Consider the following 44,670-nt stretch of genomic DNA (forward strand, 5'->3'; position numbering starts at 1 on the left):
TGATCATTCAACCGTTTCATTAATAGTTGAAGTGTTTCTAAGGCGGTTTCGGAAATTGCGGGGAAAATACCTGTTAAGTGAGCTATCTTAACACCGGACAAATCAATAGACTTAATTGATGACGGGGTTAAATGGCTGGCTGCCGAACCTTTGCGATAGTTAGCAACTTCAGGGTCGCCGTAGGATACCAGTTGCTTTAACTGATGACCGGTTGAATGATTCGGATCTTTAAAAACATAGTCTGTTCCAATGTCCATTTGATCAATTGTCTTTGTAATATACATGCCTAATGGTTCCTGTCCAACTTGGGTAATATATTGGACAGAATGCCCAAGTCGCCTAGTTCCAATAGCAACATTCAATTCAGCTCCCCCGATTCCTTTATGAAATTCGGTGGCATCTGTTAGCGATAAATTTTCCTGTTTAGCTGCGAAGACAACCAATGGTTCGCCAATTGTAATTAATTCGGTCACCTTTTTCGCCTCCTTATTTAAAGACCTTCTAATTTTCATAGTTTTCCCGTTTATTTGTGGCATTTTTCACAATAAATTCAAAATAAAAACAGAGTTTAAGCCCTGCTTATATTTTGCCTATTTTTATCGAACTAGGTATCCACCGTCAACTGGAATAATGGCTCCGTTAATGTAATTAGCAGCGTTACTTGCCAGATAAACTGAGATGCCCATGAGCTCGTATGGTTCACCCCAATGCCCCGCTGGAATCCGGCCCAATATTTCGTTATTACGAGATTCATCGGCTCGAATCGGTTCTGTGTTAGCTGTTTTTATATATCCCGGCGCGATTGCATTCACCTGGACATTGTAAGCAGCCATCTCACTTGCAAAAGCTTTTGTTAATCCAGCCACACCATGTTTTGCTGCTGTGTATGACGGGATAAACTTGCCACCTTGGAAAGAAAGCATTGATCCTATGTTGACGATCTTTCCGGATCTTTGCTTGGCAAATTCTTTGGAGGCTGCTAATGACAAGTGGTAAACAGCGGAAAGATTGATCGCGATTACGTTATCCCAGTCTTCATCATTTGATTGAAGTAAAGGGTTCCGTTTAATCATTCCAGCATTGTTAACTAAGATGTCAATGTGGCCGAACTTTCTCATGGCTTCAGATACTACTTTGTCAGCAATTCCCTCTTTTGTTAAGTCAGCCTGCATGAATTCGACTCTTTGTCCTCGATCTTCAATTAACTTACGGGTATCATCCCATCCTTGCTCACCAAAAGTTGGAATAAATACATCCGCACCAGCTTCCGCCATTGCAACGGCATATCCTTGACCTAAACCAGTGTTACCACCCGAAATAATTGCAACCTTACCCTTCAGGCTGAACCACGACATCTTAAATTGATTAAGAGATTCAGTATTATGGTTAATTTCTTCTTTTGATTGTGCCATCGAATTTTTCCTCCTTGTTATCGCAACTCATGCATGTTAACCGCGTCCATATCGTCATATGTCTGGTTTTCACCACACATTGCCCAGATAAAGGAATAATTTGTGGTTCCAACACCACAGTGAATTGAGAAGCTTGGGTTAACAACTGCTTGGTCAGGCTCCAACCAAATGTGCTTAGTATTATTTGGAGTACCCATAAAGTGTGCTACTCGAGTATCCTTGGAACCAAATTCTGTGTAAAGATACGTTTCCATTCGACGTGCATGAGTATGAGCTGGCATTGTATTCCAAGAATTACCAGGTTCCAGGACTGTGTAACCCATTTGTAATTGACAAGTATCCATAATCGACGCATCAATATACTTATGAATAGTCCGTTTATTCATATGTTCTTGGTCGCCCATTGGCATAGCGATCGCATCTTTATAAGCTAATTTTTTGGATGGATATGCCCGGTGAGCAGGTGTAGACACAACATAAAATTTTGCAGGATTTGAAGCTTCAGTTGACTCAAAGACGACACTCTTAGTGCCCATGCTGATGTAATAACCATCATGAGGTTCAATATCTTCGGTCTGGCCATTAATTGTTACCTTACCTTTACCGCCAATGTTAATAAATCCCATTTCACGGCGTTGTAAGAAGAAATCTACACCTAATTGTTTGTCTAACATAATTTCTAGTGGGGAATCAGTTGGCGTAATTCCACCAAAGATCATTCGGTCGTTATAAGTATAGGTTAAGAGGATATCTCCAGGGCTGAAGATCTTTTCCATTAAAAATTGATCCCGCAACTCATCAGTATTGTAGTGATCGATATCCTTAGGACTATGTGCATATTTGGTAACCATGTTAAAAGCCATTATTAAGTTCCTCCATATATTTCCTATTTGGAAATAGGTGTTTCCTATTTCTACATTTATAGTATATAACGGAATTATAAAAAAACAAGAGGTTTTTTGAAAGTGGATAACACTAAAGTATAAAGCGCTTACACAAACGCTGGCATACCGGCGTTTAGTATTTAATTTAAATTTTAATTTTTATTGCTTCTAGTAGCTAACTGATTAAGTCCTCTGATTAAGTTGTTATGAGGCTTAAAAAAATTTAGATTCCATTTCCTGAGTAGACAGTCAAGTTACCATTGATTAATGTTATATTAGCTAATAATTTATTTATAAGAAGTTGTGAAATTGCCACTAAAATTGACATATAAAAAGGTGGGATAGGGTTGAACTACTTCTGTAGTTCAGTCTCTATCTCACCTTTTGTTTTGGACAACGCTTTAATAACCCTTGATTTATACGAAGGCGTTAGTCGGAACTTTGGCATGCTTATACTAATTGCTGCAATTGCTCGTCCATGATTTACAATTGGCATTGCAATACAGTAGCCGCCAACCTCTTGTTCTTCGTCGTCAATAGCATATCCAAGTTGTTTAACCTTTGCAATTTCTGAGATTAATTCCTTTTCGTTGGTGATGGTATATGGTGTGAACGGCTTTAGTTCTCGTCCCTTCAAGTAGGCATCTAGTTCGTTCTTATCATAGGTACCTAAAACCGCTTTACCAATTCCAGAACTATACAATTCTCGTGCCATACCAATCTTTGAGGTCATGTAAATACCTTGATGTTTTGGCTCCAACTTATTAACATAGACCACTTTATTTTTTTGAGGGATTGCTAAATGAATAGTTTCATCTATAAGCAATTGAAGTCGCTCTAAGGCAGGCCTAGTAAGATCTACTAAGTTGGTCGTGGTTGTTCTCGCAGCACCAAATTTTATCATTGCTGGACCCAGGTAGAATTCCTTGGTGTCAACCGTTCGTGATACATAGCTCAAGTATTCCAAGGTTGATAGTATTTTGGAAATGGTTGGTGGATTAATTGCTGTATCTTTTGAAAGTACCTGGACACTCTTTGGCTTTCCATCTGATAAACTATCTAAAATCTGCGATGCTTTAACCAAAACAGTTCCGTACAGTTTTTCAGTCATTCAGTTACCCTCCCAGTAATCTCTGTAGTGATTTCTTATTTGGAAATTATTATAGTCGAAAAGCATAAATTTGTCGAATCATATAGTCTCATATGCATCAAGAGCTATTGAAAAGAATATGAAGTTCGTTAATTTTATAAGTTGATTTCTCGCAGTTAATGGGTACAGAGTTGAGTTATGGGTGGCACAAATCATTTTTCTAACGCTACCAAATTGAGAAATCTTTACCTAACAATCTTAAGATTCCCTCTATATAGAAGTAATCTGCATAGATAATTCGATCTGCTTTTGGTTGGTTTGGGTTATTTTTAACGGATCCATTTGTAATAATCCCATCGGTATCAACATCATAGTCTGCATAATTTTTATCAAGATTTTTTAAAATTTTGACAGCTGCATTAATGTATACTTGTTGCTCTAATTCAGGAACGTGTTTGCTAATTTCAAGTAACCCACAAGCTGCAATGGCTGAAGCGGACGAATCAAATTGCCCAGGATCTTTTGGTGCACGAAAATCGACAAGAGAATAATAATTACTTTGTTCAATATTTGCCAAGAAATAGTGAGCAGCACGTCTGGAGGTATCTAAGTACTTTTCGTCTTTAGTATGGAGGTAGCTTAAGGCAAAACCGTAAATAGCCCAAGCTTGTCCCCTCGACCATGATGAACCTGTTCCATATCCTTGACCACCAAGAGTTTTCAATAATTCACCATTTTTTGGATTGAAAATGCAAATATAATTTACAGATCCATCCGTACGAACGTGATTATTCATGACTGTATTGGCATGGGTTCTTGCGATGTAATCAAATCTAAGATCTCCTGTTAGATCTCTTGCCCAATATAATAGAGAGAGATTCATCATGGAATCAATAATTACCCAACCATTACGTTTACCGCTTTCATCAGGATTACATGCTTTAATAAATTTACCAACCGGGTTGTAGCGCCCATTCAATAAATTAGCAGCATGCAGACCACGTGCCATAGAGCGTTTATTTTTAGTTAATCGGTAGTCTGCAACAGCAGTATGTTGCCACATAAAGCCTATGTCGTGATCTAGGCCCATAAAGTTTGCAAAGGCATCGTCCAGTCGTTTTTCAGTATATTGAGCATAAGTACGGTAATACTTTGTGCCTGTTGCATGATACAGTTGCCAAAGAATTCCAGCCCAAAAACCATTAGTCCACCAAGTAATATTCCTGTTTCCTTCATCTTCGTAGTAACCATTTACGGGGATATAAGGGATTCCAGTCGATACTCTTTTGATTTCAGCAGGAATCTTTTTCTTGATTTTATTAAATACTTGTTGCGCCCAAAAGTTTACCTCCGTATCTTTCTCATTACTTCTTTGTTGCATATGATCACCTCATCTAAGTTATTGCTGTTGTGTTAAAAGACAACGAATTCCATATAGGAAAGCATAATTTCCTATTGTAACCATTATCAGTATAATTGTGCCTACAAATAATTCAAGACATTTCTATAAAATTCTCAAAAATTCAATTAGTAAAGAAACGATTGTTAGCTTAGGTGTTTAATATTAGAAAAATGATTTTTCTCACCAAATGGGAAAAGTTGTTTCAATATATTTATGGCTAACACACCACCTTATACAGTAGCAACCGAAGTATGCCATGAAAGCGGGTGAACAACATGGGTAACCACTGCCATTTTCACAGTAATTGTGCATTGGAATTGCTTAGTGGGGGACCACGTGGGGTGTATCAATACTGGCCTAGATGTTTTATAGGAATCATAATTACCCTTTTTAACTTATGGAGGAAACTAAGTTAAAAATAAACGACTTTTTCGATTGATAAGAAAAAGTCGTTGTTGTACTTACTTATTATTATTTGAAAGCGAACAGAGCGTTTTTGAAGTCAAGGGTAATATTATTTACATATTTTTTTATGAAAATATCGGTATAATGAGTTTAGTAGACGGTACGACTAGTGGGTAAAACGTGTATTATCTTGGGGCAATTGTAAAAGATGTTTTTACTCACGCTTCCGTCTTCTTGAATTAAGAATATCTATATATTTAATTAATTATCTACGTGGCGATCGCCAATCTGATACTTATCGGCATTTTCAAATAGATATTCTACAGTTCTAGGTTTTCTGCCGGTGACAGCCTGAAAGTCATTGGACTGAATGGCCATTTGACCATTTCTAATTGATTGGCCAAACGTTACCATTCCTTCAGAAGAAAACGGTGCTGCAGAGCCTTTCTTGAATTTCCCTTCGGTTGTACGTGGAACCCCCATTTTATCAAAAATTGCATACTGTTCATCGTCTGAAACTTCGTTATACCTTACCGAGTTGCTCGTTGCCTGGTTGCCGATATTTATGAAGTCTGTGATCGTTAATTGTTCTGGACCATTAATATTCAAAATTATGTGATGAAGGTATGGATTAGCAATTGCATGCGCAGCGGCAATCGCACAATCTTCTCTGGAAATGTAAGCCATTTTTCCAGCACCTTGATTGTTTGCGAGCACACCTGAGTCAGCTATGGCAAAGTAGTTTGTAATCATTGCTTCAGCATATTGTGAGTTACGAAGGAAAATATAGTCTAGTTCAGTGGCTTCGATATATGACTCTGTCCAAGCATGATCGATTTTTTCAATGCTGGGCATAGTTGGATCAGTAGCATTTACCAAAGAAGTATAAATGATTTTTTTCACATTTCCCTTAACACAAGCATCGATTACATTTTTATGTGCTTGTCGTCTCCTTTTACCAACAAATGGCATTGAAATAAGTAAAACCGTATCCGCATTTTCAAAGATTGATACGAGTCCATCAACATCGTTAAAATCTGCCACCGCGGTTTTAATACCTTGTTTGGCATATTCTTTAATACCTTGCTTTGTGGGGGCAGTAAATAGCAAACTTTCCTTAGGCACGAGGGACTGGATTTTGCTGGCAACAATACTTCCAAAATTGCCATCAACACCTGTTACAATATTTTTCGTCATAATTGAATCCTCCTTGATAATTATTTCACATAAAGTTTAACACGGAGACGTTCTGTTTCTGAAATCAAATCAGATGCCCTCCCCAACATAAAGATAGTCAAAGGAAGCAAATGAAAATGGATGAGAAACTCAGATATTTTTTATATGCTGCACAAACGTTAAGCTTTAAGAAAGCTGCTGCGCATTTTTTTGTATCTGCTACTGCTGTGAGTAAGGGTGTTTCTAGCCTAGAGGATGAAATTGGCGTTAAACTTTTTAACCGCCATAATAATTCAATTGAACTTTCTCAGGCTGGCCAAGCATTTTACGAAAATACCAAGTATCTATTATCGGATTATCAGCATGCAGTTGATATTGCTAGGGACTCTAATAGAACCGTTAAGAAACACATCACAATTGGTTTCTCAAGTATTTATGAAGCAGAGTTGCTTTCTCTGGTATTAAACGATTATGTAAATAATCATTTAGATGTTGAAATCAAACTAAAGCATCGCAGTGTTGAGCAGTTAAAGCAAGCAGTTGCAGACAGGATGATTGATGTGGCATTTACATTTACAAATGTAGAGCGACAAGATGATCTGTATTCGGAAGTACTATACCGTGGTGACTACGTTGTCGGGGTTTCGAGCAAAAACCCAGTTGCTAATAAAGAAAAAATATCTACAAACCAATTGAGTCAACAAAAGGTTGGTTTATACAGCCAATACAGTTCAGAAGTTGCAGAAAAACTATTTGTTCAAAGCATAGAGAATCTTGGGTTTTCAATTAGGAGTGTGCAGCAATTTGAATCTTATGAGTTGCTAATGCTATCTGTAGCTTTAAGTCAATGTATAGTTTTCATCCCTAGGATATTTGTTAAAAATTGGAATTTTCCTGGATTGCGTTTTGTAGAAACTAAACCTAAGTTTGATACTTATGAGTTTGTGGCTTGGACGAAGCAGCCGTGTACTAGAGAAGTCTCTTCATTAATAGCATATATCAGAAATAATTTACAGCATGCCATAAAAAATCAATTAACTTAAATCATAGTTTTAGGAGAAATTATACAACCGAAGAAATCAAAAACTATGATTGCTACTGTTATTTAAATATACTGAAATCCAAATCTTCAAATTATTGAGAGTGAAAAAACTTTCGCAGAGAATGCCCTAACTAAAACCAGAACATTTTCTTACCTTCAGATTCCCACGACGGCTGAAGACTCAGGACTTATGGTGGATGTATTCATGGTGGTGCAATGGGGCTAGGGAACTGGACTCCGTCGGTTGAATTCAACATATTTGTGAATCCCGAAGCAGCAAAAATCGTGTTAAATTCAGGTATTCCTTTAACGATGGCTCCGTTAAATGTTACTCACAAGGCCCAAATTCTTTCAATTGATTCTATCAAAAATCAAGTTGCTTACACATTCTATGGGTTACTAGAATTTTTCGAACGATATCATGAAACGCCAAAGTGGGGGTTCAAAGGGGTCCCTCTACATGACCCTTGTACTATTTGCATGGCTTATTGATCCATCCATGTTTGAGAGCAAGCTAATGAATGTTGATGTTAAGAACAGAGGAGATTTAACTGATGGCGAAACGGCTTGCGATTATTATGAATTAACTGATAAGCCCAAGAATACTACTGTTCTTTTGGGAATTGATCGTGAGAGGTTCATTCAGTTAATTATGGATTCACTGAAATCCTTTAGTTAATCTTTTACCATTTGTTATTAAAGGTTTTGAGAATTTGCGTACTGATCAATACTTTGTGAACCAAGTCAAACAGATAATGGAACGCCAGCGATCTGGCAAGCCTGGATTTTTTACAATGAATGGCCGAGTTTTACTACATTTGTTAAAAGCAATGCAGAAGCTCGGCTATCACTATCCGGAAGATGCCGGGATTGGTTCATATGAGGATTTGGATTGGATGGAAATTATTCAACCCGGGATAAGCTGTATTCACCAAGATTCTTTCAATTTGGGAGTAACGACCGTAAAATACTTTAGTAAACAAACTTGAAGATCATAAAACTAAGCATTTCAAGCCCAACTTGATTGAGGTGCCCACTACACTTAAGAAACGTGGATCATATTAATGATCTGCGTTTCTTTGTTTGTTCCGAGAATTATCAACATACCTTATGAATTAATGTGGAAATTGAATTTTGGCTTTTTAATAAAAACCCCGTTAACTTATTTAAGAGTGATGCTATACTTAGTCGTGAAAACGTTTACTAAATGAAAAGGTCGTGATGACAATTCTTTATGTTGATATTTCAAACGGTTATAAGTACATTAAGGAACAACCAGAAATCGCTCAATGCCTTTCTGTCTACTTTATTACCAATGAAAAGTTTAAAGATTCCGTACTCTACTTTTATCGTCCAGTGGCACCACAGGTAATCGTTGGAGCAAATCAAAACGTACACTTTGAAGTCGACCTGGATTATATCCACAGCCATGGAATAGCTTTAACCCGTCGCGGTGCAGGTGGTGGTGCAGTTTATGTTGACTCAGGGAATTTGACGTACAGCTTTACTGTAAATGATGATGGCACTAACTACATGAACTTTAAACATTTTGCTCAACCAGTGATTGAAGTACTTCATTCAATTGGTGTGGACGCAGAAATGACCGGAAGAAATGATTTAACTGTAAATGGACAAAAATTTTCGGGGATGTCGACACTTAAGATCGGTGACCGCTTTACTTGTGGTGGCACACTTATGTTAGATGTTGATTTAAAGGCTGCTAACGAAGCTTTAAACCCACCAAAATCTAAATTAAAATCGAAGGGGATTAAGTCAGTAAAGAGCCGCGTTACTAATCTGAGACCTTATCTTAAGGGCGCATATACTGCCTTAACATCCGATCAACTACAAGAAATGATATTAAAACATGTATTCAATTCTTCGAGTCTTGATGATATTCCAACGTATGTGATGACTAATGAAGATTGGGATAACGTTAAGCAAATTGCGAACAGTAAATTTGGGGATCCGGATTGGGTCATGGGTACAACCAAAACATTTGCCAATTATCATACACGTCATTTTGAAGGTATAGGCACTGTTGGTATCAACTATTCTGTGGAAGACGGTATTATTACGCATGCTAAGGTGTATGGGGATTTTAATAACGCTGGTGGCAATTTGGAGCAAATTGAACACAGTTTAGTAGGGGCGCCATATAAACGTGATAATTTGATTGAAGCATTTAAAACTGGAGATGTTCAAACAAATATTGGTAATGTCTCTCCAGAGGATCTAGCGGATATGCTGTTGGATGATCAATATAAGGAGGAGCTGTCGAAATGAGTGGAGAAGTTTTGGGATCGATTTTTAATCAGAATGGCTATTCTACTGCAAAAATGCGGGCAGTTTGGGCTGATGAGAATCGATTAAAGGTTGTGTGCCAGGTTGAGACTGCTTTGGCTTACGCGATGGCACGGGCAGGAAACATTCCGGAAGATGCTTATGAGCAGATCAAATTACGTTTAGTACCAGAAAACTTTGATTTAACACAGCTTAGACTCGAAGCTGCGCGATCCGGACATTTCTTAGCTGGATTTGTGAGTTATTCCCAACGCTTATTTGACGATGATAGCGGCCAATATGTTCATTACGGTGCGACCAGTGAGGATATTGAGGATACGTGTTATGTGATGCAACTAAAACAGGCAAATGAAGTTATTCATAACTATTTAACTAAGTTTGGATCGGTATTGTATGAGCTGACGAGAAAGTATAAAAAGACACTGACTGCTGCAATGGCACACCGAACGTATGCAGCGCCGTCAACGCTGGGCTTTAAATTGGCAATCCATCTTAATGAATTAGATTATTTAATGAGACGACTTAAAGAAGTTGGTGAGTTTACGTTTGCGGGCTCATTAGCTGGCGTCGAAGGACTTTCTACAATGTTGGGAGATCATTATGAACAGGTGGAAGCTGATTTTTGTCAGGAGCTAGATTTAAGCACACCAGAGATGTACTGGCACACACAACGCGAGCGATTCACTGAGTACTGCAACGTACTGACGATGATTTCACAGTTGCTTGGAAAGCTTGGTAGAAATTTGTTAGTTATGAATCAGACTCAGGTTGGTGAGTTTCGTGAAACATATGCGAAGGGGCGCCAAGGATCAACGGTTATTCCAACGGTAGAAGAACCTTATATGTGTGAAGCGATTGTTAACTTAGCAACGATTATTCGTAATGAAATGCCGTTGATGTATGACACAATGCAGGTGACTGGTGAAAAGGATACTACTGTCTGGCGAGATATCTATGTTGTACTACCTGAAATGACAATGTATTTATCAGGGCAGTTAAACTATGCTACAGTGGTTTTATCAAAAGGCTATTTTGATACTCAACGAATGTCAAAGAACTTCGAACTTGATGATGGAACGATGTATTCTGGTGCGATCATGATGGCACTTGGGAAGCACATTGGTCGGCAAAACGCCCATGAGCTATTGGTTCGCCTTCGCGTAGAATCTGATGTTAAAGGTGTGTTGCTTAAGGATCTATACTATTCGGATAAGGAAATTGCTAAGTATTTGTCTAAGGGTGAGTTAGACGATATTATGTCTCCGGGAAATATCTTACCTCATGCTGTGGGAAAGACAGATAAGATTTTGAGACTATATCGACAGAGACATTCCGACGAGATTGAATGAATTTTATCATTTTTAGGACAATTCTTATCATAGGTCTGGTATAACGGTTGGAATTTTACTGGATTTATTTATTGACGTTAGTTGAAAATATGAAACAAGGGATTCACTATTATCGTGTAAAATATTTTGGTAGTTCTATCATTTGATCATTTTAGCATTCAAACTAATTAAAAATTACCTTTATATATTTTATGAATACTTATATATCAAGGATTCTTTAGTGTATTCCCCACACACGTAGGGGTGATCCCGATGACGGACATTATGAGGCCGGTGAATGGGTGGTATTCCCCACACACGTAGGGGTGATTCAGATTGGATGAAGTCGACTGCGACACTTACAATGTATTCTCCATACGCATAGGGGTGATCCCGGCTCGGCTCCATACAGCATTGAATCGATAAAGTATTCCCCACGCATGCGGGGGGGAATCCCACGTTGATAACCTCAAAATATTGTATAGCGCAAAAGGATGCGTTTAAAAAGGCTAAATTTAAAAGTCATACAAATGGCTGGAAAGAAACACATCATGTATAATTAACGGTGTTCATAGGGATTTTAGATGGTTGTTTAAGAAGGGATACCAGTTGTTATGAAAAAAGTACTCCATATCTCAAAAAGTCGTCCAGGAATCTGGCAAGATACCAATGTGACTTACGCGCAGGTGCCAGGTTGGTTGGGACATACTACGATGGATTTAAAGTTAACAGTTTTACGGCAGTTTGAAGGACAGCCACAGCCGCTGCCAGTTATTTTTTGGTTTGGTGGCGGCGGGTGGATGACTGTTGATCATAACGTTCATTTGCCGAATCTGGTTGATCTTGTTCGAGCAGGATTTGTTGTCGTCAGCGTTGAGTATCGTAATAGTAACCAAGCGCAATGGCCAGCTCAGTTGATTGACGCGAAGGCGGCTATTCGCTATATCAAGTCCAATGCTGACAAGTACCAGATCAATCCAAAAAAGGTCGCCGTTATGGGCGAATCTGCTGGAGGTCATCTTGCGAGCATGGTAGCAGTGACTAACGGTCAAAAACAGTTTGATGTTGGCAACTATCTGGATTACACAAGTGACGTTCAACTTGCGATTCCTTGGTATGGGGTGGTTAATCCGCTGTCTGCTAAGCAAAACAGTGCCTCTTCTGATTTTGACTTCGTTTATCGTAACCTTTTAGGCGGTGAACCGGAAGATAATCCTGAACTGGTTTCTCAAGCGGATCCACATACTTTCATTACGGATACCACGGTGCCTTTTCTGTTGTTCCACGGGACGGAGGATGAAGTGGTCCCAGTCGACGATAGTCGTGAACTTTACGATGATTTAATTAGTCACGGTGTTGATGCAGACTTGTATGAGCTTCAGGGTGCTGAGCATATGGACGAATTGTTTATGCAACCAGAAATCACTAAATTAATAATTGATTTTTTGACTACACACTTTGGGAATGGTGCGTAGATTCTAGAACTTTTTCGAAATCAAGGAAATGGTCTTTAACTAAAATTATTTTTCAATGAAAGCGAACTTCTGAAACAATTTATAAAGAAGTTCGCTGTTTTATTTTGGATATTTGTTAACTGAAGTAAAAACCTTGTGCTGAGGAAAATGAGGGGGAGCTAAAGTAAATGTTGAGATGTCGGCCGAATGTTAGTAATATTAGTTTGTGCGGTGACGTGGATCAGGGATCGAAAATAGGCTATTCATACCTTATGGGTGATGCAAGTGGTCTTTTGTAGTTGGCAAAACTTTATTTGAATAGAACTAATGAAATTTGACTGTTTTCCACTTTAAGAATGGCTATAACAAGGATTTTTTAGTGTATTCCCCACGTGTGTAGGGGTGATCCTATCGATAACACCATAGGCAATCGCAACTGTGGGTATTCCCCACGTGTGTAGGGGTGATCCCGTCTTCAGCAGTTAGGAAGCTGTCGCCGTTTTGTATTCCCCACGTGTGTAGGGGTGATCCCGGAAGCTCGAGTTTATCGGCTTCCGTTTTCAGGTATTCCTCACGTATGTAAGGGCAGCCCCTTCAATAATCAGTGATCAAGCTGCTAAGATTAAACAAGATACTGAGTTCCACTTGGGACTTAATTTGGCCATAGTTTTAGGCCAGTTAAAATCGAACGAATAATCATAACCGTACACGCATTTTTAGTTAGGGGGTATCAATTAAATATGGCTCATACAAAACCAAACTTAATTACAGCAAAACAGATCGACACTTTTATTAATTCAAATGCAAGCAATGTGGGACAATTGGATGATAATACGCCTTTAAAGAAATTGCCTAAAAGCTTTAAGCCTTTAAAGAAATTAAAAAATCAGGTAGCGTCTCAGGCAATTATCCAAAATTTGTTAAAGGAACAGTATTTTTGGAGTACCCAAACAACAATTTTAGAGCCAGTGTCCACCTATTTGAACACTTTGGTTGATAGTCAAAATAAAGCAGTCTTAAAACAGTTAACCTCACAAGATATCAAGCTAATTAATTTGTATCAAATCATTAATCAACTACAAACTAATGGTGAAAACGGACTTTTATCCGGCGATCAGTTTTTTATGCCAGTCACAGAGAAGAACCTGGCCAAATTGCATTCAACCACCGGGGTATATGAGCTGCTGACTGAGCCGAAGTCAAGATTGTATTTTTCAACTAAACACTTTCGTCGAGATATTTTAAATAAACGGACGGTGGTAACGTCATTTTATTTGCCACAAAAACAAGCTGGGAAATATGTAGCAATGGGAGAAACTTTCAGCTTTGAACCTCATGATGAAAATGGTCCAATTCGGACTATTACTCAAGACGAGCAAAAAGCACTTAGCAAACAGGATATTGACTCAGAACTCGACAATATAAATAATATTCATGCGGTAAAGGTTATTGGCAAACCGTTAGAAACTGGCCAATTACTACATCTATCGCTTTTTGATGAGCCTGAATTAAAAGAGCGGTTTAAAACTTTAGGCTTTGACACCGTCGGTAAATTGAAGAAGGATATTTTCTGGGTGATTCAAAAAGGGTTTAAGGTCAGCCTGGATGGTGACGATTATTTGGCAATTAACAACCTCAATTGGAATGAGTTGAAGCGTAATTTAATTTCTGAAAACTATTATCATAACTTACTCAATAGCGTTTTAAGCATTGCATTGCTCAAATTACTTAGAGTTGACGTTTTGCATGAAGATTTGGTCAAAGTTATCAGTGCCGGAGCCATGACGACTGCTAAGTATTTAGATCATAAGGGAGTCACGATTATTTCATCAATGTGGGCGAAAAAGCTTTATGGCTTGACTGAAGATTTGCACTTTCTTGATGAGATCGAGTATCGCACTTTAAGTTCCTATGATGCAAGTGATGATATCGAATTTGGCAGTGACTTGGACGATATCATTCGTGAACTGCCCAAATTTATGAGTGAGTTATATGATATCTGCGATTAACGGCTGACTCAGTTTGTTATCAACCGCAGTTTTAGGACTTATCTAGTGAGAGTTCCATCAAATGCGCTTTATTCCAGCTCTGGATGGTCCATTTTAATTAGTCTATTTTTTATATTCATTGCAATTATCGCTGCTATTGCGTTGACAAACTTGGTTGTGGGTAAAGAATCAAGGTAAATTGAAAGTCGGAATTTTTATATTGGGTGTTATACTTTTTTCGTCACTCATGCAAGAGCTCAAAAGATTGTTAATAAACTAAAATATGTTCCCAGTTGGATGATATAATTGATTTGTATTCTCTTTTATGTAATATCTTGCATTACCCTGATTAGTTGTGATTTCTACGAGATCTTAATTCGTTGATTTGTTCCCCACATGTGTGGGGGTGATCCTGATAGATTTATGTCTAATGAGTATTCCCTACGTATGTGGGGCAAATATTATCAAACGATAGTTTTATATCTAAAACATGTGATCTAATTAGCTCAAATCATATAAATCATCAAAAAAGGAGCGCAAATAATGAAGCTATCAAAAAAGACTACCTCAATGTGGTCGAAAAAGAGAATTGGCATTGATGGCACACCACTCTGGCTACCACTAATCACACATTTAACGGATACAAAAAATGTAATTTCCTGGCTTTATGAAAATTGGCTTAGTGATGGTCAAAGACAGATACTGAAACGTTCGACCCCTTATGGAACTTACAGTCATTCAGAACAAGATATTGAAAAACTGATTAGTTTTGTAGGCTTCTTTCATGACATTGGCAAAGCAACCCCGGCCTTTCAGAAGAAAACAGTGAGCAGCCGTGATGAGTATATAGACAAAAATATTATGGAACGTTTGATGGAAAGTGGCTTTTCAGAAATTAATAAAAAAGAACTATCAAATTCTCGAGATTCGCCACATGGAACAGCTGGAGAAGCACTTTTAGAATATTGGGAAGTACCGGTGTCAGTTGGAGCAATTATCGGTGGACACCACGGATTACCCCTTTCGGAGACGCCCAGTGGTCAGATTAGTAGATACACTGATAATTATTTTCAAAGTGAAACACATCCAGAAATCGCCGCGAGTTGGAAACAGACGCAAAGAGAAATTCTTGACTATGGATTAGAACTAGTTGGCTACAGTTCGGTAAAAGAAATTCCTGATGTTAGTCAACCACAAGCAGTTATCTTAGAAGGGCTTTTGATCATGGCCGACTGGCTGGCATCTAGTGAGCGCTTAACCAATGCTAGTGAGAAAGAATTATTTCCGCTTGTGTCACTAGATACATCTTATGATGAAATTGACACTGACAGTCGCTTTGATCGAGCAATTGGCAATTGGAATTTGAGCGATAAATGGATCCCTCAAAAGATATCGTCTCAAGATAATCCATATAAAAGCCGTTGGGGATTTGAAGCTCGGCCAGTTCAAACAGCTGTTACGCACGCAATCGCCAAAACTGACGATCCTGGAATCATTATCATTGAGGCCCCCACAGGTGTCGGAAAAACTGAAATTGCACTGATTGCTGCTGAACAATTAGCTACCATTCGCGGTGAAGACGGTGTCTTTATCGGGTTACCAACCCAAGCTACGGCGAATGCGATGTTTGATCGAGTAGATGATTGGCTTGAAAAAGTTGCTAAATCGCAAGATGAAAGACTTTCGATTAAGCTAATGCATGGTAAGGCTCGATTCAATCGTCATTATCAAAAGATTCCTGATGCTACTAATGTTGAAGTTCCAAATACTAAGGCCCCAAGCGTTACAGTAAACGGCTGGTTTTCTGGCAAAAAATCTATTTTAACCAAATTTTCTGTTGGAACAATTGATAATCTATTATTAATGGGATTAAAACAGAAGCATTTGTTCTTAAAGCATTTAGGATTGAGCGGGAAGATTGTCATTATCGATGAAGCTCACGCGATTGACATCTTTATGAGTCAGTATTTACATGTCGTAATCAGTTGGCTCGGGGCCTACCACGTCCCGATTGTCGTTTTATCAGCAACACTCCCAAATGAAAATAGGAATTCATTAATTGAAGCTTATTTAAAAGGGAAATATGGATCTTCACATCCTAAAGGATTCAAAGCACCTGATAGGTGGCAATCAACAGAAGCTTACCCGCTACTTAGCATCTTAGATGGTAAAGAATTGAGGCAAGTAACCAAATTTGAAGGCCACAGCGACCAAAAGCCCTACACGTTACAGATTCAGAAGATCAATCCCACGGATGAAAAACTAATTCAAATGGTGTTAACTCAGATATCTGAGGGTGGGATTGCAGGAATTATCGTCAATACCGTAAAGCGAGCGCAGGCCCTTGCTCGACTTATTCCAAAAGGTGTTGATATGATGATTGTCCACGCAGCTTTTCTCAGCCCTGCACGAGAAGCACAAGAAGAAAAGCTGCAGCGGACAACTGGGAAAAATGCGCATCGTCCGAAAAAAATGATTGTCATTGGTACTCAAGTTCTCGAACAGTCATTAGATATTGATTTTGATATTCTATATACCGACATTGCGCCAATGGATTTAATCATACAGCGCGCGGGCCGTTTGCATCGTCACCACATCAAGCGACCTAAAGCACTGCAAACGCCACAGGTATTTATTATGGGTATCAACGGTCCAGGAGATTATGGAAAGGCAAATGAATTAATTTATCAAAGATATTTATTGATGAAGACTGATTATTTCCTTGGAGATAAGATCAATATTCCTCAAGACGTTTCAAAATTGGTGCAGGCCGTTTACAGCAAAACTAATGACAATGAAATATCTGGAATGATTGGTATCAATGAAAGTTTAACTGGGTTTAAAACATATCTTAAGACCGAGGCCGCAAAAGCTGAGGCGTACCAAGTTACCCCACCAGACTATTTTGGCGACCTTCATGGCTGGTTGAATCAAGCGCAAAATGACGTTGATAAAAATGAACAGCTAGCTAAGGCGGCTGTTCGCGATATTAAGCAAACTGTTGAAGTCATTATGATTCAACATACTAACAAAGGTGATTTCTTGATACCAGTTAATCCCGACGAACAACCTCAGTCCATCCAAACCGTATCGTCTAAAACAATCGCTAAACAACTGATTAGGATTCCATCAAGTATTACACCGAAAGTTAATCGTGTGATTGATGTCCTGGCAGTTCAAACTCACCGGTATTATCCTGACTGGCGTAACGACGTCTGGCTCAAAGGGGCGTTGGTGCTTCGGTTAGACAACAATTTGTCGGCCAGTCTTGAGGGTTGGCGATTACACTATTCTACGAAATTTGGCTTGAGTTATTCAAAGGAGGGTGATTATGAAAACTAGAAGTTTTAATTTGACGACTGAACCGTGGCTGAAAGTGATCTCACTGGCTGATAACCAGGAAAAGACAGTTTCTTTAATTGAGTTATTTGAAAATGCTCAAAGTTATCGTGAACTATCCGGAGAAATGCGGTCACAAGACCTTGCAATTTTACGTTTTTTGCTGGCTATTCTTACAACCGTATATTCACGATTTGACCCGAAAGGAGAACCATATCCCTGGCTGAAGCTAGACAAAGATTCGTTAAAGGATATTGAGAAGGTGGACGAAGATGACCAACTAATTCGAAGACAAATTTCAAAGGACCTTCTTAATACGTGGAAACAGCTATATGGCCAGAATGGAGAGGGACATTTTACAAAAATCGTTACAACATACTTAAGACGGTATAATCAGCGATTTGACTTGTTTGGAGAATCCCCTTTTTATCAAGTTGGGGAACGTGATTACAATCGTTTAGTTCCCACAAATAAACAGATTTCCGGAAGCGAGGGGCCAGGCAAGGTTGCAATTAAGCAGATGAATCGTCAAATTTCTGAAAGTGGTAATAAGCCAAGTTTGTTCTCGCCAAAAACACCGGAGTTTAAGAATCAGCTGAAGCTAGACGAGTTGACACGTTGGCTTATAAGTTATGAAAATTATTCGGGCGTCACGGACAAAACTAAGATCAACATGTCAGCAAAATACTCTGTCTCTTCTGGATGGTTATATAAGCTGAACCCAGTGTATGCCACGGGGGACAACCTGTTTCAAACTTTAATGTTGAATTTAATTTTGATTAATCAAAACAGAACAAACCGTCCTTACACACCCCAAAAGCCGGTGTGGGAATATTCCGTTGCCCAATATATCTCGAAACGAGAAAAAATGCTCCAACCAGACAATTTAGCTGAGTTGTACACAGTTTGGTCCAGAATGCTTCATATTAATTGGTCTAAAAATGGTGACCCAACCATTTTCAGTGCTGGATTGCCAATGTTTGACAGTGCTGCGGCGTTTATTGAACCCATGACGACTTGGCGTGTGCGTAAAGAAGATGGCAAGCATGTACCTGCTGAAAAGCGGTTAAGTACGATGGGCACTGCCATGTGGCGGAACTTCGGTCAATATGTGCCTCTGGAAACGGATAATCATGAATCTGAGAAAGCGAAGCCTGGAATCGTCAAATGGCTAAAACAACTTAAAGAGGCTGACGGAATTCCTCAAAAAACGCGGCTAACTTTGGCTTCCGCTGATCTTATTAGGGATGATAATGCTGCTTCACAAATGCCGGCTGCAGAAATTTTCGATGATATGCAAATCGATGCCGATGTTTTATTTGATGAAGATCCAAGCGCTGCTCAAAAATGGCCGGATCGGATTGAGGATATGATTGTTCTCACCCAAAAAATTGGTAGCGATTATTGGCGATTCGCTGCTAATATTGGTCGTTTACGCAATGTGGACGATCGCTCATTTGCAAATAAAATGATTGCTGAATTTTATGATGGGTTAAACGTTCCCTTCAAAAATTGGCTTCGAAGTTTAAACAACATAGATGACCGGGATACTCAGAGTAACGATTGGAAAAAGAAACTGAAAGACTATGTGCAAGAAGTCGCTGATGAGGTTATTCAATCCAGTTCACCTCGTGATATGACCGGCTTTGTGGATGTAAATGGCGTCATTGATAAAAATAAGGGCTTGGTAAATATTTTCACTATCAATAATCAGTTTCGAACCCAAGTTTTTCGAGATATGGGATAACTAAAAAAGGCGATGATAAAATGACAACTTGCGATCAAGTTAAAAAGAGAGTGATTGAGGTTACCGATAATATTATTCATGAACTCTATGCAAATGGTCACCAAAACAAAGCGATGCTGGCAGGTATTCGAAGCGCACCAACAATTCTTAAGCCTGGTGCACAAAAAGTATGGCCAATCATGTTGAGTGTGCTGGATAAGGGGATGCTCAGCAAAACTGGTAAGCCAACAGCAAGTGAAACTGCAATATACACAGCTATTTACTTGTTTGCTATTCATCAACAGAGTCAAGAAACGTTAATGTATGGTTTGTCTGGTAAAGATGAGTCTGTTAATGCGAAGACTTTGTTTGAGGCTCTTGCGGCGATGAGAAGTGATGATGAAACTCGGCAGGCGTTGGATCGGCGAGTGCAGTCGCTTTTGAAAACGACTAATTACAGCAGGATGGTTAATGCAATTACACATTTAGTTCAGATCTTAAAAGCTAGCAAGTTTAACCAGAAAATTGATTATGGTAGGCTTGCCGGTGACTTTTACAGTTTCCAAAAAGGACCCGAGAAGGCTAAAGAAGTCCAACTCGGTTGGGGTCAAAAATATTACCGAGTTGTTAAACCAGCAGCTAATTCTGAAGGAGAGAAAAATCATGACTAATAAAAATTTATATATTGATCTAAACGTATTACAAACTGTTCCTGCTTCAAGCATGAACCGAGATGATACTGGTGCTCCCAAGACCGCGCTTTTTGGCGGGGCGATGCGTTCCCGAGTTTCTTCGCAAAGCTGGAAACAAGCCATGCGAAAAGCATTTCGTGAGGCACATGTGGATACCGGTAACAGAACAAAAGAAGCTGCTAAGTTATTGGCTGCAACATTAATGGGATTGAACCCATCTTTAGATGAGGAAGCTGCTTTTACTAAGGCTCATGAAGTATTTGATGCGGCTGGAATTAAATTTGACAAAACGAAGAAAGATGAAACCAAAGTGTTATTACTCGTTTCTCCAGGACAGATTGAGAAACTTGCTCAGTATGCACTTGTTCATGACCAATTAGACAAAAAGGAGGTTAAACAGGTCTTACAGAGTGATAATTCCTTAGACTTAGCACTTTTTGGACGGATGGTTGCAGATAATCCTGAGCTCAACGTGGAAGGTTCTGCCCAAGTGGCCCATGCAATTTCTACTCATGAAGTTGTCCCTGAGTTTGATTACTATACGGCCTTAGATGATTTAAAGGGCAAAGATACCAATGGTGCCGGCTTTATTGGGACTGACGAATTTAATTCATCCACATTATATCGTTACGCTAACTTAAACGTTAATGAGCTTGTTCATAATATTGGCGTTAAATCCACAGTCACTGGTGTAAGTGATTTTATCAAAGCTTTTCTGTTCTCAATGCCGACTGGAAAACAACATAGTTTTGCTAATAAGACTTTACCGAACTATGTGATGGTTACCATTCGTACTGATACTCCTGTTAACCTGGTTTCGGCATTTGAAGAACCAATTCGGTCCACAACTGGTTATGTGAGGGAGTCAGTCCATAGATTAGAAACAGAGTATAAATCAACTCTACACGTGGTTATGGATAAGCCCCTGGAAACGGTTATTTTAAGTGATGGGAAAGTTGAGTCTTCAATTGGAGTGCAAGCCGCAAATATCCAAGAACTTTTAGATAAGGTCACCGAAGTATTAACAAAGGTGGTGCAGGATGAAAACACTAACGATTAGATTAATTGCTCCGTTGCAATCTTATGGAAACCAGGCAACTTTCGAGCGTCGAACAAGCGATGATCACCCTTCTAAAAGTGCGATTATTGGGATGATTGCTGCTGCGATGGGATATAAAAGAGACGACAAGCGAATTATCCAGTTAAATGAGTTGAGTTTTGCTGTCCGAGTGGATCAACGTGGAACAACTTTGACAGATTTTCAAATGGCTCATAGTAAAAAGGGGGATAAGTGGGTTACGCACCGCGACTATTTACAAGATGCGGTGTTTGTCGTAGCACTAGGAAGCGATGACGAAAATTTAATCAGTGATATTGAATTAGCACTGAGAAGACCGAAATTTCAGTTATTTCTTGGGCGTCGGGCCAATGTGCCAGCAGGTGTCATAAACCCGCATATCTTCGAAAATACTGATCCAGTCAGTGTCTTGAGTAAACTTGAATGGCAAGCTTCACGTTGGTATCAACAAAGATATTGGCATCGTGAGAATAAGAGGTTTGTTAACAGTCTTGAGCTTATAGCGGATGCAGATTTGTTGCCTGATAAGAGAAGCTTCGTAGTCAAAGATCGCGTCATTTCATTCGATCAGCGCAATCGCCAACACGGTTATCGACCGGTGGCAAGCGATAACGTTGACCACATTAAGTTGAATCAAAAATATATCCAGAGAAATCACCACGAGAAGTCTGAAACGGTTCATGACGCATTTGGTGCGCTCTAGAAAGGGGTCCACATGTATTTATCACGGGTTCAAATTGACGTCAATAATCGTCAAAAAACGAAAGAATTGACCCATCTTGGTGCCTACCATAATTGGGTGGAACAAAGTTTTCCGGCTGAAATTGCTGCTCACAAACGACTACGGCATTTGTGGCGAGTTGACCATCTGGCTGGGAAAACATATTTGCTCGTGTTGAGTGAAGAAGCTCCAGATTTAACGAAACTGGGGATGTTTGGTGTACCTCACACGGCGATGACAAAATCTTACGATCCATTTTTGGCGAAGATTCAAGAAGGCCAAATTATGCAATTTAGATTAACGGCCAATCCAACCCATGCAATTCCTCGGGAAGGAAAAAGCCAGCCGCGAATTGTTCCCCACATTACTGTTGACCAACAGCGACAATGGTTGGCTGATCGGGCAGAGAAACACGGATTTCAGTTGGTTCAAACGACTTTGGCTGGCGCTTCGGATTCTGAGGCCATCGATAATTTTGATATCGTTAGCCGTGATTGGCCGGTCTTGCACAAAGGTAAGCGCAACATGAAATTAAGTCGGGTAACCTTTGAAGGATTGCTGAGAGTGAGTCAATTGGACGATTTCAAACAGTTATTAGTAACCGGAATCGGTCGGGAAAAGGCCTTTGGAATGGGCCTGATGACTGTTATTCCAAGAGGCTAAGCTATGAGTAGAAAAATGGGTGCAAAAAAGCCTGAACTCACAGAGCTCAGCCGGGTTCGTGATCGCATTACTTTCCTGTATTTAGAACACGCCAAGCTTAACCGCCAAGACAGCGCAATTTTGGTGACGGATAGCCGTGGGACGGCCTTTGTGCCCGCTGCAATCGTTAGTGTCTTAATGCTTGGACCCGGAGTCGATGTGACTCATCGGGCGATGGAATTGATGGGGGACACCGGAATGGGTGTGGTCTGGGTAGGTGAGCAGGGAGTTCGCCAATACGCTCATGGAAGGGCCTTGAGCCATTCTTCGCGATTGCTAGAGGCACAAGCAAAGCTGGTTTCAAATAACCAGACTCGGGTTGCCGTTGCTCGTAAAATGTACCAAATGCGTTTTCCTAATGATGATGTTTCCGGACTAACCATGCAGGAATTGAGGGGTAAAGAAGGTAGCCGGGTCAGGCAGGTGTATCGTCATGAATCCCGGAAGAACGATGTCCCTTGGTCTCGCCGGGAATATAATCCCGATAACTTTGATTCCGGAACCCCAATTAACAAGGCGTTAACTGCAGCTCATCAAGCATTATATGGCCTTAGTTACAGTGTGATTGTCGCGATGGGGGCTTCTGCCGGTCTCGGATTTGTCCACACGGGCCACGATTTGTCTTTTGTCTATGATTTTGCGGATTTGTATAAGGCTGAAATTTCGATCCCAGTTGCGTTTCAGGTCGCAGCTCAATTTGGCGATGACAAAGATATCGGTGCCCGGACACGTTTAGCGATGCGGGATGCGTTTGCGGCAAGTAAGATACTCGTGCGAATGATTCAAGATCTTACGTCGATTTTGGGTGTAACCGAAACCAATATTAGCGTGGATCTTGTGAATTTGTGGGATGACAAGCTGGGCTTACAGAAGTTTGGTGTCCAATACCACGAGTTTAAAGAGGATGGTGGCAGATGATTGTCATAACTTTAACCAAGGTTCCTCAATCTTTACGAGGAGATTTGACGAAGTGGTATCAAGAAGTTCAGACCGGCGTTTATGTCGGAAATGTCAGTGCCAGAATCCGAGACCTCCTCTGGGAACGGGTTATAAGCGGAATCGGCAACGGGGAAGCCACCATGGTTTACAACACTAATAACGAGCTTGGGTATCAAATTAAGACGACGCGCAAGCAATACAGGGTGGTTGATTTTGATGGCATTCCACTGATGATGCGACTTGAGACAAGTCCAACACCTGTAAAACACGGCTTTAGCAATGCTGCCAAATTTCATAAGGCGAAGGTCATGGCCCATAAGTCATTGCAGAAATCTCATGAGCATCCAACAACACCATTTGTCGCGCTTGATCTTGAAACCACTGGATTAGATGTTGCCAAAGATAAAATCATTTCCTTTGGTGCTGTCAAACAAGCTCGAACAGGTAATTATACTGACTTCTATCAGCTGGTGAAAGTTGATTCTGATATCCCGGAGAAGATCACTAAGCTGACAGGTATCACCATTGATCAAGTGCGGACCGATGGAGTTGAATTAGAGAACGCATTGGATTCCCTGAAGGATTTTATTGGTGATTTACCAATCGTTGGCTATAATTTGCGCTTTGATCAAGCATTTCTTTCCGCCGGGTTTCGAAAAATTCAGCAAACAGATTTAGAAAATCGGATGATCGATTTAATGCCAATTGTCAAAAAGGCTGACCAATTCCTGGATAACTATCGGTTGGGAACAGTATTGGAAAAGTATGGTGTTGACAATGCTGCGCCACATAATTCATTATCTGATGCCAAAGCAACACTTGGATTAGCAAATAAACTAATGAAAAACGGCCATTTGGAAATTTAAGAATGCCGTCATAGCAGGGATTGTTTAGTGTATTCCCCACGGGTGTGGGGGTAATCCTCAATCGCCAAAATGAAAACACATCAAGTGAAAGTATTCCCCACTGGTGTGGGGGTGATCCTTGTGCCCACCAGCCAGCTGTGCGCCATCTGGCGTATTCCCCACTGGTGTGGGGGTGATCCTAAGACCTTCGTACCCCCGACAACACGTGAGTAGTATTCCCCACGGGTGTGGGGGTGATCCCTTCGGTGAGATAGTGGGCCAAGAGGTCAGCGCGTATTCCCCACGCATGTGGGGGTAATCCTGGATATTATGGCCGCTACTCGTGAAGATGTGCGTATTCCCCCAATGGAACGGTTGATTTCACGGGTTAGTAGTATTCCTTACACATTAGGAATAACCCTTAAAAGTAGAACTCATTCATGTTAGATCATGACAGGGTTAATAGCCAAAAATTGAACCTACAAAAATAGCACCTAACCAGCCGTTTTTCACGAACTAGTTGGGTGCTATTAGTATTTGCTTATTCATCAACTAATTTCTCAGAACCGATAAATTTCTTGTAAAATATAATGTGCAACCAGATGCTAACGATAATTATCTAACAGCTTAAATTTATGCTGGCTTTGGAAGTATGCACCAACCTTCAGTAACAACTTATCATTACCCTTAGCTGCCTCAAATTGAATTCCCAGAGGCATTTTTTGCTTGCTAACGTATGTTGGTAAGCTAATTGCGGGCTCTCCTGAAAGGTTGGCAAGCTGAGTGAATGGTGTCTTGGTCAATCCATGAAGCCAAGCATCGTAAATTGTTTGAATTTGCTGGGTGTGATTAAGGCTGTCAATATCCCTCAGTTTATCCACATATTGAGGTAGATAGGCCGGATCTGTATTCTTTGGAGCCGTAACTGCAGTGGTAGGTGTTAAATAAAGCGGATATTTTTTGTGAAATGCAGTCATTTGCCGGTTAACTAGACTCAGTTCATTTTGAACGGTTACATCAGCATTTGTAGGTTGCTTTTGATCAGCTTGATAAAGTGCCCAGGTCATTGGGGAAACATCATCAAAGGTCATATTTTTACCTGTGACGCTCTTGATAAGGTTATTGGCACTGGTTCCAGTCCCCGTGGATTCAAGATAGTAGACATGCATTAATTTAACCCCGTCAACAGGAGAATTGGCTTTTACAACCTTAAAGCCTTTTGATCTTAAGAATGAAACGGCTTGTTTAACAGCGTTTACGGCATCTTTACTGACGGGGGTGTTAACTGGCGACTTAGTTGAATACGCAATTGGAATTTTCTTAATATTTTTTGGAACGGTTTTTAGCATTGCATCACCTGAGTGATTAGACGTTGCTAACATACCGTTAAATAGCGTTTGCATATCCTGAATATTCTTGGCATCGGCAAAATTAACCGAGGATGGTGTCGTATCGTCACCTTCGATTACACCTTGAGTTGGTTTCAAACCAATCACGCCGGTCCATGATGCCGGAATTCGAAGTGACCCGCCGGCATCATTTCCGGTTGCGACAGGAACGATGTCGTCGGCAACGCTGGCAACAGCTCCACCAGACGATCCGCCAGTATTGTCGGCGTGGTTCCATGGGTTATGAGCAACCCCATTCAGTGCTGAATTGGTGATGTTAATTAAGCCAAGCTCCGGGAAGTTGGTCTGTCCAATAACGATAAAGCCCATCGATTGCAAACGCTGCACGAATGAACTAGTGGTGGTTGCTTTTTGATCAGCCAAAGGAACTAAACCTCGTGTATTTGATGAACCGATGAGCGGCTGTCCTAACCCCTTAATTAATAATGGAACGCCATAAAATGGTTGCCCCGTATCCTTTAAGTTGGCAGCTTCCTTCATTGCCTGGTCTTCACGTAAAGAAATCACTGCGTTGAGTTGTGGATTATCAGTTTTAATCTTTGCAACAGCGTGTTCAATTAGTTGTTGTGGGGTTACTTTACCTTCGTGAACCATTTTTGCGAGTTGAGTTGCTGATGAGTGGTAGTATGTCTGATCTGAAATGTTAGGTGCAGATGTAGCGATTGAAGTTGATGATGTGTCGCCTCTTACAGTAACAGAGTTAGTTGATGTGAACCCAAACAAGATCAATGACACTCCCAGCAAGATTGTTCGACGTAAATACTTCATAAAATTAACCTTAGTTTCCATAAGTTGCCTCCCTCGATAAAATGTATACTCCAAGGAACATGTTAAGCGCTTTCAACGGGATGTCAATGCTATCTAGAAATCATTTTCTGATTCAGTTATCCACTTCAATTCAGGATTACTAACTGCTTTTTGATCACAAAATCGTCGTTGAATATTTCATCAACGACGATTTTGGGCAATTATTGGTTTAAATTAGTTTTAGGAATATTGAAGCAATGATAACGGAGGCAACAGAAACGGTTGCAAATCCACCAACCAGCATCTTGGGCATCATGTTATGAAGTAAGTAGCGCTCTTCATCTTTTGTACCAGCAACAGTATGGGCAACTTCTGAAGTTAAGATATAATCGGCTGGGAACCCAAATAACGATGTGAGTGAGCAAGCATAAGCCATTTGCCACGACATTCCAAAAGGTTTAGCGAGAATACGAGAAGCCAAAAACATTCCGAGTAAGCCTAGAGCGATTAGGACAATAATCTGAAGAATAATGCTGCCCATAATTTGTGGGGTAGTGACACTTAGTTGAGCAAAGACATAAGCAAGTAAACCATACATCAACCAATTAAATACGCCTGCTTGGTTTAAAGCATTATCTTCCAAGAAACCAAATTGGTGAGCGATAACACCAAAGATCAGACAAACAACATTTGGGTTAATAGCATTATTGATCAAGCCTGCACACCATGTACTGAAGAGAGCCACCATTGCGACACGAGCTAAGATAAAGGCCGGTGTTTCATATTCCGGTTTCAAATTAAAAACGTTTTGTGATTTGAATACTGAAGGCTGTTGTCCCGCAGCAAATTCGGCAGCTTCAGGGTCTAATTTGCTACCATTTGCCTTAAACTCTTTTACCAAACGGCCACCTTCTTGTCTAAGCATCAGGGATGTTAATGGGTATCCAACAACTGAGTGGATAACAAACATTGAAACGGGCAGGGCAACCAATGCGGTAACACCTTGGGCTTTAAGGCCATCGGTCATAAGCAAAGCTGATACAAGACCACCTGTGAGTGGTGGAACTGCTGCGACAACTGTTTTCCAGTCAAAAATTAAGCTTCCGATCGTGAGACATAGAAGCATTGTTCCGCAGACACCAAGAAGAGCAATACAAACCGCTTTCCATTGAGCAACTAATTCTTTTAAGCCCATTAGGGTACCAAGATGAACTAAAAGCATTGATACACAAATAGACACGAACTCGTTACCGTAAGACGCTTGTGTGACGACATCCTTTGGTAGAATTGTCCAAAAGCCAATAACAAATAATAGAGCGGAGATAAAAACGGAAGGAATAAAAGCATGAGACATTGTTGAAACCCATTCACCAATGAACATGAACACCATAACAACAAGGAACGCAATAATGAAATTCATATGTATATCACTCCTAATAAATTTATTGAATACATGTATCCTATTACTCATTGAATTGTTAGTCAATTCTAATTTTATAGGAATTGCAATTAACGCCATCAGGTCACGTTTTCTTAGATGCTTAGTATAAAAGGGTGGTTGACTATTACTCGAATGAGAATTAACCTTATATTAATTAGAAAAAGGAGTGGATATTTTTGAGTAAGACTACATATACAAATTTCGATTTATTTGACGGAAAAAGTAACGAAATCAAAAAGTCAGCATGGTTAGTTGTTGACGATGAAACCGGGAAGATTGATCAAGTCGGAACCGGCAATGCCCCCTCTGCTGATAAGCAAGTCGACTTAAAAGGAAAATATGTTATGCCTGGGATGGTCAACTGTCATACGCATATCTGCATGGATCCAACAGCTGGTGATGGCGGCACTGGCGCAAATGTCGTTGAAGCCACTGTTCATGCGGTTCAACATTTGCATGACTTATTGAAGTCCGGTGTTACTTATATTCGTGAATGTGGTAGTACTTTTGATATTGACATTGAGCTAAATGAGTTACGTAAACAAGGAGTTTTGAAAAAAGTACCGGAAATTTTGCCATCGGGTAGACCTTATTCCATGACCGGTGGCCATGGTGATTTTCCAAACTTTGGTCATTTAGTTGATTCGCCTGACGAAATGCGGAAAGCGGTTCGGACGGGTCTTAAAAAAGGAACAATGGCCGTTAAAGTCATGGCAACAGGTGGTGTTATGACCCCTGGCGATTTTATGGCCGATCCCCAGTTAAGTGTTGAAGAAATGAAAGTTGCTGCCGATGAAGCTCATCATAAAGGCCGAATTATTGCTGCTCATGCAGAAGGTAATCCTGGTATCATGAATGCAATCAAAGCAGGTGTTGATTCAATTGAACATGGTTTCTATGTAAACGATGAAGAAATTGATTTGATGCTTAAGCAAGGTACTTATTTGACACCCACTTTGGTTGCTGATTGGGCGATCCCCGAATATGGTGAAGGAAAGATGCCAGATTGGGAAATTAAAAAGGCCGCTGATGCATTAGACGATTTGTATAAAAATATTATGCATGCATGGAAGCGCGGAGTTCCAATTACACTTGGTACTGATGCAGGCACCCCATTCAATGATTTCACCATGACGCCGGTTGAATTCGAGTTAATGGTTGAACAAGGTGCTACTAATTTTGATTCACTAGAAACGAGTTATAATTCAGCCAAATTAATGAAGATTGATAAAGAATATGGAACCCTTGAGCCAAATAAGTACGCTGATTTCTTAGTATTGGATAATGATCCCTTAGCCGATGTAAAGGCTGTCCAGCAAGCAGACAAAGCGGTCTACAAGAAGGGTGTTCAGGTTTACTAACATTAAAAAAGATGGCTGTTGGCCATCTTTTTATGATTAAGGAGAATATTATGTCGACAATATATTACAATGCGAGTATGTTTGACGGAAAAAGTAAAGAGATAACCAGAAATACATGGTTTGAAGTTACTGACAGCAAAATTTCCCAAGTGGGTACTGGTAACCCGGCTAAAAAAGCTGACGAGAATATCGATTTAAAAGGAAAGTATGTCACGCCAGGATTAATTAACGCTCATACGCATATGATGATGAATCCAGTTACTAACAAGCTGGAGTATCTTTCAGAAACTGAAGTAACAGCCACAGCCATTCAAAATCTGAGAGACTTATTAGAATCTGGTGTTACCTATATTCGAGATTGCGGTTGTGCTTTTAATACCGATATTAAGCTTCGGGACTTTGCTAAAGAACATAATCTGGAAGCTCCTGGAATTGTTGCATCCGGCCGTCCAATGTCAATGACGGGTGGTCACGGAGATTTCAAAGAAGGTGCCAATGGTGAAATTGACTGGTCCTATTTGACTGATTCGCCAGATGAAATGCGAAAGTCCGTCAGAACAGCACTTAAGATTGGTGCCGATAATATCAAGGTAATGGCGACTGGCGGCGTTATGTCTGCCGGTGACAACATTGATGATACGGCACTGACACCTGAAGAAATGAAAGTTGCAGTTGAGGAAGCTCATCATAAGGGCAAAAAAGTTGCTGCACATGCGCAGGGAAATAGTGGTATCCAAAATGCCCTGGATGCGGGTGTAGATTCGATTGAACACGGCATCTATGTTGATGAGAAGCAAGCCGACTATATGGTTAAGCACAATGTGTATCTCGTCCCTACTTTGAATGCGGCAGCAAGCATTAGTAAATATGGCCGTGATAAGCTCCCCTCATACATGATTCGGAAAAATGATCAAGTAAAGGCTGACTTTTTCAAGAATGTTTCGCTGGCTTTCAAGAAGGGAGTCAAAGTCATAGTTGGAACGGACGCCGGAACGCCATTTAATAGTTTTAAAACTGGTACTTGGGAAGAAATGCAATTGCTGGTAAATGAAATCGGCGCCACTCCAAGCCAAGCTTTATTAAGTGCAACCCAATATGCGGCTAATTTGCTTGGGATCTCCGACAATTATGGCACGTTAGAACCTGGTAAGTTTGCCGATTTTTTGGTTTTAGATCAGGACCCGACTCAAAGCGTTGATGCAATTACGCAAGTCGACAAATTGGTATTTCAGCACGGAAAACAAATTAAATAGGTGGTGATTAAATGCAACAAAAAGAAGTTGAACAATATGCCTTAGATAATTTAGACAATGTTACGGACTATCTACGAATTCCGAGTATCTCAGCTCAAAACAAAGGGATTAACGAAACTAACGAGTGGATCATGCAGCAGTTCAAGAATCTTGGTGCCACAAACGTCGAAAAGTGGACTGATCAGGGTGGTAATCCGGTGGTTTTCGCCGAGTTCAGTGGGACATCGGATAAGACCGTCTTGTTCTACAATCATTATGATGTTCAGCCGCCTGAGCCTTTAGACGAGTGGAAAACCCAACCATTTGAGCCAACAGTTGTTGGAGATAAACTAGTTGCTCGTGGCGTTTGTGATGATAAGGGCGAACTAATGTCCCGGCTAACGGTGGTTAAATATTTTAATGAACATGGTGGAATTCCAGTGAATCTAAAGTTTTTCGTTGAAGGCGAAGAAGAGATCGGTAGTCCGGATGTAGCTAAATATGTGCGTGCCCATGCAAACCAACTACAAGCTGATGTTTGTATCTGGGAAGGCGGCGGTAAAGATGAAAGTGAAAACTTCCAAATTGTCTGTGGCGCCAAAGGAATTGCCAGCTTTAATTTACATGTGAAGACTGCTGCTGCAGATCTGCATTCATCATTGGCAAGCTACGCTGACAATGCGGCTTGGCGTTTAGTTCAAGCGCTCGCATCATTGCGAACACCTGATAATCGAGTTGCTGTTGATGGTTTCTATGATGACATTGAGAAACTTACTCCTGCTGAGGAAAAAGCAACTCAGACAATGGCATTTGATGCAGATAAGGTCCGTGATAACTACGGGTTAACCCGTCCGTTTGTATATAATGATCCACGTGAAGAACTGGTTAATGGTGCTACGATGACTATTAATGGATTAAACGCAGGCTACACGGGAGATGGCGTTAAAACAATTATTCCCAAAGAAGCCTCTGCTAAACTTGATTGTCGACTGGCCCCCAATCAAGATCCTGAAGAGACGGCTAAATTGATCAGCAAGCAACTAGAAAAAAATGGATACGGCGATGTGAAGCTCGATTATTTATTGGGTGAAGAAGCCTTTCGAAGTGACCTGAATCATCCCTTTGTTCAGTTGAACAAGAAAGTTGCGAACGAGGTATATACGCCTCAGAAGGTCCGTTTGATTCCTAATATGCCTGGTGGAGGTCCCATGAAACAATTTGCCGACACAGTTCATGCACCAATTGTGATGGTGGGAATTCACTATTCTGGTAGTCACCCCCATTCCCCTAATGAAAATATTCGTTTGACAGATTATCAGCAAGGAACCTATTTCTTAGCTAGATTGTTGGAAGAGTACTAAATAACGAGTTAGCCTTTAAATAATAACTTTTCAATGTTAAACAGCTCTGCATGTTTATTATATTTGATAATAAACATGCAGAGCTGTTTTTAGCGTATTGTTCGTAGTCCCATATTTATGATTATTGGTGTTTATCCCACCAGCTTCGGGTTTCTTTGATTCTTGTAATCCTTAAATTTGGTAGCCCAATTCGAGAGACCCCATGCCATGATTGGGGATATCTGGACATTTCGGCTTCAGTGCCGTTTTCAATAAGAGCGCTAAAGAACTCTTCACCTTGTCCAATTGGGGTCCGTGTATCCCACTCGCCTTGCATGATTAAAGTTGGTGTTGTTACATTTTTAGCGTATGCAAGAGGTGAAAATTTCCATAAGGTCTGTACATCATAGCGATCCGTGCCCATTTCTTGAGGGGTAAACATAAATCCGATGTCACTGGTGCCTGAAAAACTAATCCAATCAGTTACAGGCCGTTGTGCAACGGCTGCGGCAAACCGGTTTGTGTGTCCCACAACCCATGTGGTCATGAAGCCTCCGTATGAACCACCTGCACAGTATTGACGGTCCTTGTCAAACTCGGCATGATTGGCAAGAACATAATCCATACCCTCCATCAAGTCGGTGTAGTCTTTTTCACCATAATGGTTAACATTTTCCTGACAGAACTTTTGTCCATAAGTTTTGCTGCCACGAGGATTGAGTAACAAAACACCATAGCCATTTGCCGCATGAACTTGCATTTCAAAGAAAAAGTTTTCACCATAGGCAAAATGAGGACCGCCATGTACGTATAAAACGATTGGATTACTTTTTTGCGGACTGGATGGCTTCATTAGCCAACCCTCAATTGAAAGACCATCAGCGGCCTGATATGTGAATTCCTCCGGCTTCACATAGTCATGTTCAGCATCGAAATTTGCGTTAGGATTGTACAAGTCTTTTTGAGTGCCAGTCAGTGATAAGGTAGCTAGCTCGACCGGGTGATTGCCAGTTGAATAGGTAACAACTAGTTGATCACTATCCACGGACCAGTCTGTAATTCTTTCGGGTTGATTGAAGAATGGTTCCCCATGCCCATTTGAATATAAGAACATCTTTGAATGCCCATGATAAGCGGTTCTAAAGACAAACTTCTCGTTATCAACCCAAAAAGCATCTTCATCGCTTAGATTTTGCGTAAAATCTGAAAAGAGAAAATCAGCAACTTCTTCATCCATATCATGACCATAGTCAACAAATGCTTTGGTGTCAAATTCGTAGCCATAGACGCTGAACTGAGTGTTGGCTTTGTATTCATCGGACTGGCCAACAAAAAGCATTTTTTTGCAATCAGGTGAAAATTTCGCGTGTTTAAAGACCCATGTGGGGTGATCAGCAGTCAGATTACTTAATTCATTGGTTGTAATACTAAGAACGAAAACTCCTTGGCCATAGTCCAGGTCGTCTTCAGGATTATTATCCATGATTAATGCGACAGACTTACCGTCACTGGAAACATCAGTTAAAGAGAAGTTGTTTTTTGAGGAATACTTTTTATTAAATGTTTGCTTGTCGGCATCGTAACAGTAAAGTTCATAGGTGCCATCGGTTGGGTAAAAGCCAAATCCATCAGCTTTATGATTGATTCGGTAAACGTGTCGTGGCGTTGGAAATTTCTCATAAGGTTTCTTGGGAACTTCTTTAGTTTGTCTTGTTTTGAAATACACTTGATTAGTACCCTTAACAGCATACAGTTGCTCAATAGAATGCTCAAATGAAGTTACTTTAGCTGCTGTTCCACCAGAATATGGAACTTGAAATAATTGAAATTCAGAATCGTATTCAACCTTGGACAAGAAGAATAAGAAGTCTTTGCCGGGAACGGGTGACTTTGACGCATAGTTATCGTTATCGAAGTTACCAATGTAAGTCCCGTCCTTTCTGTATCCCACAATATTAGAACGGTACCCATTGCTTTCTTGGTCCAGATAGGTTTGGGTCGTAAAATAATAATCTTTTGAGGCTACTGGTTGACTCAGTGTTTTTAATTTATAAAAGTCCTGTTCGGTTAACTGCTCTGTCATTTAAATTCCTCCTTATTTCCAGTATGCATAGCGGTATAGTGAGTCAGTCAATAATGAGTACTTAAGGCCACCGACTTTTGATGAAACCAAATGAACATCAGTGTTCTGATAAGTAGCAACATCTGGTTGTTGCTCCATGGCAATATTGCCTGCTTTAACCATTAGTTTCCACCGTGCTTTTCCCGAATATTTTTTAGTATCATTGACTTTTGCCATTATTTTTTCATATTCTGGATTACTCCAATGAGTGAAGTTAACGGTATTGGCTTTAGTCATAAGATTCAGATAGTCAGATGGGTCAGGAAAATCAGTGCTCCATCCAGTAGCAGTAATTTGATATTTACCACCGAACATGCGGTTAAGCTGTTGTTGTTGAGGGACAGACGTTAGATCAATTGTGACACCCTTTAATGTCTTTTCAACAGCGCTTTGAACGTATTCGCCTAACTTCTTCTGATCACTATCGTCTTCAGTTAGGAGTTGGACGGTGAGCTTCTTTTTGCCTAGTTCTTTTTGGGCTTGTTTCCAATGGGACTGAGCTTGTTTTTTATTATAAGTGAGATTAGAGTTGAGCTCTTTATTAAAGTATTTACCGTTTGATGGATCTTTTCCATCCCCCTCTGGAACCATTGACTTTGCTGGTGTGGAACCGTCCTGAAGAACATTGTTAGTCAGTTGTTTACGATCCAAAGCGTAACTCACGGCTAGTCTAAAGTTCCGATTGCTTGTGATCTTGTTCTTAGCACTAAAGCTTAGGAACCGCATTGTTCCTTTCTTTGTGTAAACAATATTTTTGGCGTACTGTTTAGCATCTTGCTTAACAAATTCACCAGAAATTAGAGTTTCTTGGATCTTGCCACTCGCAAACATATTCTGAGCTGTTGATGGTTCTTTAACAACTTGAACGTGGACAGCGGGTAATTTAACAGCTTTTTTATCCCAGTAATTCTGGTTCTTTTTATAGACCCAGGCATCTTTAGAAGGATCCCAACCTTGTAGTGTGAAGGGGCCATTAGACAATGTTTTGGCAGAACTGGTTCCGTACTGTTGACCATATTTTTTGACAGTTGCCGTATTCAGTGGGTAATACTCCGTCGCAGCCCGAAAGTTAAACTCTGGATCTGGTGCAGTCAAATTGACTTGTAATTGATTTTTACTCAATGCCTTAACACCAAGGGCAGTTGATGGTTTAGTCCCCTTTTGAATTTCAGCATAATTTTTGAAGCTTTGGAACCGACTGGCATACTGTGATTTTGTCTTAGGTGCAACTTGCCGATCGAAAGACGTGACAAAATCTTGAGCTGTCACAGGTTTACCATTTTGCCATTTAGCATCTTTACGTAACGTGAATGTATAGGTTGTTCCGTTATTTGATGGCTTAACAATTTTGGTAGCAACCCCAGGGACGATCTTTCCGGTGTTAGTAATGTCGTACAAGCCCTCCATGGTCTGTTTTACCATGCTTGCTGAATATACATCAGTTCCTTTATTTGGATCAGCAGTTGACGGCTCCTGGAGCATAGTTACGTTAAGTGTCTTTTGCTGCCCACTTTTCTCCTTGGTTGAAGATGAGCATGCAGCTAGTAAAAATGCACTTGCAGACACCAATCCATATGTAAATAATTTGTTCATGTAATCACCCTTTCATGATTAACCAGAAAATAAAAAGCGGCCAGGTAAATGAATACCTAACCGCTTAAGAGAAAACATGTGTAAGCCCAAAAAGCCTTAGCACAACTCGTCAAACGGCCGTCTGACTAAAATTGCTAAGACAATAATAATTAAGATAATAGTATTAACGGCCATTTGATTTATCTCCCTTCTTCAACGTCTTTCTAATTAATCTCTAATGTGATTCTCATGTTATCGTTTAGCTAATGAAATGTCAACCCCCTAATTAAAAGCTGTTTTCAATTAACTCCGCTAAACAACCGTATTAGGAAAATATCCATCTTGGCATAGCAACTCATACATTGCTAATTAAATGACAAAACTTTAAATATAACTGTAAAAATAGACAAAAAGGCTTAAGAGTTTGTACATGAGATAAAACTATTGACGAATAGCGATAATTGTAAATGGTACCTGTAATAACCTTGGAAAGAAGCGGATTAGTTTTTAGCGCAGTGGTTATTTGAATATTAGGAATGATGTTATTTTCAATCCCAGCATCTTGAATTTTTTTTGCAATTTTGTTGGAATTTTTTTACAGATACATAATTATACAAAAAGACCTTTGGGAGAATTCCAAAGGCCCTTATTTATTATTTAACAATTATTAACGTTAATTGGTTAATGATAGGAGTTCAGTAGCTGTTGGATATGATTTTTGTGTTCCTTTTCGTGTAACTGTAACTGCTGCATATTGGTTAGCGTGTTTGAGTGCGACCGGAATATCCTCACCCTGAGCATAGTAATGAGCAAATGAACCAATAAATGAATCTCCTGCTCCAGTTGTATCGACTGCTTTAACTTTAATAGCAGGGATGAGTTCACTATTAGTATTATTGACCCAAAGTACGCCTTTAGACCCCAGAGTTACAATAATATTTTTGACCCCCATAGTTACCATGCGAGAAGCGGCCCTTTTTATTTCATCTAGATTGGATGTTGGCATCCCGGTTAGGGTAGATAGTTCCGTTTCATTCGGTGAGAAGAAATCTACTTTAGAAACATGGTTAATATCGAGTTCTTTGTTCGCAGGGGCAGGGTTAAGCAATACCGGGATTTTAAACTCGTTTGCCAGATCGATTGCATGATAATTAGTTTCTAATGGAATCTCTTGCTGCAGTACAACAATTTTTGTGTTTTGGATTAAGTCTATATAATTATCAAGAACTGCTGGAGTTAGTTCATTATTTGCTCCCTTAATAATCAGAATACGATTATCGGAAGTTGGATCCACAAAAATGGGTGCCGCACCACTACTTTTGGAACCAACCCCCACTCCGGTGGTATCAATAGAATTTGATTTGAAGTTCGCTAGTTGTTGTTTGCCAAATGAATCATTACCAACCATGGAAATAAAACTCACTTTTGAGCCGAGTCTTGCGGCGGCAACTGCCTGGTTGGCTCCTTTTCCACCAAATCCCATTTGGAAATCGGGGGCTTCTACTGTTTCTCCCTCGACAGGCATACGATCAATATAAGTAATTAAATCGATCATATTTGAGCCGATTACTAATACATCACTTTTCATCATATTTTGTTCCCTCCTACTTTTCTAAGCCAGTTGTTACTTTAAACTCTCGAGATTCATGGGCTTTAAGCATAATTAAAGTTCCAGCTTTTTTTGCGGCAACAAATCCTTCTGGGGTACTGGTACCTGGAATCACAAATGCATTTACTTGTTGATCTGGATTATATAATATCCAACGTGTACCGATTGGAAATTGTTTAGTTGAAAACGTGGTCAAGAAATTTTTCCCTTCTCCAATATCTACGCGAAATTCGGCATTATCCACATACTCTGTTAAGTTAGAAGAAAAGAATACAATTTCTGGGTCATAATGGTTTGGATCATCAAGTTTATTAATTAACTCACCAGAAGCTTTCAAACGATCGTTATAAGCCGTCCATTCTGGTGTTGGGTGTACATGCCCTGGGATTGTTTGACGAAGCTGAAATGCATTATCAGGGACATTGGCGGTCATTTTAGCATTAGCAACGTATGCATAATTCATATGGCACAAGTATTGGAGTGGCATTGACTGATAGTTGGAAAGATTAGTGACCTTTAACTGAATATCAAACAATCCGCTATCTTTGTGGATTGTTACGGCGGGTTCAGCTAGATAATGATATCCAAAGCCTTTGACATATTCATAACTACTATGAATAGTTATGGCATTGTCACTAAAATCCAAGTATGAATTGTCCATTTCAGACGTTGGAAATTCACCGTGCAATTGATAATTATCATCTGGGCCAGGTGTTCCATTAGCTAGTAATCCAGACGTGAATTGAAAGCATCCGTAAGTATCAGCAATACCTGGTCCTGGCAAAGGTTGTTTGAACATGTCTTTCATTTTAAGTGAAATATTATCGAACACAGCATCCCAAATAATTAGGCCATGGAAGGGAAGGATGGTCAAAGCTCCGCGAGAGTTTTCAAGTTTTATCCCTTCAATTCCAGATTCATAGACAAACGTTGTTACAGTGAAATTATCGTTTTTAAAAAGTTGAAATGGCATCCTTTTGAACATATCGTGGTTTAAATTCAATGAGTTCATATTGTTATCTCCTTAAAATATAAAGCGCTTACATTTGTCTCTAAAAGAATAGAGAATCAAAAATGGTTCTCTGTAAGACTTAAAATTTAATTTTTGCTAATAATTTCGATACTTGCACTAGTTCCAAGACGCGTTGCACCTGCATTGATCATGTTTTCGGCATCTTGTGCAGAATGTATGCCGCCCGCAGCCTTTACCTCAATTCGGTCACCAACAGTATGTTTCATAATAGCAACGTCATGTGCTTTTGCACCGCTAGTGGAAAATCCGGTCGAAGTTTTAACAAAATCAGCACCTGCATTTGCAACGATCTCTGACGCTTTGGCTATCTCATCATCGGTTAGTAAAGCAGTTTCAATAATAACTTTGATCAATGTATTTTGTTTGTGGGCAGCTGTAACGACAGATTCAATGTCGTTTTGAACGGCTTTATAGTTACCACCCTTGAATTCACCAATGTTCATGACCATATCAACTTCATCGGCTCCATCTTTGATAGCCTGGTCTGTCTCGGCAATCTTTATATTTGTTGTATTTGCACCTAATGGAAACCCGATTACAGTTGCTGTTTTGACATTTGTATTTGTTAATAAGCTGTGAACATGACTCACCCAATATGGATTAATCATGACAGAGTAAAAATGATGTTCGATAGCTTCCTTTACAACTCGGTCCACATCCTGTTCAGTTGCTTCAGGTTTCAATAAAGTGTGATCAATATAGTGATTTAAATCATTCATGAGTAATTCTCCTTTTTTAACATCTTCTATAATAGTAATGTACCACCATGGATAGCAAATGTAAACCTTTACATTTTACATTTGTCAATTATACTTATGTTATGCTGTTACTTAAAATGAATTTGGTGAAGGGATAAGAAAACCTATGAAAAGTTCTCAAATAGATGAGCAGCTTAAGCGAATAATTAATATAAGCCGACTATATTATCAAGATGGATTAAGCCAAATAGAGATTGCAAAGAAAATCGGCGTCTCTAGACCAACGATTGCAAAAGCGTTGCAAAGTGCTCGCGACAATGGAATTGTCAAAATAGAAATTGTTGACCCATTTATGGATATTCATACACTTCAGAAACAACTACAAAGGAAGTATCGACTAAAAAGGGTAATAGTTACATTCCCGCAAGATCATACTGAGACAAGTGTTCTTAATTCTCTTGGGAATGCGACTGCAGAATATCTAAACGATATTGTGAATGATAATGATATTATTGGGATTAACTGGGGAAAAACCATGGAAGCGATTGCCAAGCATCTCCATGAGAGTCAGCGGCAGAATGTCAAAGTTGTGCAGTTAAAGGGAAGTGTTACAAATTCTCATGAGAGCAATTTTTCAACGGACATAACCAAGCACTTTAATCGAGCCTTCCATACTCAGGCGAGTATTTTGCCTTTGCCAGTGATTTTTGATGATCCACAAATTAAATCTGTGGCCATTAAAGATCGTTTTATCAATAATGTTATACAGGAAGGTGAAGACGCCAATATAGCCATCTTTACAGTTGGGACAACCCGCGCAAATGCGATGCTTTTTAGATTGGGTTATTTGGATAATGCAACTATCGAAGGACTAAAAAAAGAAGCTGTTGGGGACATAATTTCACACTTTATTACTAAAGATGGGAGTATCGCCGATATTAGCCTAGATGCCAGGACAGTTGCGATTCCACTGGATAAATTGAAGAATAAAGCGTATTCAATCTTAGTTGCAGGTGGAGAAAAAAAGTTAGCGGCAATTCATGCAGCCTTGATCGGAAAATATGCTAATGTTCTTGTTGTTGATGAGCTTGCAGCTAAAAAGTTATTAGACCTTTATGCAGTACGCTAAAGCGCCCAAATCATTTTGATCTGGGCGCTTTAGTGTAAAAAATCTGTTCATTACAATTAATCTTATTGATTTTGTTCAATTTTGTCCGGATGAGCAAGGTCGAATCTGTATTCAAAGAAGAAGTAGATAGTAACGATAACGTAGCAAAGTGTTGGAACAATGAATGATGTTTGCATTGAACCAGTAAAGTCTGAAACCAGACCTTGGATAGCGGGAATTACTGCACCACCAACAATCGCCATAACAACAATTGCACCAGCAGTTTCAGTAAATCGCTTATCTTCAACAGTATCTAATGTGTGAGCATAAATTGTTGGCCATTCGGGACCAAAGAAGAAACTAGCAGCAATAGCCATCCATACGGCAGTCATGTTAGGAATTGTAGTTGCCAAGATTAAGGTTACTGTTCCCATAGCGGAGAAAATAGTAAGAACACCGGTAATAGAGTGATCTTTCATTAAATAGTTGGCGAATAGTTTTCCAACAAACCATGCGGCATAACTATAGATCATAAAAGTACTTGCGTCACGATCAGAGATGCTAGTATTTAAGTTTAACGCTAAACGAATCGTAAATGACCACACTGTCGTTTGCATACCAACATAGAAGAATTGTGCCATGATACCTTTTTTGAATCGTGAGTTCTTAGCAAGATACTTGATAGTTTCTCCCAAGCTTGGTTTCGTATCTTTATTTTCATCCAAGCTGACCGCTTTTGAGCTCGGCATTGGCGTGAAGGCTAAGACAGCTAAAATAATGATTAAAACAATTAAAATGTACTTATAGGGTTGTAAGGTAAGTTGCAGCATCTTTTCGCCGTAAGCGAGACGCTCAGCGCCGTGCATATGGCTCATAGTCTCAGATAAATTACCAACGGAGCCAAAGATTAGGTACTTACCCAGCACAATTCCTGCAATATCGCCAAGAGGAACTAAGGTTTGAGAAATATTAAGACGAATATTTGAATACTTACGAGGTCCAAGCATTGAACTGTAGGTATCACAAGACGTCTCTAAGAAGCTTAACCCAACAGCAATGGCAAAAATAGCAGCTAAAAACATTGTGTAAGTAGCAACGTGTGATGCGGGGAAAAACATTCCACATCCGACAATATAAAATACTAAACCAGTCATAATAGCAAATTTATAACTTTGTTTTTTAATTACAAGCGATGCGGGGATAGCAATCAAAAAATATCCACCGTAAAATGCACTTTGAACAAATGCAGTTGCAGCATCATTAAGCATGAACACACTCTTAAATTGTGTGATCAAAATATCGTTAAGTGAAGCAGCTGTTCCCCAAAGAGGGAAAATTAATGAGACCAGAATGAATTGGAAAAGGGGCGTTTTATTTAAATAACCATCCGCAAACTGTTTCCAGCCATGCTTCTCTTCTACAACGTGACGACTTGCTTCCATGGGTTAGATCCTCCTTAAGTTATGACAGAAAAAAGAATTTTAATAAAATAATTGCTTAGAAAGTTACACCAGATTCAAGAATAATGTTCGAGAACGCAGTCATTTCGCCAGTTCTCACAAAAGCGTGACAATTTGCTAAGTTCTTTTTGAGATCTGAGTGAGGCATGTATTCAATTTCAACGCCAGGCATGGCTTCTTGAATAGCTTTTAACTGTTCCGGGTTCTGGGTTTTAATTTCATCAGCTAAGTAGATTTTTTGAACTTCAAGTTCTGAAAGGATATTTTTTAAGACATCCATGAAACTTGGAATTTCTTTGGTTAATGCCAAATCAATCTTCTTAGTTCCCATCGGTACTGGCATGCCGGCGTCACCGATGCTTAACCAGTCCATATGGCCCATTCCGGCGATGACCGTTGATAATTCTGAGTTGATAACAGTTGTTTTTTTCATTGTATAATTCCTTCCAATCTGCGTTATAAATTGCTTTCTTATAAATTATTTAGCTACTTTTAATACTTCCTCTAAAGTTGGAATCGAAGGTTGAGCCCCTAAACGCTGGACGGTTAATGAACTTGCGTGTTCAGCAAACTTGATTGCATCAACAATATTGGAAAAGTCAGGAGAGATTTGTGATACTAATGCCCCTATAAATGTATCTCCAGCAGCTGTGGTATCAACCGCTTTTACTTTATATGCAGGAATAAGTCCATGACCATTTTTGGTTGAGTAGAAGGCTCCTTTATCACCAATCGTGATAATTACGTTTGGAACGCCCATTCCAGCAAATGTGTCGGCTGTCTTAATCATTGAATTTTCGTTAGTAATCTTGATTCCAGTAATTGAGGCACTTTCTAACTCGTTTGGCACAATAATATCTGTCAATTTTAATAATTCAGGGTTAATGGCCGATGCTGGAGCGGGGGCCGGGTTTAAAACGGTTATGACGTTATTTTTCTTAGCAATTTGAAATGCTGAAATTGCAGCTTGTTCAGGTGTTTCAAATTGTGCAACGATGAAGTCAGAATCTTTTATGATAGGTTCGGCCTTAGAAACATCATCATCAGTTAAAGACTGATTAGCACCTCCATAAACGAGAATACAATTTTGGCCATCTTCATCTAGCATGATATTAGCTGTGCCTGTACCAACACTTTCATTTTGACTAACATAAGTGCTGTCAATATTGTCAGCTTTTAATGAATCGAGCATAAACTTTCCAGCGCCATCATTACCTATTTGCCCAATAAATGCAGTTTTAGCACCTTGTCTTGCTGCTGCCACAGCTTGGTTAGCGCCTTTACCGCCTGCAGCATTACTTTTTTCGCTTACTTGAACTGTTTCACCGGGCTTAGGGAAACTTTTAATCCTGAATGAGGTATCAACATTTAAACTTCCTAGAACTGTTACTTTGTTCAAAAAGGCCACTTCCTTAATTATTTTAGGTAAATCGTTTTAATTGGATTTTAGAAAGAAAAAACGATTTACTAAATCGATTTACCAAAATATAATTTAGCATAATCTGGAATCGCTTTCAAGTAAATTATTTAAAAAATATTTTGATTAATAGCCAAACCCTGTACTGTTAAAGCCTTCACAAGAATAAAAATATTTTGATTTCAAAGTGGAATACTTTTCATCAGTTGTCAGCAAGTTTGTGTTGATTTAAAGTTAGTGTAGATTTTAATAATTAAACTGGGAAGGTTGTGCGTAATATGATTAATCTTGGAATTATCGGAACCAATTGGATCACACAACAATTTGTTGAAGCGGCACGGGAATCTGGGGACTACACTTTAAATGCAGTTTATTCTCGCCATATAGAAACTGCAAAACAATTTGCTAAGAAGAATAATGCAAAGGAAGTATTTGATGATCTTGATCAATTTTTTACAGAGGGGACATTTGATACGCTCTATGTCGCATCGCCAAATAGTATTCATTTTGAGCAGGCAAAGCAAGCTATTATTCATAAGAAAAACCTGATTGTTGAAAAACCAGCATTTATGAATCCTAAGCAAATGAACGAAATAATCGATTTATTAAAACAGTACCCCGATGTTTTATACTTTGAAGCTGCCCGAAATATTCACACAAGTAATTTTCACGTTATACAAGAAAAATTGCATGAATTACCAACAGTTCAAGGGGCTCAATTTACGTATTCTAAATATTCTTCACGCTATGACAAAGTCCTTGAGGGGGAGGAACCAAATGTTTTTTCTTTAAATTTTGCTGGTGGAGCCCTCCAAGATCTTGGCGTTTATACAGTCTATGATGCAATTGGCCTGTTTGGTAAGCCTAAGGAACTCGTATATTACCCACAGTTAGTTCGAACAGGTGTTGATGGGAAAGGAACTGCAGTATTAGGTTATGAAAAGTTCAATGTTATTCTGAATTTTTCGAAAATTTCAAATTCTTATACAACCTCTGAGATATATGGGCTCAAGGACTTAATTCAACTTGATGATGCTGGAGAGATTCAGCAAGTAAATTATGTTAATGATGTTGGCGAGAGCTTTATGATAGGGGAAAAGTCCAATAAAAACCCGATGCTTCCCGAAGCTAAAGATTTTGCCAGAATTATTAATGATCCTGAAGATTCCAGTAACCAAAAAGACTATAGACGATGGCTTGATTTAAGCGTTGACGTTAATAACGTGCTATTTAAACTACGTCAATCTGCACATATTATGTTTAAAGGTGAATAAAGTGAATAAGGTAAAGTAATGGTAAAACAGGATGAATTAAAAAAGATAGATCGGTAAAAAAGCGCCCGAATTTAGTGAAGGCGGCATGGTTTCGGGGTACATCTCTGGGAAATCGCAAACTAATGGAATTAGGTTTTCACTGGTTTGCGATTTTTAGATCCAATTGTGGAAATAAAGTAACTGCATCTGCTCGTTTAATGATTAGTTTGTTAAGTTAAAACACGACGAACCGTCAGAGATATTTAAGACGATACTCGTTGTAGATACAGAAGTAATCCGGGAAAACGTTTAGTGTGTCAAGGGCAGTTTAAAAATGTAGG

Annotated in this window: 36 protein-coding genes, 1 pseudogene and 1 CRISPR repeat array (1 of these 38 cut by a window edge); of the genes and pseudogenes, 21 read left to right on the forward strand and 16 right to left on the reverse strand. The window is 39.5% G+C overall.

Going from position 1 to position 44,670, the window contains the following annotated elements; all coding sequences use genetic code 11:
- The 6 genes from FC51_RS03740 to FC51_RS03765 form a co-directional block, all read right to left on the reverse strand.
- Nucleotides 1–473, reverse strand: the beginning of a protein-coding gene (locus tag FC51_RS03740; RefSeq protein WP_057911168.1) for a sugar kinase. The gene continues 514 nt to the left of window position 1, outside the view; the window shows 473 of its 987 coding nt (coding positions 1–473); its start codon is at nucleotides 471–473; its stop codon lies off the left edge, out of view.
- Nucleotides 474–596: 123 nt separating this feature from the next.
- Nucleotides 597–1,412, reverse strand: a complete 816-nt coding sequence (gene kduD, locus FC51_RS03745) for a 2-dehydro-3-deoxy-D-gluconate 5-dehydrogenase KduD (protein WP_057911169.1) — start codon at nucleotides 1,410–1,412, stop codon at nucleotides 597–599.
- Between the two features lie 17 nt (nucleotides 1,413–1,429).
- Nucleotides 1,430–2,275: a 5-dehydro-4-deoxy-D-glucuronate isomerase gene (gene kduI / locus FC51_RS03750; RefSeq protein ID WP_057911170.1), complete on the reverse strand. Its 846-nt coding sequence runs from the start codon at nucleotides 2,273–2,275 to the stop codon at nucleotides 1,430–1,432.
- A gap of 373 nt (nucleotides 2,276–2,648) precedes the next feature.
- Nucleotides 2,649–3,407: an IclR family transcriptional regulator gene (locus tag FC51_RS03755; protein ID WP_057911171.1), complete on the reverse strand. Its 759-nt coding sequence runs from the start codon at nucleotides 3,405–3,407 to the stop codon at nucleotides 2,649–2,651.
- A 205-nt stretch (nucleotides 3,408–3,612) separates the two neighbouring features.
- Nucleotides 3,613–4,767 carry a glycoside hydrolase family 88 protein gene (locus FC51_RS03760; protein WP_057911172.1) on the reverse strand — a complete coding sequence of 385 codons (1,155 nt, stop codon included), beginning with the start codon at nucleotides 4,765–4,767 and terminating at the stop codon, nucleotides 3,613–3,615.
- 687 nt (nucleotides 4,768–5,454) lie between these two features.
- Nucleotides 5,455–6,390, reverse strand: a complete 936-nt coding sequence (locus tag FC51_RS03765) for an NAD(P)H-binding protein (RefSeq protein WP_057911173.1) — start codon at nucleotides 6,388–6,390, stop codon at nucleotides 5,455–5,457.
- Between the two features lie 116 nt (nucleotides 6,391–6,506).
- Here FC51_RS03765 and FC51_RS03770 point away from each other — a divergent pair, with 116 nt between their 5' ends.
- The 16 genes and pseudogenes from FC51_RS03770 (at nucleotide 6,507) to cas2e (ending at nucleotide 24,548) form a co-directional block, all read left to right on the forward strand.
- Nucleotides 6,507–7,412 (forward strand): LysR family transcriptional regulator, encoded by a 906-nt coding sequence (locus FC51_RS03770; RefSeq protein ID WP_057911174.1) that lies wholly within the window; start codon nucleotides 6,507–6,509, stop codon nucleotides 7,410–7,412.
- Between the two features lie 93 nt (nucleotides 7,413–7,505).
- A complete protein-coding gene (locus FC51_RS12685; RefSeq protein WP_225355058.1) occupies nucleotides 7,506–7,637 on the forward strand; it encodes a non-canonical purine NTP pyrophosphatase in 132 nt (43 codons plus the stop codon).
- Nucleotides 7,628–8,090: pseudogene (locus tag FC51_RS12090) on the forward strand (nucleoside hydrolase). The gene FC51_RS12685 and the pseudogene FC51_RS12090 overlap by 10 nt, the downstream one beginning before the upstream one ends.
- Before the next feature lie 34 nt (nucleotides 8,091–8,124).
- Complete coding sequence (locus FC51_RS03780; protein ID WP_057911176.1) at nucleotides 8,125–8,400, forward strand: substrate-binding domain-containing protein; 276 nt, start codon at nucleotides 8,125–8,127, stop codon at nucleotides 8,398–8,400.
- A 232-nt stretch (nucleotides 8,401–8,632) separates the two neighbouring features.
- A complete protein-coding gene (locus FC51_RS03785; RefSeq protein ID WP_057911177.1) occupies nucleotides 8,633–9,697 on the forward strand; it encodes a lipoate--protein ligase in 1,065 nt (354 codons plus the stop codon).
- Nucleotides 9,694–11,064, forward strand: a complete 1,371-nt coding sequence (locus FC51_RS03790; RefSeq protein ID WP_057911178.1) for a lyase family protein — start codon at nucleotides 9,694–9,696, stop codon at nucleotides 11,062–11,064. Before FC51_RS03785 ends, FC51_RS03790 begins: the two co-directional genes overlap by 4 nt.
- A gap of 593 nt (nucleotides 11,065–11,657) precedes the next feature.
- A complete protein-coding gene (locus tag FC51_RS03795) occupies nucleotides 11,658–12,518 on the forward strand; it encodes an alpha/beta hydrolase (protein ID WP_057911179.1) in 861 nt (286 codons plus the stop codon).
- Nucleotides 12,519–13,237: 719 nt separating this feature from the next.
- Nucleotides 13,238–14,506: a hypothetical protein gene (locus FC51_RS03800; RefSeq protein ID WP_057911180.1), complete on the forward strand. Its 1,269-nt coding sequence runs from the start codon at nucleotides 13,238–13,240 to the stop codon at nucleotides 14,504–14,506.
- Nucleotides 14,507–15,028: 522 nt separating this feature from the next.
- Nucleotides 15,029–17,827 (forward strand): CRISPR-associated helicase Cas3', encoded by a 2,799-nt coding sequence (gene cas3 / locus FC51_RS03805; RefSeq protein ID WP_225355056.1) that lies wholly within the window; start codon nucleotides 15,029–15,031, stop codon nucleotides 17,825–17,827.
- Nucleotides 17,817–19,571 carry a type I-E CRISPR-associated protein Cse1/CasA gene (locus FC51_RS03810; RefSeq protein ID WP_057911182.1) on the forward strand — a complete coding sequence of 585 codons (1,755 nt, stop codon included), beginning with the start codon at nucleotides 17,817–17,819 and terminating at the stop codon, nucleotides 19,569–19,571. The genes cas3 and FC51_RS03810 overlap by 11 nt, the downstream gene beginning before the upstream one ends.
- Nucleotides 19,572–19,591: 20 nt before the next feature.
- A complete protein-coding gene (casB, locus tag FC51_RS03815; protein ID WP_057911183.1) occupies nucleotides 19,592–20,221 on the forward strand; it encodes a type I-E CRISPR-associated protein Cse2/CasB in 630 nt (209 codons plus the stop codon).
- Nucleotides 20,214–21,302 (forward strand): type I-E CRISPR-associated protein Cas7/Cse4/CasC, encoded by a 1,089-nt coding sequence (gene cas7e / locus FC51_RS03820; RefSeq protein WP_057911184.1) that lies wholly within the window; start codon nucleotides 20,214–20,216, stop codon nucleotides 21,300–21,302. Before casB ends, cas7e begins: the two co-directional genes overlap by 8 nt.
- Nucleotides 21,283–22,023, forward strand: a complete 741-nt coding sequence (gene cas5e / locus FC51_RS03825; RefSeq protein WP_057911185.1) for a type I-E CRISPR-associated protein Cas5/CasD — start codon at nucleotides 21,283–21,285, stop codon at nucleotides 22,021–22,023. Before cas7e ends, cas5e begins: the two co-directional genes overlap by 20 nt.
- 12 nt (nucleotides 22,024–22,035) lie before the next feature.
- Complete coding sequence (gene cas6e / locus FC51_RS03830) at nucleotides 22,036–22,704, forward strand: type I-E CRISPR-associated protein Cas6/Cse3/CasE (RefSeq protein ID WP_057911186.1); 669 nt, start codon at nucleotides 22,036–22,038, stop codon at nucleotides 22,702–22,704.
- 3 nt (nucleotides 22,705–22,707) lie between these two features.
- Complete coding sequence (gene cas1e, locus FC51_RS03835; RefSeq protein ID WP_057911187.1) at nucleotides 22,708–23,661, forward strand: type I-E CRISPR-associated endonuclease Cas1e; 954 nt, start codon at nucleotides 22,708–22,710, stop codon at nucleotides 23,659–23,661.
- Nucleotides 23,658–24,548 carry a type I-E CRISPR-associated endoribonuclease Cas2e gene (gene cas2e, locus FC51_RS03840; RefSeq protein WP_057911188.1) on the forward strand — a complete coding sequence of 297 codons (891 nt, stop codon included), beginning with the start codon at nucleotides 23,658–23,660 and terminating at the stop codon, nucleotides 24,546–24,548. The genes cas1e and cas2e overlap by 4 nt, the downstream gene beginning before the upstream one ends.
- Before the next feature lie 29 nt (nucleotides 24,549–24,577).
- Nucleotides 24,578–24,850: a CRISPR direct-repeat array (repeat unit 29 nt; unit sequence GTATTCCCCACTGGTGTGGGGGTGATCCT).
- A 282-nt stretch (nucleotides 24,851–25,132) separates the two neighbouring features.
- Here the strand turns inward: cas2e and FC51_RS03845 are convergent.
- Together FC51_RS03845 and FC51_RS03850 are read right to left on the reverse strand one after the other, a co-directional pair.
- Nucleotides 25,133–26,725: an amidase family protein gene (locus FC51_RS03845; RefSeq protein ID WP_057911189.1), complete on the reverse strand. Its 1,593-nt coding sequence runs from the start codon at nucleotides 26,723–26,725 to the stop codon at nucleotides 25,133–25,135.
- A gap of 187 nt (nucleotides 26,726–26,912) precedes the next feature.
- Entirely contained in the window at nucleotides 26,913–28,103 is a 1,191-nt protein-coding gene (locus tag FC51_RS03850) for a hypothetical protein (RefSeq protein WP_057911190.1), read from the reverse strand.
- Between the two features lie 197 nt (nucleotides 28,104–28,300).
- Here FC51_RS03850 and FC51_RS03855 point away from each other — a divergent pair, with 197 nt between their 5' ends.
- From FC51_RS03855 to FC51_RS03865, 3 genes are read left to right on the forward strand one after another with little or no spacing between them, the layout of a single operon-like run.
- Nucleotides 28,301–29,485: a metal-dependent hydrolase family protein gene (locus tag FC51_RS03855; RefSeq protein ID WP_057911191.1), complete on the forward strand. Its 1,185-nt coding sequence runs from the start codon at nucleotides 28,301–28,303 to the stop codon at nucleotides 29,483–29,485.
- Between the two features lie 50 nt (nucleotides 29,486–29,535).
- Nucleotides 29,536–30,738 (forward strand): metal-dependent hydrolase family protein, encoded by a 1,203-nt coding sequence (locus tag FC51_RS03860; RefSeq protein ID WP_057911192.1) that lies wholly within the window; start codon nucleotides 29,536–29,538, stop codon nucleotides 30,736–30,738.
- Nucleotides 30,739–30,749: 11 nt separating this feature from the next.
- Complete coding sequence (locus tag FC51_RS03865; protein WP_057911193.1) at nucleotides 30,750–32,078, forward strand: M20/M25/M40 family metallo-hydrolase; 1,329 nt, start codon at nucleotides 30,750–30,752, stop codon at nucleotides 32,076–32,078.
- 121 nt (nucleotides 32,079–32,199) lie between these two features.
- On the opposite strand, the gene FC51_RS03870 is transcribed toward FC51_RS03865, so the two are convergent.
- From FC51_RS03870 to deoC, 5 genes are all read right to left on the reverse strand, one after another.
- Nucleotides 32,200–34,140, reverse strand: a complete 1,941-nt coding sequence (locus FC51_RS03870; RefSeq protein ID WP_057911194.1) for an alpha/beta hydrolase family protein — start codon at nucleotides 34,138–34,140, stop codon at nucleotides 32,200–32,202.
- Between the two features lie 12 nt (nucleotides 34,141–34,152).
- Nucleotides 34,153–35,772 carry a peptide ABC transporter substrate-binding protein gene (locus tag FC51_RS03875; protein WP_057911195.1) on the reverse strand — a complete coding sequence of 540 codons (1,620 nt, stop codon included), beginning with the start codon at nucleotides 35,770–35,772 and terminating at the stop codon, nucleotides 34,153–34,155.
- Between the two features lie 652 nt (nucleotides 35,773–36,424).
- The gene (gene rbsK, locus FC51_RS03880) at nucleotides 36,425–37,339 is read right to left on the reverse strand and encodes a ribokinase (protein ID WP_057911206.1); all 915 of its coding nucleotides are present in this window, start codon (nucleotides 37,337–37,339) and stop codon (nucleotides 36,425–36,427) included.
- 16 nt (nucleotides 37,340–37,355) lie between these two features.
- Complete coding sequence (locus tag FC51_RS03885; RefSeq protein WP_057911196.1) at nucleotides 37,356–38,372, reverse strand: aldose 1-epimerase family protein; 1,017 nt, start codon at nucleotides 38,370–38,372, stop codon at nucleotides 37,356–37,358.
- 86 nt (nucleotides 38,373–38,458) lie between these two features.
- Nucleotides 38,459–39,112: a deoxyribose-phosphate aldolase gene (deoC, locus tag FC51_RS03890; protein ID WP_057911197.1), complete on the reverse strand. Its 654-nt coding sequence runs from the start codon at nucleotides 39,110–39,112 to the stop codon at nucleotides 38,459–38,461.
- A gap of 145 nt (nucleotides 39,113–39,257) precedes the next feature.
- On the opposite strand from deoC, the gene FC51_RS03895 reads away from it, so the two are divergent.
- Entirely contained in the window at nucleotides 39,258–40,220 is a 963-nt protein-coding gene (locus FC51_RS03895; protein ID WP_057911198.1) for a sugar-binding transcriptional regulator, read from the forward strand.
- A 62-nt stretch (nucleotides 40,221–40,282) separates the two neighbouring features.
- Here the strand turns inward: FC51_RS03895 and fucP are convergent, their stop codons facing one another.
- Genes fucP through rbsK (FC51_RS03910) form a run of 3 tightly spaced genes read right to left on the reverse strand, consistent with a single transcriptional unit; the run spans nucleotide 40,283 to nucleotide 43,058 of the window.
- The gene (gene fucP, locus FC51_RS03900; RefSeq protein ID WP_057911199.1) at nucleotides 40,283–41,641 is read right to left on the reverse strand and encodes an L-fucose:H+ symporter permease; all 1,359 of its coding nucleotides are present in this window, start codon (nucleotides 41,639–41,641) and stop codon (nucleotides 40,283–40,285) included.
- Nucleotides 41,642–41,696: 55 nt separating this feature from the next.
- Nucleotides 41,697–42,092, reverse strand: a complete 396-nt coding sequence (gene rbsD / locus FC51_RS03905) for a D-ribose pyranase (RefSeq protein ID WP_057911200.1) — start codon at nucleotides 42,090–42,092, stop codon at nucleotides 41,697–41,699.
- 45 nt (nucleotides 42,093–42,137) lie between these two features.
- Nucleotides 42,138–43,058: a ribokinase gene (rbsK, locus tag FC51_RS03910; protein ID WP_057911201.1), complete on the reverse strand. Its 921-nt coding sequence runs from the start codon at nucleotides 43,056–43,058 to the stop codon at nucleotides 42,138–42,140.
- Nucleotides 43,059–43,354: 296 nt separating this feature from the next.
- Here rbsK (FC51_RS03910) and FC51_RS03915 point away from each other — a divergent pair, with 296 nt between their 5' ends.
- Nucleotides 43,355–44,350 (forward strand): Gfo/Idh/MocA family protein, encoded by a 996-nt coding sequence (locus tag FC51_RS03915; protein ID WP_057911202.1) that lies wholly within the window; start codon nucleotides 43,355–43,357, stop codon nucleotides 44,348–44,350.
- Nucleotides 44,351–44,670 lie beyond the last annotated feature (320 nt).

Source organism: Lentilactobacillus parabuchneri DSM 5707 = NBRC 107865, from assembly GCF_001435315.1.
Lineage (GTDB): Bacteria > Bacillota > Bacilli > Lactobacillales > Lactobacillaceae > Lentilactobacillus > Lentilactobacillus parabuchneri.

Bases quoted from the DNA above. Each gene is read 5' to 3' on its own strand.
- FC51_RS03860 (WP_057911192.1), top strand. From the start codon at position 29,536: ATGTCGACAATATATTACAATGCGAGTATGTTTGACGGAAAAAGTAAA.
- FC51_RS03885 (WP_057911196.1), bottom strand. From the start codon at position 38,372: ATGAACTCATTGAATTTAAACCACGATATGTTCAAAAGGATGCCATTT.
- kduI (WP_057911170.1), bottom strand. From the start codon at position 2,275: ATGGCTTTTAACATGGTTACCAAATATGCACATAGTCCTAAGGATATC.
- FC51_RS03915 (WP_057911202.1), top strand. From the start codon at position 43,355: ATGATTAATCTTGGAATTATCGGAACCAATTGGATCACACAACAATTT.
- FC51_RS03755 (WP_057911171.1), bottom strand. From the start codon at position 3,407: ATGACTGAAAAACTGTACGGAACTGTTTTGGTTAAAGCATCGCAGATT.
- cas1e (WP_057911187.1), top strand. From the start codon at position 22,708: ATGAGTAGAAAAATGGGTGCAAAAAAGCCTGAACTCACAGAGCTCAGC.
- FC51_RS03845 (WP_057911189.1), bottom strand. From the start codon at position 26,725: ATGGAAACTAAGGTTAATTTTATGAAGTATTTACGTCGAACAATCTTG.
- fucP (WP_057911199.1), bottom strand. From the start codon at position 41,641: ATGGAAGCAAGTCGTCACGTTGTAGAAGAGAAGCATGGCTGGAAACAG.
- FC51_RS03895 (WP_057911198.1), top strand. From the start codon at position 39,258: ATGAAAAGTTCTCAAATAGATGAGCAGCTTAAGCGAATAATTAATATA.
- cas3 (WP_225355056.1), top strand. From the start codon at position 15,029: ATGAAGCTATCAAAAAAGACTACCTCAATGTGGTCGAAAAAGAGAATT.
- FC51_RS03790 (WP_057911178.1), top strand. From the start codon at position 9,694: ATGAGTGGAGAAGTTTTGGGATCGATTTTTAATCAGAATGGCTATTCT.
- FC51_RS03760 (WP_057911172.1), bottom strand. From the start codon at position 4,767: ATGCAACAAAGAAGTAATGAGAAAGATACGGAGGTAAACTTTTGGGCG.
- cas2e (WP_057911188.1), top strand. From the start codon at position 23,658: ATGATTGTCATAACTTTAACCAAGGTTCCTCAATCTTTACGAGGAGAT.
- rbsK (WP_057911206.1), bottom strand. From the start codon at position 37,339: ATGAAAAGTGATGTATTAGTAATCGGCTCAAATATGATCGATTTAATT.
- FC51_RS03875 (WP_057911195.1), bottom strand. From the start codon at position 35,772: ATGAACAAATTATTTACATATGGATTGGTGTCTGCAAGTGCATTTTTA.
- cas6e (WP_057911186.1), top strand. From the start codon at position 22,036: ATGTATTTATCACGGGTTCAAATTGACGTCAATAATCGTCAAAAAACG.
- FC51_RS03800 (WP_057911180.1), top strand. From the start codon at position 13,238: ATGGCTCATACAAAACCAAACTTAATTACAGCAAAACAGATCGACACT.
- FC51_RS03850 (WP_057911190.1), bottom strand. From the start codon at position 28,103: ATGAATTTCATTATTGCGTTCCTTGTTGTTATGGTGTTCATGTTCATT.
- cas7e (WP_057911184.1), top strand. From the start codon at position 20,214: ATGACTAATAAAAATTTATATATTGATCTAAACGTATTACAAACTGTT.
- FC51_RS03865 (WP_057911193.1), top strand. From the start codon at position 30,750: ATGCAACAAAAAGAAGTTGAACAATATGCCTTAGATAATTTAGACAAT.
- FC51_RS03870 (WP_057911194.1), bottom strand. From the start codon at position 34,140: ATGACAGAGCAGTTAACCGAACAGGACTTTTATAAATTAAAAACACTG.
- deoC (WP_057911197.1), bottom strand. From the start codon at position 39,112: ATGAATGATTTAAATCACTATATTGATCACACTTTATTGAAACCTGAA.
- casB (WP_057911183.1), top strand. From the start codon at position 19,592: ATGACAACTTGCGATCAAGTTAAAAAGAGAGTGATTGAGGTTACCGAT.
- FC51_RS03785 (WP_057911177.1), top strand. From the start codon at position 8,633: ATGACAATTCTTTATGTTGATATTTCAAACGGTTATAAGTACATTAAG.
- cas5e (WP_057911185.1), top strand. From the start codon at position 21,283: ATGAAAACACTAACGATTAGATTAATTGCTCCGTTGCAATCTTATGGA.
- FC51_RS03810 (WP_057911182.1), top strand. From the start codon at position 17,817: ATGAAAACTAGAAGTTTTAATTTGACGACTGAACCGTGGCTGAAAGTG.
- FC51_RS03765 (WP_057911173.1), bottom strand. From the start codon at position 6,390: ATGACGAAAAATATTGTAACAGGTGTTGATGGCAATTTTGGAAGTATT.
- FC51_RS03795 (WP_057911179.1), top strand. From the start codon at position 11,658: ATGAAAAAAGTACTCCATATCTCAAAAAGTCGTCCAGGAATCTGGCAA.
- rbsD (WP_057911200.1), bottom strand. From the start codon at position 42,092: ATGAAAAAAACAACTGTTATCAACTCAGAATTATCAACGGTCATCGCC.
- kduD (WP_057911169.1), bottom strand. From the start codon at position 1,412: ATGGCACAATCAAAAGAAGAAATTAACCATAATACTGAATCTCTTAAT.
- FC51_RS03770 (WP_057911174.1), top strand. From the start codon at position 6,507: ATGGATGAGAAACTCAGATATTTTTTATATGCTGCACAAACGTTAAGC.